We start from the raw sequence: 57671 nt of genomic DNA, 5'->3' as shown, positions 1-57671 counted from the left end.
CCGCCCCGCCTCCAGCCCCCGGTAGACGACCTTGCCGTCGCGCACCCACTTGTAGACCGCCCCGGCGATGGCCGGGGCCACGGCATTGACGGTCACGGTCATATGCGTCACGCCCAGCCCGGCCACGGCGTCCAGGTACGGCGGCAGGGCCAGCCCGTTGGTGGACACGCAAAACAGCAGGTGCGGGAAGCGCTCGCGGATCAGGCGCATGGTCTCCAGGGTTTCCACGGCGTTGGCAAAGGGGTCGCCGGGCCCGGCGATGCCCGCCACGGTGATACGCGGCTCCTTGTCCAGCACCTGCTCCATGTAGCGCGCGGCCTGGGCCGGGGCGAGCACGGCGGAGGTCACGCCCGGGCGCGACTCGTTCACGCAGTCGAACTTGCGGTTGCAGAAGTTGCACAGCACGTTGCAGCGCGGGGCCACCGGCAGGTGCACGCGCCCGCACTCGCCCTTCACGTCCTTGTTGAAGCAGGGGTGCATCACGGTGTTGCGCGCGGGGCGGGGCGCGAGGTTCAGCTCGGTCATGGCTGGGCTCTCCTAGATGTATCCGTATCCGATGTCGGAGCCGGTCTGCTTGCGTTCGATGACGGTGTTGACGATGCGGTCGAAAAGCTCCTGGGCGCCCCGGTAGCCGACGTGGTGCAGGCGCTGGCCGCCGAAGCGGTCGTGGATGGGGAAGCCCACGCGCACCAGGGGCGCGTCCAGGCGGCCCGCGGCGCGGTAGCCCTTGGAGTGGCCCACCAGCAGATCCGGCGCCAGGGCCCGGGCCTGCTCCTCGATCTCCCAGAAATCCGCGCCCGTGCGCACCTGGGGCAGCTCGGGCATCAGCCCCTGGCAGACCTCGGCGATGGCCCGGCCAAAGCCCTCGCCGCGCGCGCCCGTGGCGCACAGCACCGGGCGCACGCCGATCTCGGCCAAAAGCGCCGTCAGGCCGACCACAAGGTCCTCCTCGCCGTAGACCACGGCCCGCTTGCCGAACACGTACTTGTGGCCGTCCACATAGGCGTCCACCAGCCGTCCGCGCTCCAGCTCCAGCTCCCGGGGCATGGGGCTGCCCGTGGCGGTTTCCAGGGCGGCGACGAAGGTGTCGGTCTCGCGCAGGCCGATGGGCAGGCCCACGCGCGCCAGGGGCACGCCGAAGCGCTGGGCCAGGACGGTGCCCGCCGTGGCCTTGGCCCCGGCCAGCACGCGCCCGCACTCGATGCTGCCCAGGGCGCCGCCCATGGCCCGCACGGCCTCAAGGGGCGTACCGCCCGCAGGGATGGTCTGGTAGTCCTCCTGGGCCGGGCCGTCCAAGGTGTCGGCGTAGTCGGGCAAGAGCACGGGCTCGGCCCCGAAGCCGCGCACCATCTCGCGCAGCTGGCGCAGGTCCGCCGCCGAGACGAACCCGGGCATGACGTTGACCGTGCGCGAGGCCGGGGCGCCCTCCTCGGCCAACTGCTCGGCCAGGGCGCGCACGGCGCCGTGGAAGCCCTCCATATGTGTGCCCGCATAGCTGGGCGTGGCCACATGGACCACCTCGGGCAGGTCCAGGTCGGCGAACTCGGCGCGGAACTCCTTGAGGATCATGGGCACGTCGTCGCCGATGGTTTCGGTCAGGCAGGTGCTGGCCACGCCGATGACCCGGGGCTCGTATTTGCGCATGACGTTGAGCAGGCCCTTCTTGAGGTTCGGGCCTCCGCCGTACACGGCGTTCTTCTCGCCCAGGGCCGAGGAGGCGATGTCCACCGGCTCGCGGAAATGGGAGATGACATAGCGGCGCATGTAGGTCGCGCAGCCCTGGGAGCCGTGCAGGAAGGGCACGCAGCCCGCCACGCCCTTGAAGGCCAGGGCCGCGCCCAGGGGCGTGCACAGCTTGCAGGCATTGGTGGTGGAGACGTAGGGCGAATCCTTCATCACAGCTCTCCTTGCGGCGCGGGGCGGCGGGCCGGGGTGTCGTCCGAAGACGGGGGTGTGGGCATCGTCAGTTGCCGGGTGGGTTGCGCCCCCGGCCCGCCGCGTCGCCTGGGCACGAAATTCCACACCGGGCTCATCACCGAGGCGTGGACCTCGCGCGCAAAGTTGAGCATGCCCACGAAGCCTTCCAGGGCCTCCTTGCGCTCGTGGTTGTGGTCGCAAAAGCCCACCCCGAGCTTGAAGGCAATGGGCCGCTCCTTGACCCCGCCCACGAACACGTCCACGTCCTTCTCCTTGATGAACTGGGACAGTTCCAGGGGGTTGGCGTCGTCCACGATGATCGTGCCGGGGTCGGTGATGGCGGCCAGCTCCTCGTAGTCCTCGCGGGTGCCAGTCTGCGAGCCGACCACCACCACCTGCATGCCCAGGTGGCGGAAGGCCTTGATGAGCGAGAAGGCCTTGAAGGCGCCGCCCACGTACACGGCGGCGCGCCGGCCCTCCAGGTCGCGGCGCAGCTCCCGGAGCTGCGGGAAGAGCACTTCCAGTTCCTCGCGCACCAGGGCCTTGGTGCGGGCCACGATCTGCGGGTCCACGTCCTTGAAATGCTCGGCCACGGCGTAGAGCGAGTCGGCCATGTCCTCGATACCCAGCCAGGAGACGCGGATGAAGGGCTTGCCGTGGCGCTCCTTGATCATCCGCGCCAGGTCCATGGTGGCGCCGGAGCACTGCACGAGATTCAGGGCCGCGCCGTGGGCCCGGCGCAGGTCGGCCACGCGCCCGTCGCCGGTGACGTTGGCCACCACCTCCACGCCCATGCGCGCCAGGTAGTCGCGGATGATCCAGATCTCCCCGGCCAGGTTGAAATCGCCGAACAGGTTCACGGACACCGGGGCCACGCCGGACACGTCGGCGGTGCCCACCAGGCGCATCATGGCCTTGCAGGCCGCCTCGTAGCCCTCGCGCTTGTTGCCCTTGAAGCCCTCGGACATGACCGGGATCACCGGGATGCCCTTGTCCTGCTCCACCTTGCGGCACACGGCCTGGAGGTCGTCGCCGATGATGCCCACGATGCAGGTGGAGTAGACAAAGGCGGCCTTGGGCCGGTGGCGGTCGATGAGTTCGGTCAGCGCCGCCGTGAGCTTGGGCTCGCCGCCGAAGATCACGTCGCGCTCCTGAAGGTCCGTGGAGAATGACAGGCGGTGCAGCTCCGGGCCCGAGGACAGGGCGCCACGGATGTCCCAAGTGTAGGCCGCGCAGCCGATGGGCCCGTGGACCAGATGCAGCGCGTCGGCGATGGGATAGAGCACCACGCGCGAGCCGCAGAACACGCAGGCCCGCTGGCTCACCGCCCCGGCCAGGCTCTCGCGGTTGCAGGCGATGTCGAAGGGGCTTTCGCCCACGGTGTGGACCTGGTCCTTGCGTTCCTTGAGTAGGCCCGTGCTCATGTCAGGCTCCTGGGGTCTCGCGTCTGCGCAGGCAGACGAGTTGGGTGCTTGCGAATCCGGTCCGCGCATAGAAGGCCAGGGCCGGGGCGTTGTGGCGGTCGGCCAGCAGTTGCAGGCGCACGGCCCCGCGCCCGGCGGCCCAGGCCGCCACGGCGTCCAGCAGGGCCCGGCCCACGCCGCGCCCGCGCCAGCCGGGCAGGACGACCACGTCCTCCACCACCGCCGCCGGGCCGCCCTCGGCGGTGGACACCAGCATCTGGCCGCTGCACATGCCCACCACCCCCTGGCCCCCGGCCTCGGCCACCAGCAGGCGGGCGCGCGGGTCCCCCAGCAGCAGGGCCAGGCCCCGGGCCTGGGCCGCCGGGTCGGGCTGGAAGTCCGCCTCCAGGGCGAACAACTCGCCCAGCAGGCCGACCATGGCGGGCAGGTCGGCGGCGTCGGCGGGGCGGATGGTCACGGGGGCGATGGGCATGGGCGGCTCCTGCTAGGCGATGAGGTACTCGGCGGCGGGCTCGCCCGCCTCGATGCCGTCCAGGATGGCGTCGATGGCCGCCTCGCTGGCCACACCCTTGAACCACCAGTTGTCCGGCTGCACGACCATCACCGGCCCGGCCTCGCACTGCTTGAGGCAGCCGGTGGCGGCGATCTGCACGTCCAGACCGCGGTCCAGGATTTCCTCTTCGAGATATTGCAAAAAGCCCTCGGTCTGCTTGTGGCAGATGCCCTTGGGGTCGCCCCCGGAACGGAAGCTCTGGCAGACGAGGATGATGCGCTCGGGAAGGGCCATGGGGAGTTCTCCTTTGTATCGGGTGTGGGGTGTGAATCGTCTCGCGGGGCTAGCAGCAGCGCCGCTTGCCCTTGTTTGCGCCGCCCAGCAGCGCGTCCACCGCGCCCTCGACGCCGCCCTCGCAGGCCAGCACGCGCAACCCGCGCCGGGCAAGGATGGCGCGCGGCTTCTCGCCCGCGCCAGAGGCCAGCAGGGCGAAACAGTCGTCCAGCAGCTCGGCCACGGCCTCCCAGCGGGCGTCGCCGCCGCCGGGCGCCGGGGCCGGACGGACCCCGCGCAGCGCCGTGAGCCCGCCCTCGGGGCCGTAGATCAAAAAGCGCGCCGCCTGGCCCAGGTGCTGGTCCACGGCCACGCCGCCCAGGCTGCACACGGCCACGTTGGGCCGCCCGGGCCCGGGGCCGGGGGCCGGGGCCGGAGCGTCCGGGGCCGGGGCGCCGCAGCGGGCCTTCCCGTCCAGCAGCGGCAGATGCCGCGCGGCCAGGGTGCGCAGCCGGGCCATGAGCGCGGGGCCGGGGCGCAGGGCCGCCCAGTCGTCGTCCGCCCCCGCGTAGGGCATGAGCTGCATGGCCCCGGCACCCAGGGCAGCCATGGTCGCGGCCACGGGCTCCACCTGCGCGTCGTTGACCCCGGCGTACACGGTGGTGTTGATCTTCACGGCGATGCCTGCCGCGCGCAGGGCCGACACGGCCCCGGCCTGGGCCTCCACCAGGGCCCGGGCGGCCTCGGGCAGGGCCACGGTGTGCACCCCGGGGCGAATCCAGGCGTACAGCGCCTGCACCGCCTCCGGGCTCACGGCGTCCACCAGCAGCGTGACCAGGCCCACGCCGTGGGCGGCCAGCTCCGGGGCCAGGGCTCCGGCGCCCAGGCCCAGGGTGGTCAGGCACAGGGCGGCGCGCGGGCAGCGGGCCCGGGCCAGGCGCAGGGCCTCCAGGGTCGGGCCGGGGGCGGCCAGGGGATCGCCCGGCCCGGTGATGGCGATGACCTGCGGCTCGGCCCCGGCGGCCAGGGCCGCGTCCAGCAGGTCCATGGCCTGCTCCGGGGCCAGGGCCCCGGGGGCCTCGCCCGCAGGGGCGAAGCGGCTGCGCGCGCTGGCGCGCACCGCCACGGGCAGGTGCAGCCGGACGGCCCCGGCGGACCGGGGGCCGAGGCAGGGATGCGGGGCCGTGGGGCTCGGGCTGGTCATGGCTGCTTCTCGCGGTGGCAAAATGTTGCCCGGGGAGGGCGCCCCTCCCCGGGAAGGGGTGCTAGAGCACCAGCTCGAAGGTCTGTTCGGGATCGTCGCGGTCCTTGCGGTCCAGCAGCACGCCCAGGATCTTCTCCAGCAGGCGCAGGCCGCCCTTGTAGCCCACGGTGGGGAAGTACTGGTGGCCCTGGCGGTCCAGGATCGGGAAGCCCCAACGCACGAAGGGGATGTCCTCGTCGCGGGCCATGTACTTGCAGTAGGTGTTGCCGATGAGCAGATCCACGGGCTCGTTCTTGATCCACTGGTGGAGCAGGAACATATCGCCCCCGGCGCGCACGTTGACCTCGCAGGGCAGGCCTGCGGTCAGTTCCTTGATGCGCCGCTCGAAGGCCTTGCCCGGGGTGCCGGTGACGACGTGCACGGGCAGCATGTCCAGGGTCACCAGGAACTCGACCATGCTGACGAGCTGGTCGGGGTCGCCCACCAGGGCCACCTTCTTGTGGTAGAAGTACTGGTGCATGTCGGAGATGAGGTCCACCAGCTGCCCGCGCTCCAGGGCGACCTCGTCGGGCACGGTAACGCCCGCCAGGATGCGCAGGGCGTCCACGAAGCGGTCGGTGGCGCGCAGGCCGAAGGGCATGTCCAGCACCTTGCAGGGCACCTTGCACTGCGAGTCGAGCAGGCGCGCGGCATCGCCCGAGCACAGTTCGCCCAGGGCCAGGGTGCCCATGGCGTCGCCGGTGGCCTTGAGGTCGGCCACGGTGGTGCCGCCGTCGGGGAACATCTTGTACTCACCCGACAGCGGGCCGTTGAGCACGCCGGAGGTATCGGGGAACAGGATGTGTTCCACGCCCACCAGGGTGGCCAGGCGCTTGATCTCCTCCATGTCGGCGGGCTCCACCCAGCCGGGGATGATGTTCACCTTGCCGTTCTTCTTGCCCGTCTTTTCCGAGAAGGCCGCCACCATGCTCTTGACCATGGCCGAGAAGCCGGTGACGTGGGAGCCCACGTAGCTCGGGGTGGAGGCGCCGATGACGTGCTTGCCCGCCGGGATCTTGCCTTCCTTCTGTGCCTTGTCGGCGATCTGCTTCAGGTCGTCGCCGATGGTCTCGGACAGGCAGGTGGTGTGCACGGCGATGACGTCGGGCTCGTAGACGGTGAAGATGTTCTCGATGGCCTGCAGCAGATTGGCCTGCCCGCCGAACACCGAGGCGCCCTCGGTGAACGAGCTGGTGGCCGCGCTGACGGGCTCCTTGTAGTGCCGGGTCAGGGCGCTGCGGTGGTAGGCGCAGCAGCCCTGGGAGCCGTGGCTGTGCGGCAGGCAGCCGTGGATGCCGAGCGCCGCGTACATGGCGCCGATGGGCTGGCAGGTCTTGGCCGGGTTGATGGTCAAGGCCTTGCGCTCGGCGACTTCCTTGGGGGTGTGTCTGAGTAGCATGTCGGTTTCCTTGAGCGGTAGTGGGCCGGGCCCGTTATTCCCAGACGTAGGCGGCGGAGAGTTCGGGGTGCTCCTGCCAGGGGGCCTTCATGTAGCCCCAGACCTTGCTGTTCACCAGGCGGTCGATTTCCTTGTAGAAGTTCACCGCGCCCTGGAACCCCGCATAGGGGCCGCCGGAGTCGTAGCTGTGCAGCTGCTTCATGGGGATGCCCAGCTTCTGGATGGAGAACTTCTCCTTGATGCCCGCGCAGAAGATGTCCGGGCGCAGCAGTTCCACGAGCTTCTCGGCCTCGTACTGGTTCAGGTCGTCCACCACGAGGGTGCCCTTGTCCATGTCGGGGACCAGGCCGTCGTAGTGCTTGAACTTGAAGCCGGCCTCTTCGAGCTTCTTCAGCTCTTCCGGGCTCTTGCGGGGTGCGAAGCGCGTGGGGTCGGCCTCGACTTCCAGCTCCTCGATGTTGCGCGAGTCGGCGTCCACCTTGAGCTCGGGGATGACGTGGCGGCCTTCGTAGTCGTCGCGGTGGGCGAACTCGTAGCCCGCCGAGATGGTCTGCATGCCCATTTCGGCGAACAGGTCCTGGTAGTGGTGGGCGCGCGAGCCGCCCACGAAGAGCATGGCCGTCTTGCCCTCGGTGCGCGTGCGCACGTCGGCGGCCACGGCCTCCACGGCGGGCATCTCCTCGGCGATGACCTCTTCCACGCGGTCGATGAGCGAGCGGTCGCCGAAGTACTGGGCGATCTTGCGCAGCGACTTGGCCGTGGACGCGGCGCCGATGAAGTTCACCTTGATCCACGGGATGCCGTACTTGGTCTCCAGCATGTCGGCCACGTAGTTGATGGAGCGGTGGCACATCACGGCGTTGAGGTCGGCCTTGTGGGCCGAGGCGAACTGGTCGTAGGTCGAGTTGCCCGAGAAGGTGGCGTTGTTGGTGATGCCGCACTTCTTGAGGATGCGGTCGATCTCGAAGCCGTCGCCGCCGATGTTGTACTCGCCCAGCAGGTTGATGCGGTACTCCCCGGGCTTGTCGGCGTCGTTCTCGCCCACCACGTGGCGGAAGATCTGGTTGTTGGCGATGTGGTGCCCGGCGGACTGGGACACGCCCTTGTAGCCCTCGCAGGAGAAGGCGAAGACGTTGCAGTCGCCGAACTTGGCCTTCATCTTGCGGGCCACGGCGTGGATATCGTCGCCGATGAGCCCCACCGGGCAGGTGGCGAAGATGGCGATGGCCTTGGGATGGAAGATCTCGTAGGCCTCCTCGATGGCCGCTTCGAGCTTCTTTTCCCCGCCGAAGATGATGTCCTGGTCCTGCATGTCGGTGGAGAAGCAGTAGGTCATGTAGTTCTCGGCGCCGGGGGCCGAGGCGTCGGTCTGGTTGCGGCGCGTGAGCCAGGAGTAGAAGCCGCAGCCGATGGGCCCGTGGGTGATGTTCACGATGTCGCGGGTGGGCCCGAGGATGACGCCCTTGCAGCCCGCGTAGGTGCAGCCGCGCATGGTGATGATGCCCGGGATGGTCCGCACGTTGGCGGTGATCTCGGGGGTCTCGGCCTGCTGGGCCTCGTTGATCATGATCTGCTTGGCGCGCTTTCTGGCCACCTTGGGAGGATACTTGCGCAGCAGTTCCTCCTTCACCTCGGTGGGCGCCAGCCCGTTCTTGGTCGTCGCCATGGGAATCCCTCGCGTAGGGTTAGAGAATGGACTTCAGCCCCGCCTCGCCGGTGCGGACGCGGACCGCGTCGGCCACGGGCAGGACGAAGATCTTGCCGTCGCCGGGCTTGCCGGTGCGGTTGGCCTCGACGATGGCCGCCACCACGCCGGGCACCTGGTCGTCCTTGACCACCACGGTGACCATGCGCTTGGGGTAGAGCTTGCCCTTCTCGCCCAGCAGGGCGGCGGCTTCCTCGTAGCCCTTGGTGGCCCCGGCCACGAGGGCGGGGTTGACAAACCCCTGGCCCCGGCCCTGGGCCTCGTGGGCGAAGAAGGCGTCCACCCCGGCGGCGGTCAGGGCCTTCTTGGTCTGGTTCATCATGTTCATGCGCACGACGGCGATGATCTCCTTCATGCGGGCGCTCCTTCCGCCACCGGGGCGGTGTCTCTCACGCCGGAACTGATGGTGTAGACGTCCTCGACCTCGGAAACGAAGATCTTGCCGTCGCCGAAGGCGCCCTTCTTGCCCGAGCGCGCGGCGGTCATGATGGTCTGGATCACGAAGTCCTTGTCCTGGGCCTGGACCACGCTGATGAGCATGGTCTTGGGGATCTCGTCGTAGGTCACTTCGCCGATCTTGATGCCGCGCTGCTTGCCGCGCCCGGCCACGGAATACTTGGTCACCGCCGGGAACCCGGCGTCCATGAGGGCCGCAAGGACATCGTCCGCCTTCTCCGGCCTGACAATCGCTCTGACTATGATCATCGACATCGCTTCTCTCCTGTATTGTTTGCGGATGTTCGGGATTGCGGGCTAGGCAGCCATCAGGCCGTAGTCCATGAGCAGCTGCTCCAGCTCCTCAATGGCCAGGGGCTTGGGCACCACGAACATCTTGTTGTTGTCGATGGCCTTGGCCAGGTTGCGGTAGTGGTCGGCCTGGGACACGGCGCCGTTCCACTCGATGACGGTCTTGCGGTTGATCTCGGCGCGCTGCACGTCGTTGTCGCGCGGCACGAAGTAGATCATCTGGGTGCCGAGCTTCTTGGCCAGCTCCTGGATCATCTCCTTTTCGTTGTCCACGTTGCGCGAGTTGCAGATCAGCCCGCCCAGGCGCACGCTGCCCGACTGGGCGTACTTCATGATGCCCTTGCAGATGTTGTTGGCCGCGTACATGGCCATCATCTCGCCGGAGCACACGATGTAGATCTCCTCGGCCTTGCCGTCGCGGATGGGCATGGCGAAGCCGCCGCAGACCACGTCGCCCAGCACGTCGTAGAACGCGTAGTCCAGGCCCTCGGACTCCTCGTAGGCGCCCAGGTTCTCCAGCATGTTGATGGAGGTGATGATGCCGCGCCCGGCGCAGCCCACGCCCGGCTCGGGGCCGCCGGACTCCACGCACCAGGTGCCGCCGAATCCCGGCTTGCGGATATCGGAGAGGTCCACGTCCTCGCCTTCCTCGCGCAGGGTGTCCAGGACGGACTTCTGGGCCAGGCCGCCCAGCAGCAGGCGGGTGGAGTCCGCCTTGGGGTCGCAACCCACGACCATGACCTTGCGGCCCATTTCGGCCAGCCCGGCCACCGTGTTCTGCGTGGTGGTGGACTTGCCGATGCCGCCCTTTCCGTAAATGGCTACCTTTCGCATTGCTTGCCTCCCAGGTTGAAAGTGCTCGGGGATGTGTCGGTGTCTTGCCCGGGCTAGGGCAAAGGCCGTGCCAGAGCCGCAACACAGTATTAACAATCTGTTTTTATTAACTCTTAATGTTTCAATGCCGACCACAGACCCCAAAAGGCTACAAAAGCAGCGCCCCCGGCCCTACAAAAGCGTAGGAGTCTACCTTTTTGTCGCCTCACAGCCCCGGCAGAGCAGGGGCCCATGCCAGTAACACACTGTAAAAACTAGGAACAGCGCGCAGGCCCGCGCTGGCACCATCCCTGCAATGCCCCCTGACAGCCGCAAATGACATTTCCGCAAAAGGAGCCGCACATGCTGATCGACACCACCCTGCGCGAGGGCGCCCAGACCTACGGTGTCTACTTCGACACCGCCGCCAAGCGGGAGATCATGAAACTGCTGGCCCGGGCCGGGGTCGAGGAGATCGAGGCCGGGTGGGCCGGGCAGGAGGGGCTGGGCGAGCTGTTGGCCTGGGCGCGCGGGCTGGTGGCGCCCACGCAGCTCGCGGTCTGGTCGCGGCTCAAGGCCGCCGACGTGGAGCTGGCCGCCGCCGCCGGGGCCACGCGGCTGAACATCGGGGTGCCCGTATCCGACGCGCACCTGGGCGCGCGCCTGGGCACCTCGCGCGAGGCGCTTTTGCGCTGCATGCGCAACGTCATCCCCCTGGCCCGCAACCGGGGCATGGCCCACGTGTCCGTCGGCCTGGAAGACGCCTCGCGCGCCGACGAGGATTTCGTGCTGGAGGTCGCGCGCCACTGCGCGCGCCTGGGCGTGGACCGCGTGCGCCTGGCCGACAGCGTGGGCGTGCTCGATCCCATGGGCTCCGCCCGGCTGGTGGGGCTGGTGCGCCAGGTCTTTCCCGGCGCCGTGGGCGTGCATTGCCACGACGACTTCGGCATGGCCACGGCCAACGCCCTGAGCGCCCTGGGCGCGGGGGCGCAGTGGGCCGACGTGAGCGTGCTGGGCCTTGGCGAGCGCACGGGCGTGGCCCGCCTGGAGGAGGTGGCCTCGTTCCTGACCCTGCGCCGGGGCACGGCAGCCTACGACCTGCGCGCCGTGCGCGAGGCCTGCCTGCTGGTCAGCGCCGTGGCCGACGTGCCCATCCCGCGCGACAAGCCCATCTGCGGGCGCGACATCTTCGCCTGCGAAAGCGGGCTGCACGCCCACGGCATGCTGCGCGACCCGGCCCTGTTCGAGCCCTTCCCCCCCGGGGCCGTGGGCGCCCCCGAGGGCGCGCGCCAGGTGCGCCTGGGCGCCAAGAGCGGGCGCGCCGCCGTGGCCGCCGCCATGGACCGCATGGGCCGGGGCGCCGCCCCGGAGCCCGCCGTGGGCGAGGCCGTCCGGCGCGTGCGCAGCACCGCCACGGCCCTGGGCCGCCCGCTGACGGACCCCGAACTGGCCGCCGCCATCGGCGCATAGCCCGCTTTACATCGCCCCGCGAAGGGCATACCTTCACCTCGCGCTAGGGGAGCCCCGCAGGGGCTGAGAGGGGACGCCCGTCCCGACCCTCCGAACCTGATGCAGATCATTCTGCCGTAGGGAAGCCGGTTCCGAAGCAGCCTGCACACCCGTGGCGCGCCCGTCCCTCCCGGCGGGCGCGCCGCGTTTGCGGCCCACCCGCGAACCCGCCCCCCGGCACAACCCCGAGGAGGCGACCCATGACCCTCACTGTCAACGGCAGGGCCCGGCCCCTGCCCCGCCCGGCCACCCTGGCCGCCCTGCTGCACGACTGCGGGCTGGACCCCGCCGTGGTGGTGGTGGAGCGCAACGGGGCCGTCGTGCCCGGCGCGGACTACGCCACCACGCCCGTGGAACCCGGCGACACCCTGGAAATCCTGACCTTCGTGGGCGGAGGCTGAAGCATGACCCCTGTCACGGAACACGACGACATCCTGGAACTCGGCGGTGCGCGCCTGCACAGCCGCCTGTTCATCGGCACGGGCAAGTTCGGCGACGACGCGCTGATCCCCGCCGTGTGCGCGGCCTCGGGCGCCCAGGTCATCACCATGGCCCTGCGCCGGGTGGACCTGGACGCCGGGCCCGCCAACCTCATGGCCCACATCCCGGCGCACATGGTCCGCCTGCCCAACACCAGCGGCGCGCGCAACGCCGACGAAGCCGTGCGCATCGCGCGGCTGGCCCGGGCCATGGGCTGCGGCGACTGGATCAAGATCGAGGTGGTCTCCGACTCGCGCCACCTGCTGCCCGACGGCTACGCCACGGCCAGGGCCACGGAAACCCTGGCCCGCGAGGGCTTCGTGGTCCTGCCCTACATGAACCCCGACCTCTACGTGGCCCGCAGCCTGGCCGACGCCGGGGCCGCCGCCGTGATGCCCCTGGGCGCGCCCATCGGCACCAACCGGGGCCTGCGCACCCGCGAGATGATCGCCATCCTCGTCGAGGAGCTGGACCTGCCGGTCATCGTGGACGCGGGCATCGGCAAGCCCAGCCAGGCCTGCGAGGCCATGGAAATGGGCGCGGCGGCCTGTCTGGTCAACACGGCCATCGCCACCGCAGGCGACCCCGTGGCCATGGGCCGGGCCTTCGGCCAGGCCGTGGCCGCCGGGCGCGCGGCCTTCCTGGCCGGGCCGGGGGCCGAGCGCCGCCGGGCCAGCGCCTCCTCGCCGCTCACGGGCTTCCTGGGCGAGGCCGGGGCCGGAGCTGGCGGCGCGGTGCCGGGCGAGGCGCAGCCATGAGCTTCGCCGACGCCCTGGCCGCCCTGTACACGCCCGAAACGGCCCGGGCCATCGAGGCCGCCGACGAGGCCGCCGTACTGCGCGCCCTGGAGCGGCGCGCCCCGGACGAGGCCGACCTGGCGGCCCTGCTCGCCCCGGCGGCGGCGCCGCACCTGGAGGCCATGGCCCGCCGGGCCCACGAGACCACCGTGCGCCACTTCGGGCGGACCATCCAGCTCTTCACCCCGCTATACCTCTCCAACTACTGCACCAACGGCTGCGTGTACTGCGGGTTCAACACGGGCAACCGCATCCCGCGCGCGCAGCTGACCCCGGAGCAGGCCCTGGCCGAGGGCCGGGCCATCGCCGCCACCGGCCTGCGCCAGCTTTTGCTGCTCACGGGCGAGGCCCCGGCCCGCGCGGGCACGGACTACATCGCGGCCTGCGCGCGGCTGCTGCGCCCGCTGTTCCCCTCCCTGGGCGTGGAGGTCCACGCCCTGGCCGAGGCCGACTACCGCGCCCTGACCCGGGCCGGGGTGGACGCCATGACCATGTTCCAGGAGACCTACGACCGCGAGCTGTACGCCACCCTGCACCCCCGGGGCCCCAAGCGCGACTTCGCCTGGCGCCTGGGCGCCCCGGAGCGCGCCTGCCGCGCGGGAATGCGCGTGGTGAACGTCGGCGCCCTGCTGGGCCTGGCGCCCTGGCGGCTGGAGGTCTTCGCCACGGCCCTGCACGCCCGGCACCTCCAGCGCCGCCACCCGGGGGTGGACATCGCCATCTCCCTGCCCCGGATGCGCCCCCACGCCGGGGCCTGGCAGCCCGCGCACCCGCTCACCGACAGCGAGCTGGTCCAGGCCATGACCGCCCTGCGCCTGTTCCTGCCCCAGGCGGGCATCACCCTCTCCACCCGCGAGGCCCCGGCGCTGCGCGACAACCTCGTGCCCCTGGGCGTCACGCGCATGTCGGCGGGCGTGTCCACCGCCGTGGGCGGGCACACCGGGGGCGACCCCGGCAGCGGGCAATTCGAGATCTCCGACCCGCGCGGGGTGGACGCCGTCTGCGCGGCCCTGCGCCAGCGCGGCTACCAGCCCGTGTTCAAGGACTGGGAACCCCTGGAGCACGCGCACACGGCCCGGAGGGCGTCATGACCTCCCTGCTGCTGCACGGCCTGGCCCGCCACCTGGACCCGGCGGCCCTGGACTACCTGGCCCGGGTCACGGTGGGCGTGGCCGGGGCCGGGGGCCTGGGCTCCAACTGCGCCATGCACCTGGTGCGCTCGGGCTTCATCCGGCTGGTGCTGGCCGACTACGATGTGGTGGAGCCCTCGAACCTGAACCGCCAGTACTACACGGCGGCCCAGATGGGCCGGGCCAAGGTCGAGGCCCTGGCCGAGAACCTGCACGCCGTGAACCCCGACCTGGACCTGACCCTGCACCACACACTCCTGGACCGGGACAACGCGGCCACGGTCTTCGGCGCCTGCCACGCGGTGGTCGAGGCCCTGGACGACCCCCGGGCCAAAAAGGCCCTGGCCGAAGCCGTGCTGCCCGGCCCGGCGCTGCTGGTGGCCGCCTCGGGCATCGGCGGCTTCGGGCGCGCCGGGGCCATCCGTTCCCGCGTACTGCGCCACAATTTCGTGCTGGTGGGCGACGGGCAGACGGCCTGCGGCCCCGAGGCCCCGCCCCTGTCGCCCATGGTCGGCGTGGCCGCCGCCATGCAGGCCGACGCGGTGCTCGCCCATTTCCTGAACCGCTTCCAGGCCGGGCTGGGGCCGCTGGACGACGACACACAGGACGACACGGAGGACGGCCATGACTGACGGACGCGCACTGGTCACCGGGCTGATGCGTGAGGGCGGGCTGTACTGCCTGACCGCCGAGCCCTTCTCCCTGGGCCGCAGCAATGCGGAAGTGGTCCGCGCCATGCTGGACGCGGGCGTGCGCCTGATCCAGTACCGCGAAAAGCGCAAGAAGGCCGGGGAGATGCTGCGCGAATGCCGGGAGCTGCGGGCCATGACCCGCGCCGCCGGGGCGGCGCTCATCGTCAACGACCACATCGATCTGGCCCTGCTGGCGGAGGCAGACGGGGTCCACGTCGGCCAGGACGACCTGCCCGTGGAGGCCGTGCGCCGCCTGACGGGCCCGGGCGTGGCCATCGGCCTGTCCACCCACGGGCCGGAGCAGGCCCGGGCCGCCGTGGCCGCCGGGGCGGACTGCATCGGCGTGGGCCCCCTGTTCGCCACGCAGACCAAGGAGGATGTCTGCGCCCCTGTGGGCCTGGACTACCTGGACTTCGTGGTCCGCGAAATCGACCTGCCCTTTGCGGCCATCGGCGGCGTCAAGGCCCACAACCTGCCCCAGGTGCTGGCCCACGGCGCGCGCACGGTCTGCCTGGTCACGGAAATCGTCGGCGCCCCGGACATCGGCGCGCGCATCGCGGAGCTCGCGACCATCCTGCGCGCGCCCCGTTGACGTTGCCGCCCGGATGCCCTAACTGACTGTTCACAAAATCAAACTTCGCAGGTCGCTCAAAAATGGTGAGATGCAAGGAAGCGGAAAAATCCAGGACGCGCAGTGTATTGCGCATACACAAGCGGTCTGGGTTTTTCCGCTGACGCAGCAGATTGCCGTTTTGGGGCGGCCTGCCAAGCCCTGAGGCGTCCTGCATCCTTCCACAGCAGACCAAGGCGGAACGCATGTCCTTCGACTGGAACAGAAAGCTGCTCAAGTACCACCTGGCCAGCGCCCTGCGGCCCGACGCCAACACCGCCCTGCTCCAGGGGCTGGCCAAGACCGCCCTGGACACCCGCGCGGGCCGGGCCAACGACCGCTACAACGTCCCGGTCTTCCTGCAATACGCCGTGGGCGTGAACTTCGCCCTGAACCTGGACCGCCTGGACACCGTGCTGGAGCTGGGCAGCGGCTACAGCTCGCTGCTGTGGGGCACCCTGGCCCCGGAGGGTACGCGGATCTTCTCCGTGGACGGCAAGCCCGTGGACGCCTACGACATCCGCGAACCCCTGCGGGCCGTGGCCCACCGGGTGCGCTTCGTCACCGGCCCGACCCTGACCCGCGAGCAGTACCGCGCCTTCTACGACGGCCAGACCCGGGCGGAATTCCTGGGCCTGCCCGTGGCGGCCCTGCGCGAGCACCTGGGGCCCTTCGTGCGCCCGGCGCAGCGCAGCCCCTACGCGGCGGCCCTGGACCTGCCCGCCGACTCCGGGGCCCTGGCCCCGGCCGTGGACGCGCGGCTCTTCGAGGGCGGCGGGCTGCGCTGCCTGTCGCGGCTGCTGCCCCAGCCCTGGGAGGCCGACGCACGCTTCTGCGCCCCCCAGGGCCCCACGGCCCTGGACGGCGTGCTGGCCGAGGCCGAGACCTTCGACGCCGTGTTCTACGACTGCGGGGAGTTCTCGACCCTGCCCGAATGGACGCTGACCAGCGGGCGCATCCGCCCCGGCGGGCTGGCCGTTTTCCACGACGTGTATTTCCCCAAGAGCGTCAAGACCTTCCTGCTCTGCGCCCTGCTCGCGGCCTCGCCGGACTGGGACGTGCTCTACCACGACACCACCACGCCCCAGGGGCTGCTCGTGGCCCGCAGGCGCTAGGGCCCCGCATGCTGCGGACGCCGCGGGGTCCCCGGGGTGCCCGGAATGCGAAACGCCCCGGCTGCCTAGGCAGCCGGGGCGTTCGCGTTTCCGGCGGGCCGTGCGGGGGGCGCTACAGCCCGACCCCGGCCAGGTCCGGCCCCAGGTAGGCGCGCTCGTTCTCGCCCAGGATGCCCAGGGACAGGCAAATGAGCGTCCACAGGTGCACCGTCTCCCAGGCGTGCCCGGCCTGCTGGGAGAGGTCGTGGATCTGCGAGTGGCAGTTGTGGCAGGGCGTGATGCAGTATTTGGCGCCCGTGGCCAGGATCTGGTCGCGCTTGCGCAGGCCGTAGGTGCGGCGCTGCTCGGGGTAGCCGCCCTGGAGCGCCCCGCCGCCCCCGCCGCAGCAGTAGTTGTTCGAGCGGTTGGGATACATCTCGATGAAATGCTCCTCGCCCACCACGGCCTTGATGACGAAGCGCAGGTCTTCGGCGATGTCGTCGCCCAGGGATTTGCGCACGATCTGGCAGGGGTCCTGGACCGTGAAGGTGATGCCCAGCTCGCGGTTCCAGTCGCTGCTTACGGGCAGCTTACCCTCGCGGATCCAGCGCGCGTACCAGGTCACGAGGTTTTCCAGGCGGAAGTCGGCCTGGATGCCGAAGCGGCGCATGCCCTCCCACACGGCGTAGTAGGCGTGGCCGCACTCGGTGTTCAGCCAGACCTTGCAGCCCAGGTCGTTCACGTTGCGCACCAGGTCGCGGATGATGCTTTCCCACGCGGCCTCGTCGGCGGCGAACATGCAGAAGTTCTCGGCGGCCCAGCTGCTGGTGCCATACGTCCAGTCCGCGCCCACATAGTCGAGGATCTTCCACAGCGGGAGCATCTCGTCGGGCTCGGTCACGGGCTCGCGCGAGTTCTGGTTGAGGAAGAAATGCGCGCCCTTGCGGTTGAGCGAGGCCGTGAGCCCCGCGAACTGCGGCTGGGACTCGTGCAGTTCCTCCAGCACGTCCTGGACCACGAAGGCGAAATCGTCGGGGCCGATGCCCATGGCCGAGTGCGTGCCCGTGCGCAGGGCCTGCTCGCAGGAAGCCACGATGCCCCGGGGGCGCTTCTCGCGCGGCCAGCACGAGCGCGCGTGGAACACCAGGCGCGGGATGTCGATGTTCATGGGGCAGACGTGCTGGCAGCGCTTGCACATGGTGCACATCCAGACCCAGGGCGTGGTGGCCAGCTCCTCGTTCATGCCCAGGGCGGCCATGCGCACGAACTTGCGCGGGTCCATGCCCGCGAGGCCCGAGGCCGGGCAGCCCGAGGAGCACAGCCCGCAGGTCAGGCACATGGTGTAGTTGCCGCCGGATGGCAGCAGCTCCAGGGCTTTGGCCTGGAAGGCCGGGTCGCAGGCCGTGCAGGCGGGCGCGCCCGCTGCGGCGGCGGATTCGGGCCCGGAATCGGGGGCGGGGGTGGCGTCCATGGCGGCTCCCGTGGGGTTGGCGCCGGGCCGGGGGGCCGGGCGCATCGTCGTCTGTTGAAACGGGAAGATAACACGGCAGCCCGCAAAGGCAACCGCGACACACAGCCATACCGTCATCCGGGCGGCCCGTCACCCCCAAAAAGCACGGCCCGGGGGCCTTTTCGACCCCCGAGGGTTGCCATGGCGCCCGCCTTCATCTAGAACTTTCCTTCCAGCGGACGGCCCGCGCCCGGCGCCGGATGAGGCGGTACCGGGCGGCACCCCGCCAGGGGCGGACGCTGCGCTTTGCCAGGGGAAACACGGAATGCGGACGGATGTGCTGATCATCGGCGCCGGTGCCACGGGCACCGGCCTTGCGCGCGACCTCGCCCTGCGCGGGGTGTCGTGCGTGGTGGTGGAAACCGGCGACGTGAACTCCGGCGCCTCGGGCGGCAACCACGGCCTGCTGCACAGCGGCGGGCGCTACGTGTCCAACGACACCGAGGCCGCCCGCGAATGCCGCGAGGAGGGCGCGCTCATCAAACGTCTGGCCCCGCAGTGCGTGGAAGACTGCGGCGGGCTGTTCGTGGCCGTGGCCGGCGACGACGAGCGCTTCGTGGCCGACTATCCCGGCTGGTGCGCGGCGGCGGGCATCGAGGTCTGCTGCCTGGAGCCCGCCGAGGCCCGGGCCATGGAGCCCGTGCTTTCCCCCAAGGTCATCGCGGCCTTCGCCGTGCCCGACGCCACCATCGACCCCTTCCGGCTGGCCCTGGAAAACATGGCCCACGCCCACGCCCTCACGGGCTGCACCCTGCTGCGGCGCACGCGCGTCACGGGCATGGACGTGGACGCCGGGCGCGTGGTGCGCGTGCATACGGTCAACACCGTCTCCGGCGAGGCCGGAACCATCGAGGCCGCCCAGGTGGTCAGCGCCACCGGGGCCTGGGCCGGGCGCGTGGCCGCCCTGGCCGGGGCGCACATCCCCATGCTCTGCTCCCAGGGCACCCTGCTGGTGACCCACGAGCGCATGACCCGCCGGGTGGTCAACCGCCTGCGTCCGCCGGGCAACGGCGACATCCTCGTGCCCGGGGGCACGGTGTCCATCCTGGGCACCACCAGCGTGACCGTGGACGACCCCGACCGGGCCCGGCCCACCGTGGCCGAGGCCGACGAGAACCTGCGCCAGGCCCTGCCGATGATCCCCTCCCTGGCCTACACGCGCTTCGTGCGCGCCTACTGCGGCGTGCGCCCGCTCATCAGCGCGGGCGGCGGCGACGGGCGCGCGGTCAGCCGCGGCTTCATGCTCTATGACCACACCGACGCCGGGCTGTCCAATTTCTGCTCCGTCACCGGCGGCAAGCTGACCACCTTCCGGCTCATGGCCGAGAAGACCGCCGACCTGGTCTGCGCGCGCCTGGGCGTCACCGCCCCGTGCCGCACGCGCACCGAGCCCCTGCCCGCCGCCCCGGCCTGCCGCTGGACCGAGCCGGGGTTCGCCCCGCGCCTGTGGGCCCAGCGCCACGACGCCGACGACCCGCTGCTGTGCGAGTGCGAAATGGTGCCCGCCAGCGCCGTGGACAGCATCATGAACGACTGCGGCCAGCAGTTCCCCGACCCCGGGCTCCAGGCCCTGGGCAAGCGCAGCCGCATCGGCAAGGGCTCCTGCCAGGGCGCCTTCTGCGGGGTGCGCGTGGCGGCGCACCTGTACGACACCGGCCACTACACCTCCCCCAGGGGGCTTGCGCGGATGCGCGAATTCTTCACCGAACGCTTCAAGGGCCAGCGGCCCATCCTGTGGGGCCCGCAGCTCATCCAGGCCGAGCTGGCCGAAGCCCTGCACTGCGGCCTGCTGGGCCTGGAGCTGGGCGACCCCGAGGCCGCGCCCGCCGCAGGCAAGGACGAGGAGGCCCGCTCATGAGCACCCCCCTGCGCTGCGATCTGGCCATCATCGGCACCGGGCTGGCGGGCATGGCCGCCGCCGTGTTCGCCTCGTCCCGGGGGCTTTCCGTGGCCCAGGCGGGCAGCACCGGAGCGATCTCCTACACCAGCGGCGTGTTCGACGTGCTGGGTGCCCTGCCCGCCGTGGCCCAGGGCCAGCCCGCGCGGCCCGTGGAGCGGCCCTTCGAGGCCCTGGCCGAACTGCTGCGCGACGAGCCCGGCCACCCCTACGCCCTGCTGGACCCCGAGGACATCCGCCTGGCCTTCCACGAGGTCATGGACTTCCTGCGCGAGGCGGGCCTGCCCTACCGCGCCGGGGGCGAAAAGAACTTCCTGCTGCCCACCCCGGCGGGCACCCTCAAGCATTCCTGGTGCGTGCCCGAAACGACCCTGCCCGGCTGCGAGGCCCTGGCCGAGGGCGCCCCGGCGTGCATCGTGGCCATCGAGGGCATGAAGGGCTTCTCGGCGCGCCAGGTGGCCGTGAACCTCGCCCCGTACTGGCCGGGGCTGACCACGGCCCGCGTGGCCATGCCCGGGCACCCGGGCGGTGAGGTCTACCCCGAGCAGGTGGCGCGGATGCTGGAGGTGCCCGCCGCCCGCCGCGCCCTGGCCGAGGCCCTGGCGCCCCTGGTGGGCCCGGCGCGGGTGGTCGGCCTGCCCGCCGTTCTGGGCATGCACCGCCCCGGCGATGTGGCGGCGGACATGGCGCGCCTGCTGGGCCGCGCGGTGTTCGAGATTCCGACCATGCCCCCGGGCGTGCCGGGCATCCGCCTCAAGGAGGCCTTCGAGGGCCTCTTGCCCGGGCGCGGGGTGGCCCTGTTCTGCCAGCAGAAGCTGGTCGGGCCGCTGCCCGCCCCGGGTGCGCCCTTCCGGCTGCGCGTCACGGGCCAGCCCGTGGAACACGAGGTGCTGGCCGACCGAGTGCTGTTGTGCAGCGGGCGCTTCCTGGGCGGCGGCCTGGGCGGGCTGCGCGGGCGCCCCATCACCGAGACGGTCTTCGGCCTGCCCGTGGCCCAGCCTGAGGACCGCTCGGGCTGGTACCGCCAGGACTACCTGGACCCGCGCGGCCACGAGGTGCACCGCGCCGGGCTGCGGGTGGACGCCGCCCTGCGGCCCCTGGGTCCCGGCGGCGCCCCGGCCCACGAGGGCCTTTTCGCCGCCGGGTCCATCCTCGCCGGGCAGGACTGGATTCGCATGAAATGCGGCGCCGGGGTGGCCATCGCCACGGCCTTCAAGGCCGTGCGGGCCATGGCCCCGGGGCGCTGAACCTTTTTCCCGTGTGTGGAAGCGGCGCGGCAGGGTCGCGCCGGTGCTGACAAACCCTTGCTGGATGGAGGAAACGACCATGAAGAAATGCCTGAGCCTGCTCGTGCTGGCGCTGGTCCTGGCCATTGCGGCCCCCGCCCTGGCGGACGACTGCAAGAACCGCGGCCTGCTCGACGCCATGTACTGCGACAACGACAAGGACCTGGTGGCCGACCTGGCCGCGCCCGGGCAGTGCAAGGACCCCGACACCCTGGTCTTCACCTACACCCCGGTTGAGGACCCCGCCGTGTACCGCGACGCCTTCGCCGACTTCCAGGAGTACCTGGGCAAGGCCACCGGCAAGAAGGTCGTCTACTACACCGTGCAGTCCAACGCCGCCGAAGTCGAGGCCATGCGCTCGGGCCGCCTGCACATCGCGGGCTTCTCCACCGGCCCCACGGGCTTCGCCGTGAACCTGGCCGGCTACGTGCCCATCGCCGTCAAGGGCTACCCCGAGGCCTTCCAGGGCTACAACCTGGTCATGCTCGTCAAGACGGACAGCCCCTACCAGACCATGGCCGACCTCAAGGGCAAGAAGGTGGCCCACACCTCGCCCTCGTCCAACTCCGGCAACCTGGCCCCGCGCGCCCTGTTCCCCAAGCTCGGCCTGGTGCCCGACCAGGACTACACCGTGCTGTACTCCGGCAAGCATGACCAGTCCGTGCTGGGCGTGGCCCACGGCGACTACGACGCCGCCCCCGTGGCCTCCGACGTGTACGAGCGCATGCTCAAGGCCGGGCGCGTGAAGGAAGGCGAACTGCGCGCCATCTACACCAGCCCGCGCTTCCCCACCTCGTCCTTCGGCTATTCCAGCCAGCTCTGCCCCGAGCTGGCGCAGAAGATCGTCGGCGCCTTCCACACCTACCGCTTCCCCGCCTCCATGCAGGAGTCCTTCGACGGCGCCGACCGCTTCTACCCCATCACCTACATGGCCGACTGGCAGGTCATCCGCGAGATCGCCGAGGCCACGGGCACCAGCTACAACGAGGAAGGCCTGCAGCAGATGGCCAAGAAGGAAGCCGAGTCGGCCAAGAAGCAGTAACCATTCCCCAAGGCGAACCACGTGAACGACAACAACTGCAAAGGGAACGGGGGGCAGCCCCCCCGTTCCCTGACCGTCAAGGATCTGGTCAAGGAATACGTGCCGGGCAAGCCCGTGCTCGAAGGCATCTCCTTCGAGGTGACGGGCTGCACCACCGTGGCCATCATCGGCCCCTCGGGCACCGGCAAGAGCACGCTTCTGCGCTGCATCAACCGGCTCATCGACCCCACCCGGGGCAGCATCGACGTGGCCGGGCGCGAGATGACGCGCCTGTCCGGCGGCGAGCTGCGCCGCGCCCGCCAGCAGGTGGGCATGGTCTTCCAGGAGTTCAACCTCGTGGAGCGGCTCACGGTCATCGAGAACGTGCTGTGCGGGCGGCTGGGCTCGGTGCCCGTGTGGCGGGCCTGGCTGCGCCGCTACCCCCAGGCCGACATCGACCGCGCCTTCGAGCTCATCGAGCAGGTCGGGCTGGGCGACTTCGCCACCGCGCGGGCCGACGCCCTCTCGGGCGGCCAGCGCCAGCGCGTGGGCATCGCCCGGGCCGTGATGCAGAGCCCGAGCCTGATCATGGCCGACGAGCCCACCTCGTCCCTGGACCCCAAGACCTCCGTGGAGATCATGGGCCTGCTCAACGAGTTCTCCCGGGCCCGGGGCATCCCCATCCTCATCAACATCCACGACGTGAACCTGGCCCGGCGCTTCGCCGACCGGATCATCGGCATGTCGCGCGGGCACATCGTCTTCGACGGCGCCCCGGACGAGCTGACCGACGAACACCTCAAGGACATCTACGGCGGGGAGGCGTGGCTGCAATGACCGCCATCGCCGCCAAGCGGCCCTTCCGGGCCAACTGGGCCGCCCGGGCGGGCTGGGCCCTGCTCGCGGTGTACTGCGTCTACGCCGTGGGTTCGCTGGAGATCACCTGGGCCCGCTTCCTCATCGGCCTGGGCAACGGCGCGACCTTCCTGTCCGAGATGGTGCCGCCCAACTTCGAGCGCTGGAAACTGCTGCTGGAAGGCCTGTTCGAGACGGTGCAGATCGCGGTCATCGCCTCGGCCTTCGGGGTGGCGCTGTCGCTGCCCATCGGGCTGGCGGCCTCGCGCAACCTGATGCCCGCCTGGGCCACCTGGCCCGCGCGCGCGGTCATCGCCGTGTGCCGCTCGTTCCACCCGGTGATCTTCGCCATCCTCTTCGTCAAGGCCGTGGGCTTCGGGCCCCTGGCAGGCATCCTGACGCTGATCTTCGCCTCCATCGGCTTCATCGGCAAACTCTTCGCCGAGGCCATCGAGGAGATCTCGCTCAAGCCCGTGGAGGCCTGCCGCGCCGCCGGGGCGCCGTTCATGAGCCTGCTCGCCTACGCCGTGCTGCCCCAGGTGCTCAACCGCTTCATCGGCTTCGCCACCTACCAGTTCGACGCCAACATGCGCAACTCGACCATGGTGGGCATCGTCGGGGCCGGAGGCATCGGCGGCACGCTGTTCTCCGCCTTCCAGCGTTTCGACTACGACTTCCTGGCCGCCATCCTGCTGTCCATCATCGCCCTGATCATGTGCAGCGAGTACCTGGCCATACGCATCAAGGCGGTGTTCAATGACTGACGCCCGAACCCACCGCAAATGGGAGCGCTTCACCCCGGCCCAGCGCCTGGCGCGCTTTGCCGTGTTCCTGGGGCTGGGCGTGCTGCTGGCCGTGTCGCTGCGCACGGTGAGCGTGATCCCCGAATTCCTGTGGGACGCGCCGACCCAGATGGCCGACCTGTTCCGGCGCATGTGGCCGCCCGACACGGCCAGCTACGCGGACAACGTCCACACCGCGCTCATCGAGACCATGAACATCGCGGGCATGGGCACCATCCTCGCGCTGCTCATGGCCCTGCCCGTGGGCATCCTGGGCGCGTCGAACATCGTGCGCGTGCCCGCGCTGAACTGGCTGTCCAAGCTGATCCTGGTGTCCTCGCGCTCGGTGAACACCCTGGTCTGGGCCATCCTGTTCGTGGCCGTGTTCGGGCCCGGGGCCCTGGCGGGCACGGTGGCCATCGGCTTCCGCTCCGTGGGCTTTTGTGGCAAGCTGCTCTCCGAGGCCCTGGAGGAATGCGACAAGGGGCCCATCGAGGCCCTGCGGGCCGCAGGCGCGCCCTGGCCGAGCATCTTCCTCAAGGGCTACTGGCCGCAGGTGGCCCCGGCCTTCTGGGGCATCACCCTGTTCCGCTGGGACATCAACGTGCGCGAGTCCGCCGTCATCGGGCTGGTGGGCGCGGGCGGCATCGGCGTGGCGCTCGACACGGCGCTGAACCTGTTCCGCTGGCAGCAGGTGTCCCTTATCCTGGTGTGCATCTTCGCGGTGGTCATCGCCGCCGAGGTGCTGGTGACCAAAATCCGCCAGCGCATCATCTAGCGCGGGCGGACGAAAACGCGACAACCGGCGGGAGCCGCCCCGGCAGGGGCCGCTCCCGCCTCTTCCATGCCCCGGAGGCCCCATGCGCCCCTTGGCCGAAATGAGCGCCGCCGCCGCGCGCGCCGTGCGCTTCGTGCTCACCGACATCGACGACACCCTGACCGACCAGGGCCGCCTGGGCGCCGCCGCCTACGCGGCCATGGAGCGCCTGCGCGCCGCCGGGCTCGTGGTGGTGCCCGTCACCGGGCGCCCGGCGGGCTGGTGCGACCATATCGCGCGCATGTGGCCCGTGGACGCCGTGGTCGGCGAAAACGGCGCCTTCTTTTTTCGCTACGACCACGCCGCCCGGCGCATGGAGCGCCACTACACCCTGGGCGCCGCCCGGCGCGAGGCCGACCGCGCCCGGCTGGCGGAACTGGCCCGGCGCATCGTGGCCGAGGTGCCCGGAGCCGCCGTCTCCGCCGACCAGCCCTACCGCGAAACCGACCTGGCCATCGACTTCTGCGAGGACGTGCCACCCCTGCCCCGCGAAGCCGTGGGGCGCATCGTCGCGCTGTTCGAAGCGGCCGGGGCCCGGGCCAAGGTCAGCTCCATCCACGTCAACGGCTGGTTTGGCGACTGGGACAAGCTCTCCATGACCCGCGCCCTGTTTGCCCGCGCCTTCGGGGCGGACCTGGACGCCGGGCGCGAGGCCGTGGTGTTCTGCGGCGATTCGCCCAACGACGCGCCCATGTTCGCCCACTTCCCCAACGCCGTGGGTGTGGCCAACATCCTGGACTTCGCGGGCCAGCTGGAGGCCGAACCGGCCTTCGTCGCCCCCTCGCGCGGGGGCGCGGGCTTCGTGGCGCTGGCCGAACACCTGCTGGCCCAGCGCCCCGGCGCCTGACCCCAGGCCCGGGAACGCCCCAGCCCCCGGGGGCCGGGCAGGCGCGCAGCCCGCGAACGGCAGCCCGGCCAGCGCCTGCGCCACGCCACGACAAGCCCTTGACATCCCCGCGACTTCCGACGATTGTGAAATTTGGAATTTGCTTGTGACAGCACCGTAACATTCCGGCCTCCCGGGGGCCGGTTCCGGCGGCAGAGTTCCCATGTACCAGAGCAGCATCCGTTCCCGCCTGTATTTCGACCGCAAGGACCATCAGCTCCTTGGGATCGTCTCCGACGTGCTCCGCCACCGCGAGGGCCGCGACCTCAAGCGCCTGCTGGCGCCCATCATGCACCCGCGCGGCATCAAGGAAATGGCCGCCACCAAGGGCCTGCGCATCGCCTACGCCGTGGCCAGCCTGTTCCGCTCCCTGGAGCGCGGCCAGGCCGACGAGCGCCTGCGCAGCCTGCGCGCCCTGCGCGACGAGACCCTGCACAGCTCCCACAGCCACCTGCGCATGAACACCGCCCGCGTGCTCATGCAGATCATGAAGGAGCTGGTGCGCGAGAAGGACGAGCTGCGCCGCCTGCAACTGGCCCGCGACTTCCGCAAGACCGCCACGGGCAAGCCGCGCGTGGTGGCCACGCAGCTGCGCCGCTACCACCTCGTGGAGATGCCCGAGGCCTGGAACCAGGTCAGCTTCGACGACCACGTCCACGACGCCAACACCAAGGGCCGCAAGTCCGCCACGCATCTCATCATGGACGCCTGGATCAAGGGCATCCGCCAGCTCACGGTGATCTACTACAACCACGTGCCGCCCGAGGTGGCCCGCGAGCTGCTCGAGGCCGGGGCCATCACCGACATCCGCGTGCGCGTGGGCATCGAGTTCTGCGCGCCGCTGCGCGGGCGCTTCGTGCGCTTCATCTGGACCCCGCGCGGCATCGCCGATCCGGCGGAATTCCTGGACTTCCTGGAGCTGCCCGACACGGCCCAGCTCATGGCCGAGGGCCGCGAGGTGTCGCAGTACCAGCAGCGCTACGTGCTGGCCGCCCTGGACGAGTTCAACGCCCGGCACCTGCCGGCCATCAACGCGGAATTCGGCCTGCACATGGCCCCGCCCACGCGCGAGGCCCTGGCGGCCATGGTCGGCTCGGGCGAGGCCTCGCTGCACCACTTGGCCAAGCTGATCCACGACCAGCTCTACCCCCTGCTGGCCGCCAGGACCCAGGAGCTGCGCGCGGCCTGCGCCCTGGGCCCCGAGGAGCGCAGGGCCGCCGAAGAGCGGGTCCGGCGCATGAACGCCCTGGACATCGAGGCCCTCATCGCGGGCTACCTGTGCCCGGACTGCAACCCCGAGCTGCACAACCCCTACGTGCCCGGGCAGGACGAGGACACCCCCCAGCTGCTGCGCCTGCCCCCGGCGGTGCTGCTGGCGCGCCTGGCCGGGCTGCACTCGGGGCACACCATCACCCTGAACCTGGCCCACCTGCGCGCCGCCGATGTGCTGGAGCTGCTCTACGACTGCGGCGGGCTCATCACGCACCTGGAAATCTTCAACTACAAGGACACGGCCTACGGCCGCTCCACGGACAACAAGCGGATCATCGAGCTCCAGTCGGCCCTGAACTCGGGCAACGCCGTGCGCCTGAAAAAGGCCATCGTCACCGCCATCGAGGAGTTGGGCGACGCCCCGGCGCAGGCCGACCAGCGCGCCAAGCTGCTGCGCGTGCTGGGCGGCATGGCCAGCCTGCGCGCGGCCTACGCCAAGACGCGGCTGTCCTCGCGCATCGGCACCGACTCCACGGGCAGCTCGGCCCTGGTGCCAGGCATGGGCCTGGTCGTGCGCGACACCCTGCCGCGCAAGGCCCAGCGCAGCCTGGAGCAGGTGCTGCCCGACCACGCCGCGGTGCCCGTACGCGTGCGCGTGCTGCGCCGCGCCACCTACCTGCCCGAGGACGACGACTCCTGGACCTGGCGCCTGAAGGAGCGCCTGGCCCGGGCCGTGCCCCTGCTGACCTCGTGGGCCTACCACCGCCGGGTGGACTGGGTGGTGGACGGCTACGACTCCTCCACGCCGGAGAAAAGCAATATCTGCCTGCTGGGCGGCTTCCGGCCCGAGGCGGGCAACGGCCTGCACCTGGACTGCGACGCCCCGCCGCCCGCCCCGCCGAAGCGCCCGGCCCTGCGCTACATGAACAGCTCGGTGTCCAACGGGCTGAAGATCCTGCTGGGCTTCATCCCGGCCTTTCTGACCTTCGCCCTGACCAAGGACTGGTGGGTGCTGGCCTACCTGGGCGCCTTCCTGTGGTTCGGCATCACCGGGGTGCGCAACGTCATCCAGTCCGTGCTGGGCTCCGGCGGCGTGCAGCGCTCGCCGCTCATGCGCTGGACGGAATACGTGAGCTGGGACCGGCTGGCCGACTCGCTGATGTACACCGGCTTCTCCGTGCCCCTGCTGGACTGGCTGGTGAAGAGCCTGCTGCTGGACCAGGGCCTGGGCGTCAACGCCCACACCGGGCCGGTGTTGCTGTACTCGGTCATGGGCCTGGTCAACGGCCTGTACATCATGAGCCACAACCTGTTCCGGGGTCTGCCGCGCTCGGCGGCCTTCGGCAACCTGTTCCGCACGGTGCTCTCCATCCCCCTGGCCGTGGGCTTCAACGCGGCCATCGGCGCGGCCCTGGCCCAGGCCGGGGTGCCCGACGTGGACGGCGAATTGCAGAAGTGGGCGGCGGTGATCTCCAAGCTGGCCTCGGACTGCGTGGCCGCCGTCATCGAGGGCCTGGCCGACCGCCGGGCCAACATGCGCCTGCGCTTCTTCGACTACCGCGGCAAGGTCCGCCAGCTCTTCGACACCTACGCCAGCCTGGAGCTGCGCCACCCCACCCAGGACGTGGCCCGGCTGCTGGAGTCGCCCAAGCGGCTGGTCACCGAACTGGGCGTCGAAAGCCGCGAGCTGCTCTCCATGGTCATCGTCAACGCCCTGGACCTCATGTACTTCTGGTTCTACCAGCCCCGGGCGCGCACGGTGCTCATGCTGCTGTTGCGCGAAATGACCCGCGAGGAGCGCCGGGTGTTCCTGCTCTCGCAGATGGTGCTCCAGCGCGAGCGCGAGATCAGCCAGATGTTCCTGGACGGGCTGGTGGGCCGCAACTTCGCCAAGGCCCTGGCCTTCTACCTGGACCGCTACCAGCACTACCTGGAAGACCTCCAGGAGCTGGCCATCCAGGCCGGGCCCCTGGGCGAAATCCGCACCGGCGTGACCGGCGCCGCAGGCGACGAGCCCGAGGCCGACGCCGCCCCGTCCACCGAGGCGCCGCCGCCGTCCCAGGCCCCGGGCCAGGGCCCCGCCAGGCCGGGCGACGGTTTCTAGCCCGGCGAGCACGCTTCCTGCATGGGCCGGGGGAACGCCCACCCCGGCCCCAGGAGGCCACCATGCCCGAGCGCGACACCGACCCGGCCCGCCAGCTGGCCCGCTGCCAGGAGCACAACCGCCGCCTGCGCGCGGTCTTCGACTCGTCCACCGACGGCATCTGGCTCACCGCCGCCGACGGCACCGTCCTGGACCTCAACAAGGCCTCGGAGCTGCACAACCGCATCCGCGCCGACGAGGTCATCGGCCAGCGCGTGGAGCAGGTGGTGGCCCAGGGCATCGTGGACCGCTCGGCCAGCCTGGAAGTGCTGGCGCACAAGCGCCAGGTGAGCTTCGTGCAGGAGGCCCGGCGCACCGGGCGGCACCTGTTCGTCACCGGCGTGCCGGTCTTCGATGAGGCTGGCGAGCTGTTCCTGGTGGTCGTCCACGAGCGCGACGTAACGGACCTGCGCTTCATGCAGACCAGCATGGAGGAGGACCGCCAGGCCCGGCTCAAGGCCCAGGAGGCCCTGACGGAGCTGAACCTGCTGGAGCTGGGCGACCACCACATCGTGGCCGAGAGCAAGGAGATGCGCCAGGTGCTCTCCACGGCCCTCAAGCTGGCGCGCCTGGGCGCCGGGGAAATCCTGCTCCTGGGCGAATCGGGCACGGGCAAGGGCCTGATGGCCAAGTTCATCCACCGCCACGGCGCCCGCTCCGAGGGCCCCTTCATCCAGATCAACTGCGCGGCCCTGCCCCCGGCGCTGTTCGAGGCCGAACTGTTCGGCCACGAACGCGGCGCCTTCAGCGGCGCCCACGAGGCCAAGGCCGGGCTGCTCGACCTGGCCCGGGGCGGGACGTTCTTCCTGGACGAGGTGGGCGATATGCCTGCCGAAACCCAGGCCAAGCTGCTCAAATGCCTGGACGAACGCGAATACTACCCCCTGGGCGCGCGCACGCCCCGGCGCATGGACTGCGCCATCGTGGCCGCCTCCAACCGCGACCTGGAGGCCCAGGTGGCCGGGCGGCGCTTCCGCAAGGATCTCTACTACCGCCTGAGCGCCTTCACCGTGCGCATCCCGCCCCTGCGCGAGCGCCCCGAAGACCTGCTCCAGCTCGCCCCGCAGCTGCTGGAAACCCTCAACCGCGACTTCGGCGCGCGCAAGCGCCTGTCGCCCTACGCCCTGAGCCTGCTCCAGGCCCACCCCTTCCCGGGCAACGTGCGCGAGCTGATGAACCTGCTCAAGAAGGCCGTGGTCATCGCCCAGGACGACCTGCTGGACGGCTTCCTGGCCGAATCGCTGGGCGTGCGGGCCATCCCCGCCGAGGAGGGCATCGACCTGCCGCGCGAGCTGGCGGCCCTGGAGCGCGACCTGTTGCTGCGCGCCGCCACGCGCTGCCGCTCCACCCGCGAAATGGCCGCCCACCTGGGCGTGAGCCAGCCCACCGTGGTGCGCAAGCTGCGCCAGCACGGCATCCGCCTGTCCGCCGCCCGCCCCGGGGCCAGCCTGCACACCGAGCAATGAGCTGACAATTATGTCAACAAATTTCCTTTTAATTTCAGAATAATAGAAGAACAGACCCCTAAAAGCCCCCCGAAGGCGCCCGGGCGCGGCCCGACGAAGGGCGCCGCACCGCGGAAATGCCGTTTTTGTTACCAACGGCTGCCAGACGAAAAAATCGATAAAAGACCGCACTCCAAGGCCTTCCCGGCCCTGCACCGCCCGGCCCCGCCTGCGGTCCGGGTGCAGGCGGGGCCGAAAAGTCCGCAATAGACAAAATTGAAAACATCAAAAAATGATTCAATGCTGAATCACTGCAAAAACGTATCATTCCGCCAAGTTCCGAAGATACTTGATTCAATTTTGCATCAGTCCCGCCGCAAGTCGCTACCATCAAAAGGCAACACACTGAAATAAAACAAGAATACCGCGTTGGCCCACGCCTTGTAGAATTCCGCCGCGTACCCGGCGCCCCGCGCCATCGACAACACCTACAAGGCGGCAGACCATGTCCACACCCTCGCTCCTGGAACGGCGGCACGCGGCGGTGCCCCGAGGCGTCTTCAACCTCTGCCAGTGCTTCGCGGCCAGCGCCAGCGGCGCCCGCCTGACCGACGTCCAGGGCCGCGAGTACATCGACTTCGTGGGCGGCATCGGCGTGAACAATGCGGGGCACTGCCACCCCGACGTGGTGGCTGCCGTGCGCGAGCAGGCCGGGCGGCTCATGCATTCCTGCTTCCATATCGCCATGTACGAGCCCTACGTGGCCCTGGCCGAACGCCTGTGCGCCCTGACCCCGGGCGACTTCCCCAAGAAGGCCCTGCTGCTCAACAGCGGCGCCGAGGCCGTGGAGAACGCCGTGAAGATCGCCCGCGCCGCCACCGGCCGCCAGGGCGTGATCTGCTTCGAGACGGCCTTCCACGGCCGTACCCTGCTGGCCATGACCCTGACCAGCAAGGTCAAGAACTACAAGTTCGGCTTCGGGCCCTTCGCGCCCGAGGTCTACCGCATGCCCTACGCCTACTGCTACCGCTGCCCCAAGGGCCTGACCCACCCCGGCTGCGACCTGGCCTGCGCCGACCACCTGGAGGAGTTCTTCTCCGGGCATGTGGCCGCCGAGTCCGTGGCCTGCCTCATCGTCGAGCCCCTGACCGGCGAGGGCGGCTTCATCGTGCCGCCCCCGGGCTATTTCAAGCGCCTGGCCGACATCTGCGCCCGCCACGGCATCGTCTTCATCGCCGACGAGATCCAGACCGGCATCGGCCGCACGGGCACCATGTTCGCCATGGAGCAGCACGGCGTGCAGGCCGACATCACCCTCACGGCCAAGAGCCTGGGTGGCGGGATGCCCATCTCCGCCGTGGTCGGCCGCCAGGAGCTGATGGACGTGCCCGCGCCCGGCGGCCTGGGCGGCACCTACGGCGGCAACCCCGTATGCTGCGCGGCGGCCCTGGCCGTGCTGGACGTCTTCGAGCGCGAGAACCTGCTGGCCACGGCCCGCACCCTGGGCAACCGGGTGCGCGCCACCTTCGAGGCCTGGGCCGCCGATATGCCCTGCATCGGCGAGGTGCGCGGCCTGGGGCCCATGCTGGCCATCGAGCTGGTGCGCGACCGGGCCACCCGCGAACCCGCCGGGACCGAGGCCAAGGCCGTGGTGGCGCGCTGCACCGACAACGGCCTGCTGGTGCTCTCCTGCGGGCACCACGGCAACGTCATCCGCACGCTGATGCCCCTGGTCATCACCGACGCGGACCTCACGCGCGGGCTGGCCATCCTGCGCGAGGCCCTGGACCACGTTTTCTCCGCCCGCGACTAGCCGCAAGGAGGCAGCATGACCCTGGTTTCCATCGACCCCAGCACCGGCGCCACCCTGGCGGCCTTCGTGGAATGGGAGCCCGCCACCACGGCCCGGACCCTGGACGCCGTGGGCGCGGCCTACCTGGGCTGGCGCGCCACGCCCCTGGACGCGCGCGCGCAGGCCCTGCGCGCCGTGGCCGCCGTGCTGCGCGCCCGGGCCGACGACCTGGCGGGCATCATGGCCGCCGAAATGGGCAAGCCCGTGACCCAGGGCCGGGGCGAGGTCGCCAAGTGCGCCCTGGTCTGCGAGTACTACGCCGACAACGGCGCGGCCTACCTGGAGCCCGTGCCCGCGCCCAGCGACGCCACTCGCTCCTATGTCGCCTGGGAGCCCCTGGGCGCCGTGCTGGCCGTCATGCCCTGGAACTTCCCCCTGTGGCAGGTCTTCCGCCTGGCCGCGCCGTGCCTCATGGGCGGAAACGTCATGGTCCTCAAGCACGCCTCCAACGTGCCCCAGTGCGCCATGGCCATCGAGCGCGTCTTCCAGGAGGCCGGGCTGCCGGACAACGTGTTCCGCACGCTGATGATCGGCGCGCGCCAGGTGCAGGCCGTGCTGGCCCACCCGGCGGTGTGCGGGGTCAGCCTCACGGGCAGCGGCCCGGCGGGGGCCAAGGTCGCCTCCATGGCCGGGGCCCTGCTCAAGAAAAGCCTGCTGGAGCTGGGCGGCAGCGACCCCTTCGTGGTCCTGGCCGACGCGGACCTGGAGCAGGCTGCGGCCACGGGCGTCCTGTCGCGCTGCTCCAACGCGGGCCAGACCTGCATCGCCGCCAAGCGCTTCATCGTCGAGGAGCCGGTGTACGACGCCTTTCTGGAGCTGATGGCCCGGGGCGTCGCGGGCCTTGTGGTCGGCGACCCGCGCGACCCGGACACGACGGTCGGGCCCCTGGCCCGGCGCGACCTGGTGGGCGAACTGCAGGCCCAGGTGGACGCCAGCGTGGCCGCCGGGGCCCGGCTGGTCTGCGGCGGGGCGCCCCTGCCCGGGCCCGGGGCCTTCTACGCCCCGACCATCCTGGCCGAGGTCACCCCCGGCATGGCCGCCTTCGACGAGGAGACCTTCGGCCCCGTGGCGGCGGTCATCCGCGCCCGCGACGCCGAACACGCCCTGGCCCTGGCCAACGCCACGCCCTTCGGCCTGGGCGCCTCGGTCTGGACGCGCGACGCGGCCAGGGGCGAGGCCATGGCCCGGCGCATCGAGGCGGGCAGCGTGTTCGTCAACGGGCTGGTCAAGAGCGACCCGCGCCTGCCCTTTGGCGGCATCAAGGCCTCGGGCTATGGCCGCGAGCTGGCCGCCAGCGGGATGCGCGAATTCATGAACCAGAAGACCGTGTGGATCGGATAGCCGCACCCCCGCGCCCGGAGGCAGCCGCATGAGCCTGGAAGCATACGCCATCTACAAGAAGTACGGGGACGTGACCGCCCTGCACAACGTGGACCTCATCGCCAGGCGCGGCGAGTTCTTCACCCTGCTGGGGCCCTCGGGCTGCGGCAAGACCACCCTGCTGCGCATCATCGCCGGGCTGGAGCTGGCCGACTCGGGCACGGTGATGCTCTCCGGGCGCCACGTGACCACCGCCCCGGCCAACGAGCGCAACGTCAACACCGTGTTCCAGAGCTACGCCCTGTTCCCGCACCTGACCATCTTCGAGAACGTGGCCTTCGGGCTGCGCTCGCGCAAGATGACCGGCCAGGTGGTGGCCGACAAGGTCAAGGCCGCCCTGGAGATGGTCCACATGCTGCCCATGAAGGACCGCTTCCCGGCCCAGCTTTCGGGCGGGCAGAAGCAGCGCGTGGCCCTGGCCCGGGCCCTGGTCAACGAGCCGGAGCTGCTGCTGCTCGACGAGCCCATGTCCGCCCTGGACGCCAAGCTGCGCAAGGCCGTGCAGACCGAGCTGCGCCAGCTCCAACAGTCCCTGGGCAAGACCTTCATCCTGGTCACCCACGACCAGGAGGAGGCTCTGACCGTCTCGGACCGCATCGCGGTGATGCGCCAGGGGCGCATCGTGCAATGCTCCCCGGCGCGCGAACTCTACGAGCGGCCCCACAGCCGCTTCGTGGCCGAATTCCTGGGCAAGGCCAATATCATCGAGGCCAGCCGCGTGGAGGGCGGGGTGATGACCGAGCTGGGCCTGCTGGCCATGGACCGCCTGCCCGAATGGGACCAGGGCCAGGTCGCCATCCGCCCGGAAAACCTCGTCTTCCAGCCCGAGCGCCCCGCGCGCAACGGCCTGCGCGCGCGCGTCAGCGAGGTCTTCTATCGCGGCGAAAGCGCCGAGGTCTGGCTGGAGCCCGGCAACCTGCGCATGACCGCCGCCCCGCGCCGCGGCATCGCCAAGGGCGACGAAATCTGGGTCGAACTGCTGCCCAGCTCCCTGGTGGCCCTGTATGAGTAAAGACACCTTCCTCGTCTGGTACGGCGAACTGACCACCCGGGCCCGGCTCATGCGCCGGGGGCTGTTCTTCGCGGCGCCGGGCATGCTGTGGATCCTGCTCTTCCTGGCCCTGCCGAGCCTTCTGCTCATCGTGGTCAGCTTCACCACGCGCGGCACCTACGGCGAGATCGAGTGGACCTTCTCCGTGGAGAACTTCCGCCGGCTCATGGGCTTCGGGCTCTTCGGCTGGTCGGCGGACTACCTGTTCATCCTGCTGCGCAGCGTGTGGGTCGCCTTCTGGACCTCCTTCATCTGCGTGGTGCTGGCCTTCCCGCTGTGCTTCTACATCGCCAACAAGCCCGAGCGCACGCGCTACTTCTGGCTGACCCTGGTCATCATCCCCTTCTGGACCAACCTGGTCATCCGGGCCTACGCGTGGCTGCTGGTGCTGGCGCCGCAGCTGCCCCTGGCGCGGCTGGCGGCCATGGCCGGGCTGGTGCCCGAGGGCAGCCCGCTGTACCCCAGCGCCCTGGCGGTCTACCTGGGCATGATCGGCACCTTCCTGCCCTTCGTGACCCTGCCGCTCTACTCCAGCGTGGAAAAGCTGGACTGGACCCTGGTGGAGGCCGCGCGCGACCTCTACAGCGGGCGCTGGCGCGTGTTCTGGTGCGCCATCTGGCCGCAGACCGTGCCCGGCCTGTCCGTGGGCATCACCCTGACCTTCATCCCGGCCATGGGCATGTTCGTGGTGCCCGACTTCCTGGGCGGGGCCAAGTACATGCTGGTGGGCAACCTGATCCAGCAGCAGTTCGGCACCAGCCGCGACTGGCCCTTCGGCGCCGCCGTGAGCTTCGCGCTCATGGTGCTGACGCTCATCGGCCTGCACGTGCACCGCAAGTACGACCGCAAAGACAGGGAGTGCGACCGATGAGGCGCTTCCACTGGCTTGTGCCCGCCACGGCCCTGGGCGCGCTGGCGTTCCTGTATGTGCCGCTTCTGGCCGTGGCCGTGTTCTCGGTCAACGCCTCGCGCTTCGGCCTGTCGTGGAAGGGCTTCACCCTGGACTGGTACGCCCGGCTGCTGGCCAACGAGCAGATCATGGAGGCCGCGCGCAACACCGTGTTCCTGGCCACGGTCTCCACCGTGCTGGCCACGGTCATCGGCACGGTGCTGGCCATCGGGCTGCACCGCCACCCCTGGTCGCGCCGGGTCTTCTCGGCCCTGGACGTGAACCTGCACCTGCCGGTGGTCACCCCCGAGATCGTCTTCGCGGCGGCCCTGGCCGTGGCCTTCGGCGTGCTGCGCCTGATCTCCTCGGCCTTCGAGCCGGGCATGCTCAACATGATCATCGGGCACATCACCTTCCAGATCTCCTTCGTGGCGCTGGTGGTGGGCGCGCGCCTGGAGGCCATCACCAAGGACCTGGAAGAGGCCGCGCGCGACCTGTACGCCGACAACGCCTACATCCTGCGCCATGTGACCCTGCCGCTGCTCAAGCCCGGCATCGTCGGCGGGGCCATGCTGGCCTTCACCCTGTCCCTGGACGACTTCGTCATCAGCTTCTTCACCGCCGGGCCCACCTCCGTCACCCTGCCGCTGTACATCTACGCCTCGGTGCGCCGGGGGGTGACGCCCGAAATCCACGCCCTGTCCACCCTGGCCCTGCTGGTCACGGTGGTGCTGGTCATGCTGTCCGAACGCCTGTCACGCAAACAAAGCAACCCATAGCCCGAGGAGACCCCCCATGCGCAAGCTGCTGCTGACCCTGGCGATGGTCCTGTTCGCCGCCCACCTGGCCCTGGCCGCCGACAAGGAGATGCGCCTGTTCATCTGGTCGGAGTACATGCCCGAGGACTTCGTGCCGACCTTCGAGGAGCGCACGGGCATCAAGGTCCGCGTGGACTACTACGAGTCCATGGAGGAGATGATCGCCAAGCTCCAGGCCGGAGGCGTGGCCCAGTACGACATCATCGTGCCCTCGGACTACGTGATGCCGACGCTGATCAACCTCGACCTGCTGGCCGAGATCGACCACGCCAAGGTGCCCAACCTGAAGAACCTGGCGCCCAAGTTCGTCAGCCCCGTGTACGACCCGGGCAACAAGTTCAGCGCCGCCTACCAGTGGGGCACCCTGGGCATGATGTACAAGAAGGACAAGGTGCCCGGCGACCCGCCGTCGTGGGCCGTGATGTTCGACGAGACCAAGCAGGTCGGCCCCTTCGTGCTCATCGACTCCGTGCGCGAGATGCTGGGCAGCGCCCTGTGCTACATGGGCAAGGACGCCAACACCACCGACAAGGACGACCTCAAGGCCCTGGCCGAGCTGATGCTCAAGGTGAAGAAGAGCCCGTATTTCCAGGGCTTCGAGGTCGGCACCGGCGCGCGCAGCAAGGTCGTGGCCGGGGCCGCCGTGGCGGCCATCGTCTACAACGGCGACGGCCTGCGCGCCGTGGCCGAGGACCCGACCTCCGGCTTCGCCAACCCCGCCGAGGGCGCCGTGATGTGGGTGGACAGCCTGTGCATCCCCAAGAAGGCCCCCAACCCCGAAGCCGCGCACCAGTTCATCGACTATGTGCTCGAAGCCAAGACCGGCGCCGTGCTCTCCAACTGGACCCAGTACCCCACGCCCAACGGCGCGGCCATGGAGTTCATCACCCCCGCCGACCGCGAGAACCCCGCCATCTACCCCCCGGCGGAGTACATGGACAAGCTCCAGCTCCTGCGCGACCTGGGCAAGGACAACCGCATCTACGACGAACTCTGGACGATGATCAAAACCCGCTAGGGCGCCGCGCGGGGAGGGGCCACAGCCCCTCCCCCGGCCCCCGGCGGCGCCCCGCCACCGCAACACAAGGAGACCGAATGCACCGCGACCTCGCACTGGCCAAGGCGGAAGCCTCACGCATCCTGGACATCGTGCGCAAGCCCGAAGAGGCCATCACCCAACAGGAGCGCGAACGCATCGCCCGGGACACCACCGAGAACTTCGCCAACCACATCAACAAGGGCTTTTTGCAATACCGCAAGTCCGTCACCGAGTCCGGCGGCTTCGCCGTGACGGAGTGGATGGGCCAGGGCTCCATCCTGCGCGACGTGCTCGGGCGCGAGTTCATCGACATGCTCGGCGGCTTCGGCCTGTACAGCTACGGCATCCGCCACCCGCGCATCGTCGAGGCCGTCAAGGCCCAGCTCGACCGCTCCCCGCAGTACAGCCAGGAAATGCTCGACCCCCTGCGCGCCCAGCTGGGCAAGGTGCTGGCGGCCATGACCCCCGGCGACATCCAGTACGGGTTCTTCGCCAACAGCGGCACCGAGGCCGTGGAAGGCGCGCTCAAGCTGGCCAAGTTCCACACCGGCAAGGCCGGATTCATTTCGACCCTCAAGGGCTTCCACGGCAAGACCCTGGGCTCGCTGTCGGTCATGGGCAAGGCCATGTTCCGCGAGCCGCTTCTGCCGCTGCTGGGCAACGTGCGCTTCGCGCCCTTTGGCGACGCCGACGCCGTGGAGGCGCACCTGGCCTCGGCCAAGGCCGTGGGCGAGGGCATTGCCGCCGTCATCGCCGAGCCCGTGCAGGGCGAGGCCGGGGCCGTGGCCCCGCCCGACGACTACTGGCCGCGCCTGCGCGAGCTGTGCACCCGCTACGGCGCGCTGCTCATCGCCGACGAGGTCCAGACCGGCTTCGGGCGCACCGGGGCCATCTTCGGCGTGGACCACTGGGACGTGGCCCCGGACATCATGTGCTTCGGCAAGGCCCTGGGCGGCGGCGTGGTGCCCCTGTCGGGCTTCATGTCCACCCCGGAGATCTGGAAGGTGCTGGAGCCCAACCCCTTCATGCACACCACCACCACCGGCGGCAACCCCCTGGCCTGCGCCTCGGCCCTGGCGGGCATCGAGGTCATGTTCGAGGAAGACCTGCCCGCCCAGGCCAAGGCCAAGAACGACTACCTCATGCCCCGCCTGCAGGGGCTGGCCGAGCGCCACCCCGGCATCTTCCGCGAGATTCGCGGCAAGGGCCTGCTCATCGGCCTGGAATTCATGAGCGGCGAGGTGGGCTACAAGGTCGCCGCCGGGCTGTTCTCGCGCCGCGTGCTCACGGCGGGCACCCTGACCAACGCGGAGTGCATCCGCATCGAACCCGCCCTCAACGTGCCCTACGACGTGCTCGACGAAATGCTCAACCGCCTGGAAGACACCCTTCGGGGCATCGCGGCCTGACGCCGCAAGGAGGCCGATCATGCCAGTCGCCGTAGCCAAGGACATGCAACTGTGGATCAACGGGCAGTGGACGGATTCGGCGTCCACCGCGCGCATCGAGGTGGAAAACCCCGCCACGGGGCAGACCGTGGGCAGCGTTCCGGCGGGCGACCCCGCCGACGTGGACCGCGCCGTGGCCGCCGCCAGGGCCGCCTTCGAGGACGGGCGCTGGTCGCGCCTGCCCCGGGGCCAGCGCCAGGCCGCGCTGTGGAAGCTGGCCGAGCTGATGCAGGCCAACATCGAGACCCTGGCCCGGGTGGAGTCCGAAGACACGGGCAAGCCCTACGAGTTCCTGAGCCTGGGCGCGGACCTGCCGTTTTGCATCGACAACATGCGCTTCTTCGCCGCCGCCGTGCGCGACACCCACGGCCACCACGCCGGGGAGTACATGCCCGGCTACACCTCGCTCTACCGCCGCGAGCCCGTGGGCGTGGTCGGGCAGATCGCCCCGTGGAACTACCCCATCCTCATGGCCGTGTGGAAGCTCGGCCCGGCCCTGGCGGCGGGCTGCACCACGGTGCTCAAGCCCGCGTCGCTCACACCGCGCACGGCGCTGCTCCTGGGCGAGCTGACCGCCGAGGCGGGCATCCCCGACGGGGTGGTCAACGTCATCACCGGCGGGGTGGGCCGCCAGCTCACCGCCCACCCCGACGTGCGCATGGTCAGCATCACCGGCGCAACGGAAACGGGCAAGGACGTGATGCGCTCCTGCGCGGACACCTTGAAGCGCGTACACCTGGAGCTGGGCGGCAAGGCCCCGGTGCTGGTCTTCGAGGACGCCGACCCCGCCCACGTGGCGGCCAAGGCCTCCCTGGCGGCCTTCTGCAACTCCGGGCAGGACTGCACCGCGGCCACCCGCGTCTACGTCCACAAGAGCCGCGAGAAGGAAGTCACCGAGGCCCTGGTGGAGGCCATGCGCGCCGTGGCCGTGGGCGACCCCTTCGCCCCGGGCACGCAGATGGGCCCGCTGATCTCCGCCGGGCACCTGAAGACCGTGGCCGGGTTCGTGGACCGCGCCCGGGCCGCCGGAGCCAGGGTGCTCACGGGCGGCGCCGCACTGCCCGACGCAGGCCCCGGGCACTTCTACGCCCCCACGGTCATCACCGGGGTGGCCCAGGGTGCGGAGATCGTCCAGCAGGAGGTCTTCGGCCCGGTCATCACCGTCCAGACCTTCGACACCGAAGCCCAGGCCGTGGCCATGGGCAACGACGTGATCTACGGGCTGGCCTCCAGCGTGTTCACCGCCGACGTGGCCCGGGCCATGCGCGTGTCCGCCGCTCTGGAGTTCGGCACCGTGTGGGTCAACGACCACCTGCCCCTGACCTCGGAGACGCCCCACGGCGGCTTCAAGCAGTCCGGCTTCGGCAAGGATCTCTCCAGCGAGGCCGTGGGCGACTACCTGGTGACCAAGCACGTCATGATCCTCAACTCCTGAGGGAGAAGACTATGCATACCGAAACCGACACCGCCGGGGGCCCGCCGGGCTCCCGGCCCGGCACTCTGCCGGAGCCCGGGGCTGGCCGACCCGGGACCGACTCCGCAGCCTACGGCCACCCGCCGGTGCGCATTCCCGTGCGCGCCCCGGCCAGCGACGGGCTGGCCATGCCCGCCGAATGGGCACCCCACGCGCGCTGCTGGATGGCCTGGCCCTGCCTGGAATCCCTGTGGGGCCAGGGCCTGGGCCGGGCCCGCGAGGCCTACGCCGCCGTGGCCCGCGCCGTGGGCCGCTTCGAGCCCGTGACCATGCTGGCCCGCCCCGAGCACGCCCGCCACGCCGCCTGCCTGTGCGGCTCGGGGGTAGAGGTCATGGAACTGCCCGTGGAGGACGCCTGGACCCGCGACTTCGGCCCGACCTTCGTCACCGACGCCCAGGGCCGCGTGGCGGGCATCTCCTGGCTCTTCAACGCCTGGGGCCACTTCTACACCGAGCGCAGCCACGACACGGACATCGCCCAGCGCATCCTGGAATCGCAGAACATGCGCCGCTACCCCGCGCCGTTCATCCTGGAGGGCGGGTCCATCCATGTGGACGGCCAGGGCACGCTCATCACCACCGAGCAGTGCCTGCTCGACCCCCGGCGCAACGCGGGGCTGACCAAGGCCGACTTCGAGGAACTTTTCGCGGCCTACCTGGGTGTGCGCAAGGTCATCTGGCTGGGCGAGGGCCTGGAGGACGACGACACGCGCGGCCATGTGGACATCGTGTGCTGCTTCACGCGGCCCGGGGCCGTGCTGCTGCACCGCTGCACCGACCCCGAGGACCACAACTCCCGCGTCTACCAGGACAACCTGCGCCGCCTGGAGCTGGCCACCGACGCCGCCGGGCGCCGCCTGGAAATCATCCCCGTGGACCAGCCGCCGCGCGTGGATCACGGCGGCAAGCGCCTGGACCTGTCCTACATCAACTTCTACCTGGCCAACGGCGGGCTGGTCATGTCCAGCTTCGACGCCCCCGAAACCGACGCCCGGGCCCGCGAGACCCTGGCCCGGGCCTTCCCGGGCCGCGAGGTGGTCCAGGTGCCGTCCCTGGACATCTTCCGGGGCGGCGGGGGCATCCACTGCATCACCCAGCAACAGCCGGCAGGGCCGCCCCTGCCGCCCTTCTAGGAGCCGCACATGGCCGAAACCGTGGTCGCCGTCGTGCAGATGGCCTGCACGCAGGACGAGCAGCGCAACCTGGACCGCGCCGGAGAGCTGGTGCGCGAGGCCGCCGGGCGCGGGGCGCAGGTGGTGCTGCTCCCCGAGCTGTTCAGCGGGCCCTACTTCTGCAAGGACCAGGACCCCGTCCACTTCGCCCTGGCCCGCACGCTGCAGGACAGCCCCGCCGTGCGGCGCATGGCCGCCCTGGCCGCCGAGCTGGGTGTGGTGCTGCCCGTGAGCTTCTTCGAGCGCCGGGGCCAGGCCTATTTCAACTCCCTGGCCATGCTCGACGCGGGCGGCGCCCTGCTGGGGGTCTACCGCAAGACGCACATCCCCCAGGGCCCGGGCTACGAGGAGAAGTACTACTTCAGCCCCGGCGACACGGGCTTTCGCGTCTGGCGTACGCGCCACGGCGCCGTGGGCGCGGGTGTCTGCTGGGACCAGTGGTTCCCCGAGTGCGCCCGGGCCATGGCCCTCATGGGCGCGGACCTGCTGCTCTACCCCACGGCCATCGGCTCCGAACCCACGGACCCGGACTGGGACTCGCGCGACCACTGGCGGCGGACCATGCAGGGCCACGCGGCAGCCAACATGACGCCTCTGGCGGCGGCCAACCGCGTGGGCCAGGAGCAGGGCGCGGCCTTCGCCATGACCTTCTACGGCTCGTCCTTCCTGGCCGGGCCCACGGGGGAGCTGGCCGCGCACCTGGAACGCGCCGAAGAAGGCGTGGCCCTGGCGGCCTTCGACTTCGCGGCCATCGCCGCGCGCCGCGCGGGCTGGGGCCTGTTCCGCGACCGCAGGCCCGAGACCTACGGCGCGCTGCTGACCCTGGACGGCGGGGAGGCCGCGTCATGAACGCGGGGGTGCTTTTCGTCAACGCGCGCGTGCATGCCCTGGACGGCGGGGCCACGCCCCATGCGGCCCTGGCCGTACAGGGCGGGCGCGTGCTGGCCCTGGGCAGCGAGGCCGAGCTGGCCCCGCTGCTGGACCAGGGCCTGACCCGGCGCGACATGGGCGGGGCCACGGTGCTGCCGGGGTTCATGGACTGCCACTCGCACATGCTGCTCACGGGCCTGGTCGCCCAGGGGCTGGACCTGGCGGCGGCGCGCAGCCTGGACGACGTGGGCGACCTGGTGGCCGGGGCCTGCGCCGCCCTGCCCCCGGGCGCCTGGCTGCGCGGCTTCCTGCTCGAGGACCAGAACCTGGCCCAGGGCCGCATGCCCGAGGCCCGGGAGCTGGACCGCGTGGCGCCCGGGCGCCCGGTGGTGCTCTTCCACCCCACCCTGCACCGCTGCGCGCTGAGCGGCGCGGCCCTGGCCGCCCTGGGGCTGCTGGACACCCCCCGGGCCGTGCCCGGGCTGGACCTGCGCGGCGGCGCGCCCACGGGCGTGGTCCGCGACCCCGGCATCCTGACCCACGTCTTCCCGGGCGTGCTGCGGGCCATGGCTCGGGCCGAGCTGGAAGCCGCCGCCGCCACCGCCGCGCGCCAGGCCCTGGCCGCCGGGGTGACCCTGGTCCAGTCCATGGAAGGCGGCGAGCTGACCCCGGGCGGCTCACGGCTGCTGCTGGACTGCGCGCCCCGGCTGCCCCTGCCCGTGCTCTGCTGGAACCAGAGCATGGATCTGGCCGAGGTCGAAGCCCTGGGCCTGCCCCGGGTGGGCGGGTGCATCTGCGCCGACGGCGAGCTGGACGCGCGCACCGCCGCCCTGTTCGAGCCCTACTGCGACGACCCGGGCAACGACGGCACCCTGCTCTACAGCCAGCAGACCATGGACGATTTCGTGCTGGCGGCCCACAGCCAGGGCCTCCAGGTGGCCGTGCACTGCGAGTCCGACCGGGCCATCGAGCAGGTGCTGCGGGCCGTGGAGCGCGCCCAGCGCATGGCGCCCCGGGCCGACGCCCGCCACCGCATCGAGCATTTCGAGCTGCCGACCAGGGGCCAGATCGACCGCATGGCCGCCGCCGGCATGGTGGCCTCCATGCAGCCCGCCTTCCTCTCGGAGTTCATCGCCGGGCCCCGGCTGGCGCACATGGTGGAGCTTTTCGGGCCGCACCGCGCCCGGCGCCTGCATCCCTACCGCAGCATCCTGGACGCCGGGGTCTGCGTGTGCGGCGGCTCCGACAGCCCGGTGACGCCCTACGCGCCCCTGCGCGCCGTGGCCGACGCCATGCGCCACCCCTACCCCGAACAGTCGGTCACCCTGGCCGAGGCCCTGGCCATGTTCACCACCCAGGCCGCCCACGCGGTTTTCGCCGAGGCCGAGCGCGGCTGCCTGCGCCCCGGGATGCGCGCGGACCTGACGGTCCTTGGCGCCGACCCCTTCGCCACGGCCCCGGACGCCCTGGAGCACATCGCGGTGCTGGAAACCTGGGTCGGCGGCCAGCGGGCCCACGCAGCCCCGGGGGCCCCGCCCCTGCCCTGAACCCGCCCGCGTCCACACCGCGTCACACCACGCCCCCGGGGCCGCGCCAGCGCGGCCCCGGGCCTTTTCCGGCCCCGCCGCCGCCGCCCACCTGTTTCGCCGCCTTCGCCCTGCCCCTCTGCCCCTGCCTGACCCCGTCCCGCTGCCCGTCTGCGCCCCCTCTGCCCTGCCCCTGCCCCGCCCGCAGCATGCCCTGCCCCAACTCCGGCGCCGCCAGCGCTGCCCCCCTTCTCCACCGCCCTGCCCGGCCTGCCGTTCTCAACCCCGCCCCCGGCGCCACCGCCGCCCGCCACCCGCCGCCGCACCCAACCCCGCGCCACTCCTGTATTTCCCTACATTTCTCTATCGGTTTCGTAGCATACGCAAAAAGTCGTGTTTTTATCAGTGGTTGACACAATGTCGCCCGAGTCCTATCTGCTCATACGAGCAAAACAGGAGGGCCCATCGTGCCACGACCCCGCAAGTGCCGCCGCATCGAGAAGACCCCCCGGGTGGATTTCTACAAGCCGCGCGGCATCCCCCTGCGCGAGCTGGAGGAAGCCCGCCTCAGTGTGGAAGGGCTGGAAGCCCTGCGCCTGGCCGACCTGGAAGGGCTGACCATGGAGCAGGCCGCCGCCGTCATGGAGGTGTCGCGCCACACCTTCGGGCGCGTGCTGGCCCAGGCCCGGACCACCGTGGCCCGGGCCCTGACCACGGGCCAGGCCCTGCGTATCGAGGGCGGCCACTGGGCCGTGAAACCGCAATGCAGAAAAAGCCCCGGGCAGGCGCCCCGGAGCCAGGAGACGACCATGACCAAGATTGCCGTGACCAGCGAGGGCCTGACCCTTGATTCGCTCATCGACCCGCGCTTTGGCCGGGCCGCAGGCTTCATGGTGGTGGACCCCGCCACCTGGGAGTTCCAGTACGTGGACAACGGCGCGTCCCAGGCCATGAGCCAGGGCGCGGGCATCAACGCCGCCGAGGCCATCGCCCGGGCGGGCGCCAGCGCGCTGCTCACGGGCTACGTCGGCCCCAAGGCCTTCGCCGCCCTCAAGGCCGCGGGCATCGCCGTGATCCAGGACATGGGCGACATGACCGTGCGCCAGGCCGTGGAGGCCTTCGCCGCCGGGCGGACCACCACCGCCACCGCCCCCAACCGGTAGGCCGCCATGATCGTGACCATCGCAAGCGGCAAGGGCGGCACGGGCAAGACCACAATCAGCGCGTCCCTGGCGGCGGTCTGGCGCGCGCCCCTGGTGGCCGTGGATCTGGACGTGGAGGAGCCCAACCTGCACCTGTTCCTGAACCCCGAGCAGCAGGGGAGCGAGGACGCGGCCCTGGAGATTCCCGTGGTGGACACCGCGCGCTGCACGCGCTGCGGGGCCTGCGCCGCGCTGTGCCAGTTCAAGGCCATCGCCCTCATGGGCGAGACGCTGCTGACCTTCCCCGAGATGTGCCACGGCTGCGGCGGCTGCATGGCCGTATGCCCCGAGGGCGCCGTGGGCACGGGCCAGCGGGTGCTGGGCGAGGTCGCCTGGGGCCGGGCGCGCGGGGCGCGCTTCCTCATGGGCCGCCTGCGCGTGGGCGAGGCCATGAGCCCGCCGCTCATGCGCCGGGTCAAGGCCCGCCTGGGCGCCATGCTGGCCCAGGAGCCCGCCGACGCGGTGGTGGACGCGCCCCCCGGGGTGAGCTGCCCGGCGGTCAGCGCCGTGATGGACAGCGACTTCGTGGTCCTGGTCACCGAGCCCACGCCCTTCGGGCTGCACGACCTGCGCCTGGCCGTGGAGGCCTTCGCGCCCCTGGGCGCGCCCATGGGCGTGGTGGTCAACCGCGCCGGGGTGGGCGATCTGGCCGTGCAGGAGTTCTGCCGCGCCCGGGCCCTGCCCGTGCTGGCCGAGATTCCCTTCGACCGCGCCGTGGCCGAGGGCTACGCCCGGGGGAAGGTGGTGGCCGACCTGGGGCCCGGGCAGCGCGCCGTGTTCACCGCCCTGCGCGACGCCATCCGCTCGCGCTGCAACCGCACGGAGGCCGCCCATGCGTGACGGCATACGCGAAATCGTCATCATCAGCGGCAAGGGCGGCACGGGCAAGACCTCGGTCACCGGCGCCTTCGCGGCCCTGGCCGCGCGCCGGGGCGACACCGTGACCTGCGACCTGGATGTGGACGCGCCGGACCTGCACCTCCTGCTGGCCCCGCGCCCCGAGCGCGAGGAGGACTTCATCTCCGGCCACGAGGCGCGCATCGCCCCCGCCCTGTGCGTGGGCTGCGGCGTCTGCACCCAGGCCTGCCGCTTCGGGGCCATCCGCGAGGAGGGCGCGGTGTTCGCCGTGGACGCGCTGCGCTGCGAGGGCTGCAAGGTCTGCGTGGCCCTGTGCCCCGCCGGGGCCGTGGAGTTCCCGCCGCGCCACTGCGGGCGCCGCGCCGTGAGCGCCACGCGCTTCGGGCCCATGGTCCACGCCCAGCTCTTCCCGGGGCAGGAAAACTCCGGGCGCTTGGTCAGCCTGCTCAAGACCGAGGCCCGGGCCCTGGCCAAGGAGCGCGGGCTGGGGCTCATCCTGTGCGACGGCGCCCCGGGCATCGGCTGCCCGGTGATCAGCTCGCTGTCGGGGGTGGACCTGGCCGTGGCCGTCACCGAGCCCACGCCCTCGGGCCGCCACGACCTGGAGCGCGTGGCCGAGCTGTGCGCGCACTTCCGGGTGCCCCTGGCCGTGCTGGTCAACAAGGCCGACCTGCACCCCGGGGCCGCTGCGGAGCTGGTCGCCCTGTGCCGCGACCAGGGGCACGCGCCCCTGGGCGAACTGCCCTACGACCCGGCCTTCGTCCAGGCCATGGTCCAGAGCAAGGTGGTCACCGAACTGCCACCCTCGCCGACCTCGGAAATCCTGGCCCAGGCCTGGGAACACGTTTTGCGCCTGGCCGGGCGCCCCGCCCGCCGGGCCCCCCTGCAACCATTCAACGCGCAAGGAGCATAGAACCATGGACAAGACCCTCATCGCCGTGCCCTCCGAGGCCCCCGGCGGCATGGACGCCCCCGTGGGCGCCCACTTCGGGCACTGCGCCCTGTACACCCTGGTCGAAGTGGAAAACGGCGCCGTGGCCGGGGTGCGCACCCTGCCCAACGTACCCCACCAGCAGGGCGGCTGCATGGCCCCGGTGCAGCACCTGGCCGGCAACGGCGTGGGCGTGCTCATCGCCGGGGGCCTGGGCATGCGCCCGCTCATGGGCTTCAACCAGGTGGGCATCCACGTCTTCCACGGCGCGGACGCGCCGAGCGTTGGCCAGGCCGTGGATGCCTTCCTGCGCGGCGCACTGGTCGAGTTCCGCCCCGAGATGACCTGCGGCGGCGGCGCCCACTAGCCGGGCGCGCGGCCCCGCCCCGCCCGCCCGGCGCGGGCGGGGCACAGCGCCCACGGAGGCCCCCATGCCCCTGTACGACATCCAGTGCCGCACCTGCGGCGCGCTGAACGAAGTCATCGCCCCGGGCGACGGCCCCCTGCCGCCCTGTCCGGCCTGCGGCAGCGCGGACACCTTCCGCCAGCTTTCGGCCCCCAGCTCCCTGACGGGCAGGACGCCCAAAAGCCACCCCGGCCCCGGCGACACCGGCTGCTGCGGCTCGACCCCCGGCGCGGCGGGCTGCGCCGGGCCGGGCTCCTGCTGCGGGCGCCCCCGGGGCTGACAAGGAGACGACCACAATGCCCACGACCCAGCCGATACACATCCTGGCCAGCCCGCGCCCCGTGGAGCTGGCGCCCTTCACCGACGAACTGGTCCGCCTGGGCGGGGCGCGGGTCATCCACGCCTCCAGCGCCGCCCGCGCCCTGGAACTGGCCGCCGCCCACGCCCCGGAGCTGGTGGTCATCGACAACAACCTGCCCGGCATGACCGCCCTGGAACTGGCCGGGGCCCTGTTGCACGTCAACGCCATGGTCAATACGGCGCTGGTCAGCACCCTGAGCGCGGAGGATTTCCACGAGGCCAGCGAGGGCCTGGGCATCCTCATGCCCCTGGCCCCCACCCCCGGCCCCGAGGACGCCGCCGCCCTGGTGCGCGCCCTGCGCGCCGTCACCGGGGACTGACCCGACCCCGTTCCGCCTTGGCGGGCCCTGGCCGGAGGCTGCTCCCGGCCAGGGCCCGCGCCCCTGTCCGCCACCACCCGCCCGCACTCCGCCGGGTCGGCATCCTGCGCCCCAGGCCCGCTTGCCCTGCCGCCGCAGCCCCTGCGGGCAGCGCCCGCCCCGTACCCCGCCGCCGCGCTCCGCCGCCGCGTCCACCCGCCCCCCGTGTCCCGCCCGCCGCTTCCCCCGCCCCCTCCCGGGCGGCACAAATTTATTCACTTGACAAAATTTGGTCACGCGATAAACATTCGCCATGTCCGACACGCACTCCACCCCAAAACCGGCCCGCCCCGCCCCCCGCAAACGCGCCGCAACGACCTACGCCAGCAGCGAGAAAACCCGCGCGCGGCTCATCGACGCCGCCGGGCAGCTCGCCGCCGAGGTCGGCTTCGCGCGCCTGACCACGCGCGCCGTGGCCAAACGCGCCGGGGAGGGCATCGGCAGCATCCACTACCACTTCCGCAGCAAGGCGGGGCTGCTGGAAGCCGCGCTGCGCCACGCCCTGGACTGGCCCCGCGGGAAGTACCAGGGCAGGCTCGCCGAGGCCCACGGCGCCGACCTCGACGACCCCCGCGTCCAGGCCCGGGTCGTGCGCGCCATGGTGCGCGGGCACATCGAAGACCTCTTCGACCCCCGACGCCCGGCCTGGCACCAGCGCCTCGTCAACCAGGCCATGCAGCGCGGCAGCGCGCTGTTCGATGTCGTCTGGGAGGCCTTCGCCAGCCACGAGGCCGAGCGCTTCTTCCGCCTGCTGGACCACGCCCGCCCGGGCATGTCCCTGCGCCGCAAGTCCATGGCCTACGCGGCCATGCTCGGGCCCATCCTTTTCCACTGCGACTACGCCCTGCCCATCCACCGCGTCATCGGGCAGGATGGCTACGACCAGGACTATTTCCGTGAATTGGAGGAAATGATCGTGAACCAGACCTTGCACACCCTGGGCATCGCGGCCCGCGAGGCGGAACAGGCATGAGAAGCACCACAACCCTGCTGCTGACCGTATGGGCCCTGGCTGCCGGGCTTCTGGCGGGCTGCTCCGGGCAGCCCGAGGAACAGGCCGCCGCCCAGCCCCGGGCGGTTTCCCTGGCCCGGGCCGAGCGCCTGGGCGACGGGCCCGGGCGCGGCTACCCCGGCGCCGTGCGCGCCGCGCGCCAGGCCGAGCTGGCCCTGCGCGTGGGCGGGCCGCTGGTGGCCGTGCATGTCGCCCCCGGCGACACGGTGCGCAAGGGCCAGCCCCTGCTGCGCATCGACCCGCGCGATTTCGAGGACGCCATCCGCACCCTGGAAGCGCAGCTGGCCGGGGCCCGCGCGGCCCAGCGCAACGCCGGGCTGAACCTGGGGCGCACCGGCCCGCTGCTCGCAAGCGGCGCCGTGGCCCAGGCCGACTACGACAACGCCCAAAGCGCCCACGACACGGCCCGGGCCCAGGCCCAGGCCCTGGAAGCCCAGCTCGCCGCCGCGCGCCACGCCCTGGACGACACGGTGCTGCGCGCGCCCTTCGACGGGCTGGTCACCGCCCGCCACGTGGAAAACCACGAGATGGTGGCCGCCGGGCAGCTGGCCCTGGCCCTGCGCGACATCGCCGAACTGGAAATCGACACCGATGTGCCCGAGACGGACATGGCCCGCATGGCCCCGGGCCGGACGCCGGGAGCCTCCGGGGCCCCCGCTGCACAGGTCGAGTTCCTGGCCCGGCCCGGGCAGCACCATCCGGCGCGGCTCAAGGAATGGAGCGCCGAGCCGGACCCCGCCACCCGGGCCTACCGCGTGACCTTCGCCCTGCCCGCCCCCCAGGGGCTGGCCATCCTGCCGGGCATGACCTGCCAGGTGCTGCTGCCCACGGGGCCGTCGGCCCCGGGCGCCCTGAGCGTTCCGGCCTCGGCCCTGGGCGCCGCCGGGCCCAAAGCCGGGCGCTCTGCCGTCTGGGTCTTCGACCCGCAAACCGCCACGGCCACCCGGCGCGAGGTGCGCACGGGGCAACTGGTCCAGGGCTCGCGGGTGGAGGTTCTGGACGGCCTGGCCGAAGGCGAGCCGGTGGTCGCGGCGGGCGTGGACTTCATCACCGAGGGCATGGCCCTGCGGCCTCTGGGCGACGCGGGCGCGGAGCAGGCGCAATGATGAACCCCGCCGCCTTCGCCCTGCGCAACCGGGTCACCACCACCCTGCTGCTGTGCTTCCTGGCCGTGGCCGGAATCCTTGCCTACCAGGGTCTGGGCAAGCTCGAATACCCGTCCTTCACCATCAAGACCGCCCTGGTGACCACCCTCTACCCCGGCGCCAGCCCGCTGGAGGTGGAGCAGCAGGTCACCGACGCTCTGGAGGAGGCCGTCCAGGCCATGGAGCAGATCAAGGAGATCCGCTCCAGCTCCCAGGCCGGGGTGTCCTACATCTATGTGGACATCCTGGACGCCATCCCCTCCGGGGAGTTGCCCCAGGTCTGGGACGAACTGCGCCGCCGGATCGGCGACGCCCAGGCCGACCTGCCCCCCGGGGCCGGGCCGTCCATGATCAACGACGACTTCGGCGACGTATACGGGGTGTTCTTCGCCCTTACCGGCGAGGGCTACTCCCCGGCCCAGCTCAAGGCCTACGCCCAGGTCCTGAAGAAGGAACTGCTGCTGTGCCGCGACGTGGCGCGCATCGAGTTCTGGGGCCTGCAACAGGAGGTCGTGTACCTGGAGATGCACCGCGCGCGCATGGCGCAGCTGGGCATCCCCCCCGGGCAGCTCTACGCCGCCCTGCAGGGCCGCAACGCCGTGGCCGCCAGCGGCCGCGCCGAGGTGGACGGCCACTGGCTGCGCATCGCCCCGGACGGTGCCGTGGCCTCCGAGCAGGACATCGGCGACCTGCTCATCGGCGGGGCCTCGGGCATGGTCCGGCTGCGCGATGTGGCCGACGTCCACCGGGGCTACCAGGAGCCGCCCGCCAGCGTCATGCTCCAGGACGGGCACCCGGCCATCGGTATCGGCATCTCCACCCTGGACGGCGGCAACGTGGTGGCCATGGGCGAGGCCATCCGCCAGCGCCTGGCCGAGCTGGAGCCCCAGCGGCCCGCAGGCATGGAGCTGCACCCCATCTTCTACCAGAGCGAGGTGGTCACCGAGGCGGTGGACGCGTTCCTGGTCAACCTCGCCGAGGCCGTGGTCATCGTGGTCGTGCTGCTCATGCTCTTCATGGGCTGGCAGAGCGGCCTGCTCATCGGCGCCGTGCTGCTGCTGACCATCCTGGGCACCCTGGCGGGCATGGCCGTCCTTAACATCGACCTGCACAAGGTCTCGCTGGGGGCGCTGATCCTGGCCCTGGGCATGCTGGTGGACAACGCCATCGTGGTGGCCGACGGCATCCTGGTGCGCGTGCAGCGCGGCATGGACCGCGAGCAGGCCGCCAAAGACGTGGTGGCCGCCACGCAGCTGCCGCTGCTGGGCGCCACGGCGGTGGCCGTGCTGGCCTTCACGGCCATCGGCTTCTCGCCGGGCAACGTGGGCGAGTTCTGCCGCAGCCTGTTCCAGGTCATGGCCCTGTCCCTGGGCCTGAGCTGGGTGCTGGCGGTGACGGCCACGCCGCTGTTCTGCGTCTGGTTCCTCAAGGTGCCCGGGACTGGGGCGGAGGGCGACCCCTACGCCAAACCGTTCTTCCGGCTCTACAGGCGCTTCCTGGAAGGCGCCCTGCGCCTGCGCATTCCGGCCATGGGCCTGGTCCTGGCGCTGCTGGGCGCGGCTTTCGCGGGCATGGGGCTGGTGCCCCAGTCCTTCTTCCCCGACTCCACCCAGCGCCTGTTCATGGTCAACTACTGGAAGCCCCAGGGCACGCATATCGACAACACCCTGGCCGACCTGGAGGCCATCCAGCAGGCCGTGGGCGCCATGGAGGGCGTGCAGGGCGTGACGGCCCTGGCGGGCCAGGGGGCCCTGCGCTTCATGCTCACCTACAACGTGGAGAAGCCCAACACCGCCTTCGGCCAGCTTCTGGTGCGCGTGGACGACTACCACCGCATCGACGGCCTGATCCGGCGCATCGAGGAGCACATCGCTACCCACCACCCCGACGCCGAGCCCTACAGCATGAAAGTGGCCACCGGCCCTGCGGTGGACATGAAGGTGGAGGCCAGGTTCCGCGGGCCGGACTTCGACGTGCTGCGCGACCTGGCCCGCCAGGCCGAGGCGGCGATGCGCGCCGCGCCAAGCGCCCGCGACGTACGCACCGACTGGCGCCAGGAGGTGCGCGTGGTCCGGCCCCGCTTCGCCGAGGCCCAGGCCCGCCGCGCCGCCGTGACGCGCCAGGAGCTGGCCCAGGCCCTGCAATGGAACTTCAACGGCCAGACCGTGGACGTCTACCGCGAGGGCGACGAGCTGCTGCCGATCATCGCCCGGGCCCCGGCCAGCGAGCGCGCGGCCATCGACGCCCTGGGCGACGTCCAGGTCTTCAGCGCGGCCAGCGCCCGCTTCGTGCCCATCGGCCAGGTGGCCCAGGGCACGGACCTGGCCTGGGAGCAGGCGCTCATCGAGCGCACGAACCGCCAGCGCGTCGTCACCGTGCGCTGCAACCCCGCCCGGGGCCTGGCCGAGCCCCTGCGCCAGGAGCTGCGCCCGGCCCTGGAGGCCATCGCCCTGCCCCCGGGCTACACCCTGACCTGGGTCGGGGAATACGAGGAATCCGCCGAGGCCCAGGCGGGCATCTACGCCATCTTCCCCTGGTGCCTGGCGGGCATGTTCCTCATCACCGTGGCCCTGTTCAACTCCCTGCGCCGCGCGGCCATCATCTTCCTGGTGCTGCCCCTGGCCCTGGTGGGCGTGGCGGGGGCGCTGCTGGCCACGGGGCTGTCCTTCGGGTTCATGTCCATTCTGGGCTTCCTGGGCCTGTCGGGCATGCTCATCAAGAACGCCATCGTGCTCATCGACGAGGTGGAGGCCAACCGCCAGGCCGGGGCGCCCTGCCTGCGGGCAGTGCTCGACGCCGGGGTCTCGCGCCTGCGCCCGGTGGTCATGGCCGCCGGGACGACCATCCTGGGCATGATCCCGCTGCTCACCGACCCGCTGTTCGCCGCCATGGCCGCGACCATCATGGGCGGCCTGTTCGCGGCCACGTTCCTGACCCTGATCCTGGTGCCCGTGCTCTACACCCTGTTCTTCCGCACCTGCCCCTACGAGGAGCAGGGCCCCGGGGAGGCCACGCCATGAGCGAACGCATGAAGAGAGCAGGAACCGCGCCCGGGGCGCAGGGCGAGGAACGGGGCGCGGCGAAGGGCGCGGAGCGAGGCGCGGGGAGGGATGCGGAACGAAGTGAGGCGCAGGACGCGGCCCAGCCCAAGGGCCAGGACGAGGGGCAAGCCGGGGCGCAGGCCGTGGCCCTGCTGATCATCGACATGCAGGAGGACTTCGCGCTGCCCACGGGGCCGCTCTTCGTGCCCGGAGCCCCGGCCACGGTGCCCGCCCTGGCCCGGCTGCTGGCCCTGGGGCGCGCCCGGGGCTGGGCCGTCTTCCATGTGCTGCGCGAGCACGCGCCGGACGGCAGCGACGCCGAGATCACCCGGCGCGGGCTGTTCACGGGCGGCGGGGGCTTCTGCCTGCCGGGCACGCCCGGGGCGCGCATCGTCGAGCCCCTGCGCCCCCTGCCCGGCGAGACTTGCGTGGTCAAGAAGCGCTTCAGCGCCTTCTTCGGCACGGACCTGCACGCCCGCCTGACGGCCCTGGGCGTGGGCACGGTGGTCCTGGGCGGCACGCAGTACCCCAACTGCATCCGCGCCACGGCCACCGACGCCCTGGCCCGGGACTACCGCGTCATCGTGGTCACCGACTGCTGCTCGGCAGCCACCCAGGCCGTGGCCGAGGCCAACGTGGCCGACCTGCGCGCCATGGGCCTGACCTGCGTGCCCCTGGCCGAGCTGCCCGCCGCGCTGGAGGGGTAGATCGCGAGCGGCGGGGGCGAAAGCTCCACCGCCCGTTCTCCTCGGCACACAAGCACTGCCCCCCGGAGCAGCACCCACGCGCACGGATTGCGGACGACCTGCTGCCCGGGGCTCGTCCTGCGGGAGCATCCCAAGGACATGAGCGGGCATCCCTGCAAGGCATTGGGCTGCCACAGCCGCCGTACCCTCAGACGGCTGCCCACGGCCACTCTGCCTGTGACGGCGGAGCCCAAGCCGACGAAAGGCAAGGAAAAGGCGACCACCAAGGCCGCCTGATAATCACTCCGCCAGGGGCGGCGGTGTCAGGGGAATACTATCCCTGTACATACTATCTCTGTACAGGCAGACTTTCGTTTATTAGTTATGCCATTTTGATATAAAAATCATCGAGCACTTTATTTGCCCTGTTTATTTCACTCGAGACGATTGATAAACTTACCATCCCGTATGTAGTAGTGGCAAACCAAATCATTTCTATCGTTATGTACAAGCAGTTCAACGTCATTTGCTGTTCTAGTCCAAGGTTCATTAGTTATATTTTCAACTGAATACTCTACTTCCTGCAAAATTTTGACCCAGTGAGAATTATTTTTGTCATATTTAAAGTTGTAACCATATGCGCGAAGCATATCACTTATCATTCTGGTTGGATACGATGAGCCAGTTCCATTGTACACAGAGACAATGTAGCTTGTTTCACCGTGGACAGGAAGGTGCTCAAACCTAGACCAATTTATGCTGCGAAAGTCTGAATACCCTTTAAAGAAACCGAAAAATGGTGAATACTTTTGGGATTCAGAGAAAATATATACATGACTTTTTGCTCTTGTTAAAGCAACATAGAACAGTCGTCTTTCTTCCTCTAGTATTCCATCAATACTTTCACCGAGTATTCTAGAAAAAAACCAGTCTCGATGCACAAGTGGAAATCTGCGCAGGTTTGCATCGACAATAATTGTGACGTCGCTCTCAAGCCCCTTATATTTATGTACGGTTGACGTGTTTATATTCCCTTTCAATTGATCAGGAAAAAAGCTACGTAACACCCCAACATATGAATTAACCTCATTGGGTCTTCCGTACTGCTTGTTCCCGTGTACGCACCAAGGGATGAAATTCGTGCGGGACAAAATCGATATTTCACTGCTTTCAATATGACTATTGATGATCCTCAGCAAGGCAGGAGTGACAACATCACCAGGATGTCTAGACTCTTCAATTGGATTGGGAGAAAAGAGGCTTAGGTCACAAAATAACGCTGTGCCTTTTTCGCTACTTGCACATAGGGCAGGCTTTCCAAACCCTTTCATCAGCCTGTTTCCAAGCTCTACGACAACCTCGCAAGACCTGTAGTTTGAAGAAATGTCGATGGTTTTCCCATTCGGGAAGAACTCTCTAAATTCCCTATAAAATCGTAGGTCTGAACCGGCGAAAGAGTTAATGGCCTGCCAATCATCTCCGACACAGAAACACTCTACCGAAGTGTTTACTGTTTTGATAGCGCGGATAAGATTAAGAAAAAGCTCCGAAAAGTCTTGGTACTCGTCGATAAAAATATACTTCAGGTCTTTGAGGTTGCCTGCTGATTGCTTACGCTCAAACGCTGTCTGGTTGTCCTTTATCATCGCCGCAGCACGAAGCAGAAGGCCATCAAAATCTTCCTCTCCAGTGCTTTCGAGTCGTTCTAGGTAGGCACGATAGATTGGGATAGCAAGATAAACAAAATTCTTCTCAACGGTGGTCTTAAATGAAAAAGAATTGCACTTAATGTGTAGTTCATCCGGCGAGATGTCGCCCTTTCTACACCGACCGATGAATGCACGCATTGTTCTGGTAAAACTGTCAACAGCACGTTTCTTAACCCTTTGCCAAATCGTATCTTCAGGTAGTCTTTCGCATTTATATCCAATTTTAAGTAAGCATGGATTTAGTATGGATTCAATATCGCTGTAATCTGCCTCCTTGATGTCTTTTGGGTAAACTTCTACCAGGGTCCAACCGTCTTTGGATGCCCAGTATTGGCGCTTTTGTCTTATCTGTTCATCATAGTCAGGATCGCCCTTCATCCCAAAGTATTCGATGATCAATCCTGAGTCCTCTGTGCTGAAAACAGTGAAATCAGGGCGATAATTAATTCCACCCCACCAGTGATTCCGTTCGTATTTGTACTGAACATCGTGCTCAAAGAGATAGTCGGCGATTAGCTTCTCACCGTATGACTTTACCTCCTCATTGTTGAGCGTCAGCCTTTGTAGTGATTGTCTGTAAATCTTAAATTGTTCGCCACTTAGCTCATAACCACCTCTGACAATCCTCTCCCAATCACCCTTAAAATGGGATAGCATGGTGCTTCTAATTCGTTGCAGAAATTGTTCATCACGAAGGCAATCGTCAATCACATCTTGAAATACCCGGCTAAGGCCTTCGCCTTGATTTCCAGGACCGTCAAAGAGGAGATTTTCTTCAGGGTGAACTATTGAGTAAGCAAGAGCGTGAAATGTCATGATATGTGGGATTAACTCTCCAAGATGAGACTTCATCCTTGTCTCAATTTCATTTGCTGCCTTCTTATTAAACGCAACTAGTAATATTTCATTTGGAGGTATCTTGCAGTGCTTCTGAAGGAATAATGCCCTGCTTACAACAGTAAGTGTTTTTCCACTTCCAGCTCTCGCCACAACTTGGACGTCGCAACCAGCCTGCCCAACGGCTAAAGATTGTTGACTATCGAGCTTTACACCAGTTTCTTTTTTTACCCATTGCTGCACAAAATGTACGATGATCTTATTGGCCTCATCGTCAGAGACAACATTACTGTCCTTTTCCGCCAGAAAAGAAATTGCGGAAATATAGTCGTCTTGGAGAAGATGGCTAAACTGCCTGAGCCATTTCATCTTTTTTGCTTTAATGATTTTTCTGGCTTCTTCTTCGCTCCTTTCCCGTTCTGCACGCTCCATTTCTTCTTGTTCTTGCTTTAAACGAGCCTCTTTCTCTTTCTGCTCCTTTATACGACGTTCTTCTTTTACCTTTTTTTCCTTTGCTGCCTTTTCTCGTGCTTTTAGCTCTTTATCCCTCGCTTCTTTCTCAGTCTCCTGCCATTCATCAGAGAGCCTGAGAAGAACTAACTCGGGGAGACTATTCCATTCGTTATCTGTCAGTTCATTTTTAATTTTTTGAAGTAATTCTCGTTCATGGGGAGTCCCGATTGAAATGTCGGCAACAAAGCCAGGAATCAACTCTTCCAGGTAGTACTTTTCGTGCTTGTCCCAAAAGTTGAGCCCGTGTACGAACTCGTCAACAAGTTCCTGGATATTTTTATCTTTCTTCACTGTGTATGCGTGTACCGCGCCCGGTTTTTTGGACACAGGTTTGTGAAATCGTGAAAAACCCGATACCCTTGTAGGCGGACAAGCTTAGTAATTTTTTGTGGCATATGCGTCTCTAGCTTCCAAGTATTTGCATCCTGATTAATGCGGAAATACGAGGACGTCAAACGAAGGCTATTAATTTCGGAGTCTCTTTGAGGTGACAGGGCATCGGCCTAATCCATTGAGTTTTATTTTGCCATTGTATCACAATACCGATCATACCCGACACGTCCTGTAGCGGTCTACAGTTTTTTGGACACTCATTTGCGCTAATCAGGCCGCTATTGACACCGGGGCGGTCTGCTCCTTTCTGACCTGGGCCGGGGTCTTGTACCCGTGTCGGCCAACGATCCATTCCCGATTGTAGGTTTCCTTGAATTCCAGCAGGGCCAGTCTCAGTTCTTCAACCGTGTCGAAGTGCCTGACCCAGAGCAGGTTTTCCTTGAGGGTGCGCACGAAGCGCTCCGCGATCCCGTTGCCCTGCGGCTCACGCACATAGGACGGAGAACTCTTGATGCCCAGGAAGGCGATTTCGTCCTGGAATACGTCCGAAACATACTGGCTGCCGTGGTCATGCCGTAGC

52 protein-coding genes and 1 riboswitch (1 of these 53 running past the window's edge) are annotated in these 57671 nt (G+C 69.4%); of the genes, 38 read left to right on the top strand and 14 right to left on the bottom strand.

Annotated elements, in window-relative coordinates; all coding sequences use genetic code 11:
• The 11 genes from G495_RS0103200 to nifH all read right to left on the bottom strand — a co-directional run.
• Positions 1–525 carry the 5' end (the start) of a radical SAM protein gene (locus G495_RS0103200; RefSeq protein ID WP_051445016.1) on the bottom strand. It extends 774 nt beyond the left edge of the window, so only the first 525 of its 1299 coding nucleotides appear in the window; it begins with the start codon at positions 523–525; its stop codon lies beyond the left edge, outside the window.
• Between the two features lie 12 nt (positions 526–537).
• The gene (locus tag G495_RS0103195; RefSeq protein WP_028586622.1) at positions 538–1896 is read right to left on the bottom strand and encodes a nitrogenase component 1; all 1359 of its coding nucleotides are present in this window, start codon (positions 1894–1896) and stop codon (positions 538–540) included.
• Entirely contained in the window at positions 1896–3341 is a 1446-nt protein-coding gene (gene nifE / locus G495_RS17345) for a nitrogenase iron-molybdenum cofactor biosynthesis protein NifE (protein ID WP_084457811.1), read from the bottom strand. The genes G495_RS0103195 and nifE overlap by 1 nt, the downstream gene beginning before the upstream one ends.
• A 1-nt stretch (position 3342) precedes the next feature.
• Entirely contained in the window at positions 3343–3813 is a 471-nt protein-coding gene (locus tag G495_RS0103185; protein ID WP_028586621.1) for a GNAT family N-acetyltransferase, read from the bottom strand.
• 12 nt (positions 3814–3825) lie between these two features.
• Positions 3826–4128, bottom strand: coding sequence for a (2Fe-2S) ferredoxin domain-containing protein (locus tag G495_RS0103180; RefSeq protein WP_028586620.1), 303 nt, complete (start codon positions 4126–4128; stop codon positions 3826–3828).
• A 49-nt stretch (positions 4129–4177) separates the two neighbouring features.
• On the bottom strand, positions 4178–5311 hold the full coding sequence (locus tag G495_RS0103175) for a NifB/NifX family molybdenum-iron cluster-binding protein (RefSeq protein WP_028586619.1): 1134 nt from the start codon (positions 5309–5311) through the stop codon (positions 4178–4180).
• 61 nt (positions 5312–5372) lie between these two features.
• On the bottom strand, positions 5373–6749 hold the full coding sequence (gene nifK, locus G495_RS0103170) for a nitrogenase molybdenum-iron protein subunit beta (RefSeq protein WP_028586618.1): 1377 nt from the start codon (positions 6747–6749) through the stop codon (positions 5373–5375).
• 34 nt (positions 6750–6783) lie between these two features.
• Positions 6784–8415: a nitrogenase molybdenum-iron protein alpha chain gene (gene nifD, locus G495_RS0103165; protein ID WP_028586617.1), complete on the bottom strand. Its 1632-nt coding sequence runs from the start codon at positions 8413–8415 to the stop codon at positions 6784–6786.
• A 19-nt stretch (positions 8416–8434) separates the two neighbouring features.
• Positions 8435–8809 carry a P-II family nitrogen regulator gene (locus G495_RS0103160; protein WP_028586616.1) on the bottom strand — a complete coding sequence of 125 codons (375 nt, stop codon included), beginning with the start codon at positions 8807–8809 and terminating at the stop codon, positions 8435–8437.
• On the bottom strand, positions 8806–9159 hold the full coding sequence (locus G495_RS0103155; protein ID WP_084457892.1) for a P-II family nitrogen regulator: 354 nt from the start codon (positions 9157–9159) through the stop codon (positions 8806–8808). The genes G495_RS0103160 and G495_RS0103155 overlap by 4 nt, the downstream gene beginning before the upstream one ends.
• 48 nt (positions 9160–9207) lie before the next feature.
• On the bottom strand, positions 9208–10035 hold the full coding sequence (nifH, locus tag G495_RS0103150) for a nitrogenase iron protein (protein ID WP_028586614.1): 828 nt from the start codon (positions 10033–10035) through the stop codon (positions 9208–9210).
• A gap of 342 nt (positions 10036–10377) precedes the next feature.
• Here nifH and G495_RS0103145 point away from each other — a divergent pair, with 342 nt between their 5' ends.
• The 7 genes from G495_RS0103145 to G495_RS22735 all read left to right on the top strand — a co-directional run bounded on the left by G495_RS0103145 (position 10378) and on the right by G495_RS22735 (position 16347).
• Positions 10378–11484, top strand: a complete 1107-nt coding sequence (locus G495_RS0103145) for a LeuA family protein (protein ID WP_028586613.1) — start codon at positions 10378–10380, stop codon at positions 11482–11484.
• A gap of 35 nt (positions 11485–11519) precedes the next feature.
• A riboswitch (TPP riboswitch) is annotated at positions 11520–11624 on the top strand.
• 99 nt (positions 11625–11723) lie between these two features.
• Positions 11724–11924 (top strand): sulfur carrier protein ThiS, encoded by a 201-nt coding sequence (gene thiS / locus G495_RS0103140; RefSeq protein ID WP_028586612.1) that lies wholly within the window; start codon positions 11724–11726, stop codon positions 11922–11924.
• Between the two features lie 3 nt (positions 11925–11927).
• Positions 11928–12761 carry a thiazole synthase gene (locus tag G495_RS17340; RefSeq protein ID WP_051445015.1) on the top strand — a complete coding sequence of 278 codons (834 nt, stop codon included), beginning with the start codon at positions 11928–11930 and terminating at the stop codon, positions 12759–12761.
• Positions 12758–13891, top strand: a complete 1134-nt coding sequence (thiH, locus tag G495_RS0103130; protein ID WP_051445014.1) for a 2-iminoacetate synthase ThiH — start codon at positions 12758–12760, stop codon at positions 13889–13891. Before G495_RS17340 ends, thiH begins: the two co-directional genes overlap by 4 nt.
• Positions 13888–14562, top strand: coding sequence for a sulfur carrier protein ThiS adenylyltransferase ThiF (gene thiF, locus G495_RS17335; RefSeq protein WP_051445013.1), 675 nt, complete (start codon positions 13888–13890; stop codon positions 14560–14562). The genes thiH and thiF overlap by 4 nt, the downstream gene beginning before the upstream one ends.
• Positions 14555–15214, top strand: a complete 660-nt coding sequence (thiE, locus tag G495_RS0103120; protein ID WP_035250849.1) for a thiamine phosphate synthase — start codon at positions 14555–14557, stop codon at positions 15212–15214. Before thiF ends, thiE begins: the two co-directional genes overlap by 8 nt.
• A gap of 224 nt (positions 15215–15438) precedes the next feature.
• On the top strand, positions 15439–16347 hold the full coding sequence (locus G495_RS22735) for a hypothetical protein (protein ID WP_028586609.1): 909 nt from the start codon (positions 15439–15441) through the stop codon (positions 16345–16347).
• 112 nt (positions 16348–16459) lie between these two features.
• Here G495_RS22735 and G495_RS17330 read toward each other — a convergent pair whose 3' ends face one another.
• Complete coding sequence (locus tag G495_RS17330) at positions 16460–17797, bottom strand: (Fe-S)-binding protein (RefSeq protein ID WP_084457808.1); 1338 nt, start codon at positions 17795–17797, stop codon at positions 16460–16462.
• 304 nt (positions 17798–18101) lie between these two features.
• Between G495_RS17330 and G495_RS17320 the strand changes: the two genes are divergently transcribed.
• The 31 genes from G495_RS17320 to G495_RS21560 all read left to right on the top strand — a co-directional run bounded on the left by G495_RS17320 (position 18102) and on the right by G495_RS21560 (position 53996).
• Positions 18102–19694 carry an FAD-dependent oxidoreductase gene (locus tag G495_RS17320; protein WP_051445012.1) on the top strand — a complete coding sequence of 531 codons (1593 nt, stop codon included), beginning with the start codon at positions 18102–18104 and terminating at the stop codon, positions 19692–19694.
• Positions 19691–20980 carry a glycerol-3-phosphate dehydrogenase subunit GlpB gene (glpB, locus tag G495_RS0103100; protein ID WP_028586608.1) on the top strand — a complete coding sequence of 430 codons (1290 nt, stop codon included), beginning with the start codon at positions 19691–19693 and terminating at the stop codon, positions 20978–20980. Before G495_RS17320 ends, glpB begins: the two co-directional genes overlap by 4 nt.
• 64 nt (positions 20981–21044) lie before the next feature.
• Entirely contained in the window at positions 21045–22061 is a 1017-nt protein-coding gene (phnD, locus tag G495_RS0103095) for a phosphate/phosphite/phosphonate ABC transporter substrate-binding protein (RefSeq protein ID WP_035250843.1), read from the top strand.
• A gap of 21 nt (positions 22062–22082) precedes the next feature.
• Positions 22083–22877, top strand: a complete 795-nt coding sequence (gene phnC, locus G495_RS0103090) for a phosphonate ABC transporter ATP-binding protein (protein ID WP_028586606.1) — start codon at positions 22083–22085, stop codon at positions 22875–22877.
• Positions 22874–23659, top strand: coding sequence for a phosphonate ABC transporter, permease protein PhnE (gene phnE, locus G495_RS0103085; RefSeq protein ID WP_035250841.1), 786 nt, complete (start codon positions 22874–22876; stop codon positions 23657–23659). The genes phnC and phnE (G495_RS0103085) overlap by 4 nt, the downstream gene beginning before the upstream one ends.
• Positions 23652–24455, top strand: coding sequence for a phosphonate ABC transporter, permease protein PhnE (gene phnE / locus G495_RS0103080; protein WP_028586604.1), 804 nt, complete (start codon positions 23652–23654; stop codon positions 24453–24455). Before phnE (G495_RS0103085) ends, phnE (G495_RS0103080) begins: the two co-directional genes overlap by 8 nt.
• A gap of 82 nt (positions 24456–24537) precedes the next feature.
• The gene (locus G495_RS0103075; protein WP_028586603.1) at positions 24538–25341 is read left to right on the top strand and encodes an HAD-IIB family hydrolase; all 804 of its coding nucleotides are present in this window, start codon (positions 24538–24540) and stop codon (positions 25339–25341) included.
• A gap of 202 nt (positions 25342–25543) precedes the next feature.
• On the top strand, positions 25544–28696 hold the full coding sequence (locus G495_RS17315; RefSeq protein ID WP_211234124.1) for a hypothetical protein: 3153 nt from the start codon (positions 25544–25546) through the stop codon (positions 28694–28696).
• 62 nt (positions 28697–28758) lie between these two features.
• Positions 28759–30201 carry a sigma-54 interaction domain-containing protein gene (locus G495_RS17310; protein ID WP_051445011.1) on the top strand — a complete coding sequence of 481 codons (1443 nt, stop codon included), beginning with the start codon at positions 28759–28761 and terminating at the stop codon, positions 30199–30201.
• A gap of 484 nt (positions 30202–30685) precedes the next feature.
• A complete protein-coding gene (gabT, locus tag G495_RS0103055; protein WP_028586602.1) occupies positions 30686–31993 on the top strand; it encodes a 4-aminobutyrate--2-oxoglutarate transaminase in 1308 nt (435 codons plus the stop codon).
• Positions 31994–32008: 15 nt separating this feature from the next.
• Complete coding sequence (locus tag G495_RS0103050) at positions 32009–33373, top strand: NAD-dependent succinate-semialdehyde dehydrogenase (protein ID WP_028586601.1); 1365 nt, start codon at positions 32009–32011, stop codon at positions 33371–33373.
• A gap of 28 nt (positions 33374–33401) precedes the next feature.
• Entirely contained in the window at positions 33402–34424 is a 1023-nt protein-coding gene (locus G495_RS0103045; protein ID WP_028586600.1) for an ABC transporter ATP-binding protein, read from the top strand.
• Complete coding sequence (locus G495_RS0103040) at positions 34417–35334, top strand: ABC transporter permease (protein ID WP_028586599.1); 918 nt, start codon at positions 34417–34419, stop codon at positions 35332–35334. The genes G495_RS0103045 and G495_RS0103040 overlap by 8 nt, the downstream gene beginning before the upstream one ends.
• Positions 35331–36131: an ABC transporter permease gene (locus tag G495_RS0103035; protein ID WP_028586598.1), complete on the top strand. Its 801-nt coding sequence runs from the start codon at positions 35331–35333 to the stop codon at positions 36129–36131. The genes G495_RS0103040 and G495_RS0103035 overlap by 4 nt, the downstream gene beginning before the upstream one ends.
• Before the next feature lie 16 nt (positions 36132–36147).
• A complete protein-coding gene (locus G495_RS0103030) occupies positions 36148–37188 on the top strand; it encodes a polyamine ABC transporter substrate-binding protein (RefSeq protein WP_028586597.1) in 1041 nt (346 codons plus the stop codon).
• A gap of 77 nt (positions 37189–37265) precedes the next feature.
• Positions 37266–38618 (top strand): putrescine aminotransferase, encoded by a 1353-nt coding sequence (locus G495_RS0103025; RefSeq protein ID WP_028586596.1) that lies wholly within the window; start codon positions 37266–37268, stop codon positions 38616–38618.
• 19 nt (positions 38619–38637) lie between these two features.
• Entirely contained in the window at positions 38638–40092 is a 1455-nt protein-coding gene (locus G495_RS0103020; protein WP_051445010.1) for an aminobutyraldehyde dehydrogenase, read from the top strand.
• 11 nt (positions 40093–40103) lie between these two features.
• Positions 40104–41264, top strand: a complete 1161-nt coding sequence (locus G495_RS0103015) for an agmatine deiminase family protein (protein ID WP_211234123.1) — start codon at positions 40104–40106, stop codon at positions 41262–41264.
• 9 nt (positions 41265–41273) lie between these two features.
• Entirely contained in the window at positions 41274–42152 is an 879-nt protein-coding gene (gene aguB / locus G495_RS0103010) for an N-carbamoylputrescine amidase (protein ID WP_028586593.1), read from the top strand.
• Positions 42149–43720, top strand: coding sequence for an amidohydrolase (locus G495_RS17305; RefSeq protein ID WP_051445009.1), 1572 nt, complete (start codon positions 42149–42151; stop codon positions 43718–43720). The genes aguB and G495_RS17305 overlap by 4 nt, the downstream gene beginning before the upstream one ends.
• 446 nt (positions 43721–44166) lie before the next feature.
• Positions 44167–44862: a DUF134 domain-containing protein gene (locus G495_RS0103000; protein WP_028586592.1), complete on the top strand. Its 696-nt coding sequence runs from the start codon at positions 44167–44169 to the stop codon at positions 44860–44862.
• A gap of 6 nt (positions 44863–44868) precedes the next feature.
• Positions 44869–45741, top strand: a complete 873-nt coding sequence (locus G495_RS0102995) for an ATP-binding protein (protein ID WP_028586591.1) — start codon at positions 44869–44871, stop codon at positions 45739–45741.
• 4 nt (positions 45742–45745) lie between these two features.
• The gene (locus tag G495_RS0102990) at positions 45746–46672 is read left to right on the top strand and encodes an ATP-binding protein (RefSeq protein WP_028586590.1); all 927 of its coding nucleotides are present in this window, start codon (positions 45746–45748) and stop codon (positions 46670–46672) included.
• 4 nt (positions 46673–46676) lie between these two features.
• Entirely contained in the window at positions 46677–47057 is a 381-nt protein-coding gene (locus G495_RS0102985) for a NifB/NifX family molybdenum-iron cluster-binding protein (protein WP_028586589.1), read from the top strand.
• Between the two features lie 64 nt (positions 47058–47121).
• On the top strand, positions 47122–47376 hold the full coding sequence (locus G495_RS0102980; RefSeq protein WP_028586588.1) for an FmdB family zinc ribbon protein: 255 nt from the start codon (positions 47122–47124) through the stop codon (positions 47374–47376).
• 16 nt (positions 47377–47392) lie between these two features.
• Positions 47393–47776 (top strand): ANTAR domain-containing protein, encoded by a 384-nt coding sequence (locus tag G495_RS17300; RefSeq protein ID WP_051445008.1) that lies wholly within the window; start codon positions 47393–47395, stop codon positions 47774–47776.
• Between the two features lie 292 nt (positions 47777–48068).
• Entirely contained in the window at positions 48069–48788 is a 720-nt protein-coding gene (locus G495_RS0102970; protein ID WP_028586587.1) for a TetR/AcrR family transcriptional regulator, read from the top strand.
• Positions 48785–49933 (top strand): efflux RND transporter periplasmic adaptor subunit, encoded by a 1149-nt coding sequence (locus G495_RS0102965; RefSeq protein WP_028586586.1) that lies wholly within the window; start codon positions 48785–48787, stop codon positions 49931–49933. The genes G495_RS0102970 and G495_RS0102965 overlap by 4 nt, the downstream gene beginning before the upstream one ends.
• Positions 49930–52992 carry an efflux RND transporter permease subunit gene (locus G495_RS0102960; RefSeq protein WP_051445007.1) on the top strand — a complete coding sequence of 1021 codons (3063 nt, stop codon included), beginning with the start codon at positions 49930–49932 and terminating at the stop codon, positions 52990–52992. The genes G495_RS0102965 and G495_RS0102960 overlap by 4 nt, the downstream gene beginning before the upstream one ends.
• On the top strand, positions 52989–53720 hold the full coding sequence (locus G495_RS0102955) for a cysteine hydrolase family protein (RefSeq protein ID WP_245588358.1): 732 nt from the start codon (positions 52989–52991) through the stop codon (positions 53718–53720). The genes G495_RS0102960 and G495_RS0102955 overlap by 4 nt, the downstream gene beginning before the upstream one ends.
• Positions 53721–53858: 138 nt before the next feature.
• Positions 53859–53996, top strand: a complete 138-nt coding sequence (locus G495_RS21560; RefSeq protein ID WP_156939557.1) for a hypothetical protein — start codon at positions 53859–53861, stop codon at positions 53994–53996.
• Between the two features lie 137 nt (positions 53997–54133).
• Here G495_RS21560 and G495_RS21555 read toward each other — a convergent pair whose 3' ends face one another.
• Complete coding sequence (locus G495_RS21555; RefSeq protein WP_156939556.1) at positions 54134–57049, bottom strand: UvrD-helicase domain-containing protein; 2916 nt, start codon at positions 57047–57049, stop codon at positions 54134–54136.
• A gap of 312 nt (positions 57050–57361) precedes the next feature.
• Positions 57362–57671, bottom strand: a 310-nt coding sequence (locus G495_RS0102945) for an integrase core domain-containing protein (RefSeq protein ID WP_028586583.1), incomplete at its 5' end; no start/stop codon positions are given.

Source organism: Desulfocurvus vexinensis DSM 17965, assembly GCF_000519125.1.
In the GTDB taxonomy this organism is placed as follows: domain Bacteria; phylum Desulfobacterota; class Desulfovibrionia; order Desulfovibrionales; family Desulfovibrionaceae; genus Desulfocurvus; species Desulfocurvus vexinensis.
The sequence above is the reverse complement of the archived record's forward strand: the minus strand, read 5'-3'. Positions and strand labels throughout refer to the sequence as shown.

Bases quoted from the DNA above. Each gene is read 5' to 3' on its own strand.
- G495_RS0103195 (WP_028586622.1), bottom strand. From the start codon at position 1,896: ATGAAGGATTCGCCCTACGTCTCCACCACCAATGCCTGCAAGCTGTGC.
- nifE (WP_084457811.1), bottom strand. From the start codon at position 3,341: ATGAGCACGGGCCTACTCAAGGAACGCAAGGACCAGGTCCACACCGTG.
- G495_RS0103185 (WP_028586621.1), bottom strand. From the start codon at position 3,813: ATGCCCATCGCCCCCGTGACCATCCGCCCCGCCGACGCCGCCGACCTG.
- G495_RS0103180 (WP_028586620.1), bottom strand. From the start codon at position 4,128: ATGGCCCTTCCCGAGCGCATCATCCTCGTCTGCCAGAGCTTCCGTTCC.
- G495_RS0103175 (WP_028586619.1), bottom strand. From the start codon at position 5,311: ATGACCAGCCCGAGCCCCACGGCCCCGCATCCCTGCCTCGGCCCCCGG.
- nifK (WP_028586618.1), bottom strand. From the start codon at position 6,749: ATGCTACTCAGACACACCCCCAAGGAAGTCGCCGAGCGCAAGGCCTTG.
- nifD (WP_028586617.1), bottom strand. From the start codon at position 8,415: ATGGCGACGACCAAGAACGGGCTGGCGCCCACCGAGGTGAAGGAGGAA.
- G495_RS0103160 (WP_028586616.1), bottom strand. From the start codon at position 8,809: ATGAAGGAGATCATCGCCGTCGTGCGCATGAACATGATGAACCAGACC.
- G495_RS0103155 (WP_084457892.1), bottom strand. From the start codon at position 9,159: ATGATCATAGTCAGAGCGATTGTCAGGCCGGAGAAGGCGGACGATGTC.
- nifH (WP_028586614.1), bottom strand. From the start codon at position 10,035: ATGCGAAAGGTAGCCATTTACGGAAAGGGCGGCATCGGCAAGTCCACC.
- G495_RS0103145 (WP_028586613.1), top strand. From the start codon at position 10,378: ATGCTGATCGACACCACCCTGCGCGAGGGCGCCCAGACCTACGGTGTC.
- thiS (WP_028586612.1), top strand. From the start codon at position 11,724: ATGACCCTCACTGTCAACGGCAGGGCCCGGCCCCTGCCCCGCCCGGCC.
- G495_RS17340 (WP_051445015.1), top strand. From the start codon at position 11,928: ATGACCCCTGTCACGGAACACGACGACATCCTGGAACTCGGCGGTGCG.
- thiH (WP_051445014.1), top strand. From the start codon at position 12,758: ATGAGCTTCGCCGACGCCCTGGCCGCCCTGTACACGCCCGAAACGGCC.
- thiF (WP_051445013.1), top strand. From the start codon at position 13,888: ATGACCTCCCTGCTGCTGCACGGCCTGGCCCGCCACCTGGACCCGGCG.
- thiE (WP_035250849.1), top strand. From the start codon at position 14,555: ATGACTGACGGACGCGCACTGGTCACCGGGCTGATGCGTGAGGGCGGG.
- G495_RS22735 (WP_028586609.1), top strand. From the start codon at position 15,439: ATGTCCTTCGACTGGAACAGAAAGCTGCTCAAGTACCACCTGGCCAGC.
- G495_RS17330 (WP_084457808.1), bottom strand. From the start codon at position 17,797: ATGGACGCCACCCCCGCCCCCGATTCCGGGCCCGAATCCGCCGCCGCA.
- G495_RS17320 (WP_051445012.1), top strand. From the start codon at position 18,102: ATGCGGACGGATGTGCTGATCATCGGCGCCGGTGCCACGGGCACCGGC.
- glpB (WP_028586608.1), top strand. From the start codon at position 19,691: ATGAGCACCCCCCTGCGCTGCGATCTGGCCATCATCGGCACCGGGCTG.
- phnD (WP_035250843.1), top strand. From the start codon at position 21,045: ATGGAGGAAACGACCATGAAGAAATGCCTGAGCCTGCTCGTGCTGGCG.
- phnE (WP_035250841.1), top strand. From the start codon at position 22,874: ATGACCGCCATCGCCGCCAAGCGGCCCTTCCGGGCCAACTGGGCCGCC.
- phnE (WP_028586604.1), top strand. From the start codon at position 23,652: ATGACTGACGCCCGAACCCACCGCAAATGGGAGCGCTTCACCCCGGCC.
- G495_RS0103075 (WP_028586603.1), top strand. From the start codon at position 24,538: ATGCGCCCCTTGGCCGAAATGAGCGCCGCCGCCGCGCGCGCCGTGCGC.
- G495_RS17315 (WP_211234124.1), top strand. From the start codon at position 25,544: ATGTACCAGAGCAGCATCCGTTCCCGCCTGTATTTCGACCGCAAGGAC.
- G495_RS17310 (WP_051445011.1), top strand. From the start codon at position 28,759: ATGCCCGAGCGCGACACCGACCCGGCCCGCCAGCTGGCCCGCTGCCAG.
- gabT (WP_028586602.1), top strand. From the start codon at position 30,686: ATGTCCACACCCTCGCTCCTGGAACGGCGGCACGCGGCGGTGCCCCGA.
- G495_RS0103050 (WP_028586601.1), top strand. From the start codon at position 32,009: ATGACCCTGGTTTCCATCGACCCCAGCACCGGCGCCACCCTGGCGGCC.
- G495_RS0103045 (WP_028586600.1), top strand. From the start codon at position 33,402: ATGAGCCTGGAAGCATACGCCATCTACAAGAAGTACGGGGACGTGACC.
- G495_RS0103040 (WP_028586599.1), top strand. From the start codon at position 34,417: ATGAGTAAAGACACCTTCCTCGTCTGGTACGGCGAACTGACCACCCGG.
- G495_RS0103035 (WP_028586598.1), top strand. From the start codon at position 35,331: ATGAGGCGCTTCCACTGGCTTGTGCCCGCCACGGCCCTGGGCGCGCTG.
- G495_RS0103030 (WP_028586597.1), top strand. From the start codon at position 36,148: ATGCGCAAGCTGCTGCTGACCCTGGCGATGGTCCTGTTCGCCGCCCAC.
- G495_RS0103025 (WP_028586596.1), top strand. From the start codon at position 37,266: ATGCACCGCGACCTCGCACTGGCCAAGGCGGAAGCCTCACGCATCCTG.
- G495_RS0103020 (WP_051445010.1), top strand. From the start codon at position 38,638: ATGCCAGTCGCCGTAGCCAAGGACATGCAACTGTGGATCAACGGGCAG.
- G495_RS0103015 (WP_211234123.1), top strand. From the start codon at position 40,104: ATGCATACCGAAACCGACACCGCCGGGGGCCCGCCGGGCTCCCGGCCC.
- aguB (WP_028586593.1), top strand. From the start codon at position 41,274: ATGGCCGAAACCGTGGTCGCCGTCGTGCAGATGGCCTGCACGCAGGAC.
- G495_RS17305 (WP_051445009.1), top strand. From the start codon at position 42,149: ATGAACGCGGGGGTGCTTTTCGTCAACGCGCGCGTGCATGCCCTGGAC.
- G495_RS0102995 (WP_028586591.1), top strand. From the start codon at position 44,869: ATGATCGTGACCATCGCAAGCGGCAAGGGCGGCACGGGCAAGACCACA.
- G495_RS0102985 (WP_028586589.1), top strand. From the start codon at position 46,677: ATGGACAAGACCCTCATCGCCGTGCCCTCCGAGGCCCCCGGCGGCATG.
- G495_RS0102980 (WP_028586588.1), top strand. From the start codon at position 47,122: ATGCCCCTGTACGACATCCAGTGCCGCACCTGCGGCGCGCTGAACGAA.
- G495_RS17300 (WP_051445008.1), top strand. From the start codon at position 47,393: ATGCCCACGACCCAGCCGATACACATCCTGGCCAGCCCGCGCCCCGTG.
- G495_RS0102970 (WP_028586587.1), top strand. From the start codon at position 48,069: ATGTCCGACACGCACTCCACCCCAAAACCGGCCCGCCCCGCCCCCCGC.
- G495_RS0102965 (WP_028586586.1), top strand. From the start codon at position 48,785: ATGAGAAGCACCACAACCCTGCTGCTGACCGTATGGGCCCTGGCTGCC.
- G495_RS0102960 (WP_051445007.1), top strand. From the start codon at position 49,930: ATGATGAACCCCGCCGCCTTCGCCCTGCGCAACCGGGTCACCACCACC.
- G495_RS0102955 (WP_245588358.1), top strand. From the start codon at position 52,989: ATGAGCGAACGCATGAAGAGAGCAGGAACCGCGCCCGGGGCGCAGGGC.
- G495_RS21560 (WP_156939557.1), top strand. From the start codon at position 53,859: ATGAGCGGGCATCCCTGCAAGGCATTGGGCTGCCACAGCCGCCGTACC.